This window comes from Paraburkholderia sediminicola (genome assembly GCF_046026895.1).
GTDB classification, from domain to species: Bacteria; Pseudomonadota; Gammaproteobacteria; order Burkholderiales; family Burkholderiaceae; genus Paraburkholderia; species Paraburkholderia sediminicola_C.
Window position 1 is genome coordinate 1 of the sequence record NZ_JAQQEU010000003.1, and the last position, 56,693, is coordinate 56,693.

At 64.8% G+C, this 56,693-nt stretch carries 50 protein-coding genes and 1 pseudogene; 30 read left to right on the forward strand and 21 right to left on the reverse strand.

Going from position 1 to position 56,693, the window contains the following annotated elements:
* Window positions 1-341 precede the first annotated feature (341 nt).
* Window positions 342-1,091, forward strand: a complete 750-nt coding sequence (locus PQR02_RS02975; protein ID WP_408225241.1) for a response regulator transcription factor — start codon at window positions 342-344, stop codon at window positions 1,089-1,091.
* Window positions 1,088-2,581, forward strand: a complete 1,494-nt coding sequence (locus PQR02_RS02980) for a sensor histidine kinase (protein ID WP_408225244.1) — start codon at window positions 1,088-1,090, stop codon at window positions 2,579-2,581. The genes PQR02_RS02975 and PQR02_RS02980 overlap by 4 nt, the downstream gene beginning before the upstream one ends.
* Window positions 2,582-2,589: 8 nt before the next feature.
* Here PQR02_RS02980 and PQR02_RS02985 read toward each other — a convergent pair whose 3' ends face one another.
* A complete protein-coding gene (locus tag PQR02_RS02985; protein WP_408225247.1) occupies window positions 2,590-4,050 on the reverse strand; it encodes an NAD-dependent succinate-semialdehyde dehydrogenase in 1,461 nt (486 codons plus the stop codon).
* A gap of 111 nt (window positions 4,051-4,161) precedes the next feature.
* Entirely contained in the window at window positions 4,162-5,445 is a 1,284-nt protein-coding gene (locus tag PQR02_RS02990) for a 4-aminobutyrate--2-oxoglutarate transaminase (RefSeq protein ID WP_408225795.1), read from the reverse strand.
* A 123-nt stretch (window positions 5,446-5,568) separates the two neighbouring features.
* Here PQR02_RS02990 and pdxR point away from each other — a divergent pair, with 123 nt between their 5' ends.
* On the forward strand, window positions 5,569-7,110 hold the full coding sequence (gene pdxR, locus PQR02_RS02995; protein WP_408225250.1) for a MocR-like pyridoxine biosynthesis transcription factor PdxR: 1,542 nt from the start codon (window positions 5,569-5,571) through the stop codon (window positions 7,108-7,110).
* 74 nt (window positions 7,111-7,184) lie between these two features.
* Here the strand turns inward: pdxR and PQR02_RS03000 are convergent, their stop codons facing one another.
* The 4 genes from PQR02_RS03000 to phnC all read right to left on the reverse strand — a co-directional run bounded on the left by PQR02_RS03000 (window position 7,185) and on the right by phnC (window position 11,076).
* On the reverse strand, window positions 7,185-8,021 hold the full coding sequence (locus PQR02_RS03000) for an EamA family transporter (RefSeq protein ID WP_408225253.1): 837 nt from the start codon (window positions 8,019-8,021) through the stop codon (window positions 7,185-7,187).
* 264 nt (window positions 8,022-8,285) lie between these two features.
* Window positions 8,286-9,149 carry a phosphonate ABC transporter, permease protein PhnE gene (gene phnE, locus PQR02_RS03005; RefSeq protein WP_408225256.1) on the reverse strand — a complete coding sequence of 288 codons (864 nt, stop codon included), beginning with the start codon at window positions 9,147-9,149 and terminating at the stop codon, window positions 8,286-8,288.
* Entirely contained in the window at window positions 9,146-10,123 is a 978-nt protein-coding gene (gene phnD, locus PQR02_RS03010) for a phosphonate ABC transporter substrate-binding protein (RefSeq protein ID WP_408225259.1), read from the reverse strand. The genes phnE and phnD overlap by 4 nt, the downstream gene beginning before the upstream one ends.
* A 41-nt stretch (window positions 10,124-10,164) precedes the next feature.
* A complete protein-coding gene (gene phnC, locus PQR02_RS03015; RefSeq protein ID WP_408225262.1) occupies window positions 10,165-11,076 on the reverse strand; it encodes a phosphonate ABC transporter ATP-binding protein in 912 nt (303 codons plus the stop codon).
* A gap of 293 nt (window positions 11,077-11,369) precedes the next feature.
* On the opposite strand from phnC, the gene PQR02_RS03020 reads away from it, so the two are divergent.
* The 6 genes from PQR02_RS03020 to PQR02_RS03045 all read left to right on the forward strand — a co-directional run bounded on the left by PQR02_RS03020 (window position 11,370) and on the right by PQR02_RS03045 (window position 22,605).
* On the forward strand, window positions 11,370-12,407 hold the full coding sequence (locus tag PQR02_RS03020) for a M14 family zinc carboxypeptidase (protein ID WP_408225265.1): 1,038 nt from the start codon (window positions 11,370-11,372) through the stop codon (window positions 12,405-12,407).
* Entirely contained in the window at window positions 12,404-13,222 is an 819-nt protein-coding gene (locus PQR02_RS03025) for an alpha/beta fold hydrolase (protein ID WP_408225268.1), read from the forward strand. Before PQR02_RS03020 ends, PQR02_RS03025 begins: the two co-directional genes overlap by 4 nt.
* A 157-nt stretch (window positions 13,223-13,379) precedes the next feature.
* Window positions 13,380-18,215: an NAD-glutamate dehydrogenase gene (locus tag PQR02_RS03030; RefSeq protein ID WP_408225271.1), complete on the forward strand. Its 4,836-nt coding sequence runs from the start codon at window positions 13,380-13,382 to the stop codon at window positions 18,213-18,215.
* Between the two features lie 154 nt (window positions 18,216-18,369).
* A complete protein-coding gene (locus PQR02_RS03035; RefSeq protein ID WP_408225274.1) occupies window positions 18,370-19,287 on the forward strand; it encodes a cation diffusion facilitator family transporter in 918 nt (305 codons plus the stop codon).
* Between the two features lie 408 nt (window positions 19,288-19,695).
* Entirely contained in the window at window positions 19,696-21,261 is a 1,566-nt protein-coding gene (locus PQR02_RS03040) for a two-partner secretion domain-containing protein (RefSeq protein WP_459252046.1), read from the forward strand.
* A 270-nt stretch (window positions 21,262-21,531) separates the two neighbouring features.
* Window positions 21,532-22,605, forward strand: coding sequence for a purine-nucleoside phosphorylase (locus PQR02_RS03045; protein ID WP_408225277.1), 1,074 nt, complete (start codon window positions 21,532-21,534; stop codon window positions 22,603-22,605).
* A gap of 247 nt (window positions 22,606-22,852) precedes the next feature.
* On the opposite strand, the gene PQR02_RS03050 is transcribed toward PQR02_RS03045, so the two are convergent.
* Both PQR02_RS03050 and PQR02_RS03055 read right to left on the reverse strand, forming a co-directional pair.
* Window positions 22,853-23,164 (reverse strand): DUF4148 domain-containing protein, encoded by a 312-nt coding sequence (locus tag PQR02_RS03050; protein WP_408225280.1) that lies wholly within the window; start codon window positions 23,162-23,164, stop codon window positions 22,853-22,855.
* A 258-nt stretch (window positions 23,165-23,422) separates the two neighbouring features.
* Window positions 23,423-24,427, reverse strand: coding sequence for a LysR family transcriptional regulator (locus PQR02_RS03055; RefSeq protein WP_408225283.1), 1,005 nt, complete (start codon window positions 24,425-24,427; stop codon window positions 23,423-23,425).
* A gap of 174 nt (window positions 24,428-24,601) precedes the next feature.
* Here PQR02_RS03055 and PQR02_RS03060 point away from each other — a divergent pair, with 174 nt between their 5' ends.
* The 7 genes and pseudogenes from PQR02_RS03060 (at window position 24,602) to PQR02_RS03090 (ending at window position 34,465) form a co-directional block, all read left to right on the forward strand.
* Complete coding sequence (locus PQR02_RS03060) at window positions 24,602-25,456, forward strand: alpha/beta hydrolase (RefSeq protein WP_408225286.1); 855 nt, start codon at window positions 24,602-24,604, stop codon at window positions 25,454-25,456.
* A gap of 34 nt (window positions 25,457-25,490) precedes the next feature.
* On the forward strand, window positions 25,491-26,699 hold the full coding sequence (locus PQR02_RS03065; protein ID WP_408225289.1) for an efflux RND transporter periplasmic adaptor subunit: 1,209 nt from the start codon (window positions 25,491-25,493) through the stop codon (window positions 26,697-26,699).
* A 55-nt stretch (window positions 26,700-26,754) separates the two neighbouring features.
* The gene (locus tag PQR02_RS03070; RefSeq protein ID WP_408225292.1) at window positions 26,755-29,940 is read left to right on the forward strand and encodes an efflux RND transporter permease subunit; all 3,186 of its coding nucleotides are present in this window, start codon (window positions 26,755-26,757) and stop codon (window positions 29,938-29,940) included.
* Window positions 29,941-29,953: 13 nt separating this feature from the next.
* A complete protein-coding gene (locus PQR02_RS03075; RefSeq protein WP_408225295.1) occupies window positions 29,954-31,543 on the forward strand; it encodes an efflux transporter outer membrane subunit in 1,590 nt (529 codons plus the stop codon).
* A 141-nt stretch (window positions 31,544-31,684) separates the two neighbouring features.
* Window positions 31,685-31,780, forward strand: a pseudogene (locus PQR02_RS03080) (ABC transporter permease); the annotation flags it as partial.
* A gap of 83 nt (window positions 31,781-31,863) precedes the next feature.
* Entirely contained in the window at window positions 31,864-33,066 is a 1,203-nt protein-coding gene (locus PQR02_RS03085; protein WP_408225298.1) for an acyl-CoA dehydrogenase family protein, read from the forward strand.
* 70 nt (window positions 33,067-33,136) lie between these two features.
* Window positions 33,137-34,465, forward strand: a complete 1,329-nt coding sequence (locus PQR02_RS03090; RefSeq protein ID WP_408225301.1) for an Nramp family divalent metal transporter — start codon at window positions 33,137-33,139, stop codon at window positions 34,463-34,465.
* 98 nt (window positions 34,466-34,563) lie between these two features.
* Here the strand turns inward: PQR02_RS03090 and flhC are convergent, their stop codons facing one another.
* The 7 genes from flhC to PQR02_RS03125 all read right to left on the reverse strand — a co-directional run bounded on the left by flhC (window position 34,564) and on the right by PQR02_RS03125 (window position 39,959).
* Window positions 34,564-35,133 (reverse strand): flagellar transcriptional regulator FlhC, encoded by a 570-nt coding sequence (gene flhC / locus PQR02_RS03095; RefSeq protein ID WP_007177883.1) that lies wholly within the window; start codon window positions 35,131-35,133, stop codon window positions 34,564-34,566.
* A 14-nt stretch (window positions 35,134-35,147) separates the two neighbouring features.
* Entirely contained in the window at window positions 35,148-35,468 is a 321-nt protein-coding gene (gene flhD, locus PQR02_RS03100; protein WP_408225304.1) for a flagellar transcriptional regulator FlhD, read from the reverse strand.
* A 529-nt stretch (window positions 35,469-35,997) separates the two neighbouring features.
* Window positions 35,998-37,221 (reverse strand): YeeE/YedE family protein, encoded by a 1,224-nt coding sequence (locus PQR02_RS03105; RefSeq protein ID WP_408225307.1) that lies wholly within the window; start codon window positions 37,219-37,221, stop codon window positions 35,998-36,000.
* 407 nt (window positions 37,222-37,628) lie between these two features.
* A complete protein-coding gene (locus PQR02_RS03110) occupies window positions 37,629-38,159 on the reverse strand; it encodes a GNAT family N-acetyltransferase (protein WP_408225310.1) in 531 nt (176 codons plus the stop codon).
* Between the two features lie 127 nt (window positions 38,160-38,286).
* A complete protein-coding gene (locus PQR02_RS03115) occupies window positions 38,287-39,153 on the reverse strand; it encodes a helix-turn-helix domain-containing protein (protein ID WP_459252045.1) in 867 nt (288 codons plus the stop codon).
* Window positions 39,154-39,288: 135 nt separating this feature from the next.
* Window positions 39,289-39,591, reverse strand: coding sequence for an addiction module antidote protein (locus tag PQR02_RS03120; protein ID WP_408225313.1), 303 nt, complete (start codon window positions 39,589-39,591; stop codon window positions 39,289-39,291).
* The gene (locus tag PQR02_RS03125; RefSeq protein ID WP_408225316.1) at window positions 39,588-39,959 is read right to left on the reverse strand and encodes a type II toxin-antitoxin system RelE/ParE family toxin; all 372 of its coding nucleotides are present in this window, start codon (window positions 39,957-39,959) and stop codon (window positions 39,588-39,590) included. The genes PQR02_RS03120 and PQR02_RS03125 overlap by 4 nt, the downstream gene beginning before the upstream one ends.
* Window positions 39,960-40,220: 261 nt before the next feature.
* Between PQR02_RS03125 and PQR02_RS03130 the strand changes: the two genes are divergently transcribed.
* From PQR02_RS03130 to PQR02_RS03155, 6 genes are all read left to right on the forward strand, one after another.
* Entirely contained in the window at window positions 40,221-40,589 is a 369-nt protein-coding gene (locus tag PQR02_RS03130) for a nuclear transport factor 2 family protein (protein ID WP_408225320.1), read from the forward strand.
* Between the two features lie 28 nt (window positions 40,590-40,617).
* Window positions 40,618-40,758, forward strand: coding sequence for a hypothetical protein (locus PQR02_RS03135; RefSeq protein WP_408225323.1), 141 nt, complete (start codon window positions 40,618-40,620; stop codon window positions 40,756-40,758).
* Between the two features lie 397 nt (window positions 40,759-41,155).
* Window positions 41,156-41,620: an RbsD/FucU family protein gene (locus PQR02_RS03140; protein ID WP_408225326.1), complete on the forward strand. Its 465-nt coding sequence runs from the start codon at window positions 41,156-41,158 to the stop codon at window positions 41,618-41,620.
* A gap of 114 nt (window positions 41,621-41,734) precedes the next feature.
* Window positions 41,735-42,142, forward strand: a complete 408-nt coding sequence (locus PQR02_RS03145; RefSeq protein ID WP_408225329.1) for a VOC family protein — start codon at window positions 41,735-41,737, stop codon at window positions 42,140-42,142.
* A 173-nt stretch (window positions 42,143-42,315) separates the two neighbouring features.
* Entirely contained in the window at window positions 42,316-42,747 is a 432-nt protein-coding gene (locus tag PQR02_RS03150; protein ID WP_408225332.1) for a DoxX family protein, read from the forward strand.
* A 47-nt stretch (window positions 42,748-42,794) separates the two neighbouring features.
* Window positions 42,795-43,067: a hypothetical protein gene (locus tag PQR02_RS03155; RefSeq protein ID WP_149676616.1), complete on the forward strand. Its 273-nt coding sequence runs from the start codon at window positions 42,795-42,797 to the stop codon at window positions 43,065-43,067.
* Between the two features lie 168 nt (window positions 43,068-43,235).
* On the opposite strand, the gene PQR02_RS03160 is transcribed toward PQR02_RS03155, so the two are convergent.
* Window positions 43,236-44,741, reverse strand: coding sequence for an MFS transporter (locus PQR02_RS03160; RefSeq protein WP_408225336.1), 1,506 nt, complete (start codon window positions 44,739-44,741; stop codon window positions 43,236-43,238).
* Between the two features lie 167 nt (window positions 44,742-44,908).
* A complete protein-coding gene (locus PQR02_RS03165; RefSeq protein ID WP_408225339.1) occupies window positions 44,909-46,210 on the reverse strand; it encodes an MFS transporter in 1,302 nt (433 codons plus the stop codon).
* A gap of 320 nt (window positions 46,211-46,530) precedes the next feature.
* Here PQR02_RS03165 and PQR02_RS03170 point away from each other — a divergent pair, with 320 nt between their 5' ends.
* The gene (locus tag PQR02_RS03170; protein WP_408225342.1) at window positions 46,531-47,268 is read left to right on the forward strand and encodes a response regulator transcription factor; all 738 of its coding nucleotides are present in this window, start codon (window positions 46,531-46,533) and stop codon (window positions 47,266-47,268) included.
* Window positions 47,269-47,284: 16 nt separating this feature from the next.
* On the opposite strand, the gene PQR02_RS03175 is transcribed toward PQR02_RS03170, so the two are convergent.
* Window positions 47,285-48,190, reverse strand: a complete 906-nt coding sequence (locus tag PQR02_RS03175; RefSeq protein WP_408225345.1) for a dihydrodipicolinate synthase family protein — start codon at window positions 48,188-48,190, stop codon at window positions 47,285-47,287.
* 349 nt (window positions 48,191-48,539) lie between these two features.
* Here PQR02_RS03175 and PQR02_RS03180 point away from each other — a divergent pair, with 349 nt between their 5' ends.
* The 6 genes from PQR02_RS03180 to PQR02_RS03205 all read left to right on the forward strand — a co-directional run bounded on the left by PQR02_RS03180 (window position 48,540) and on the right by PQR02_RS03205 (window position 53,422).
* The gene (locus PQR02_RS03180; protein WP_408225798.1) at window positions 48,540-49,496 is read left to right on the forward strand and encodes a 4-hydroxyproline epimerase; all 957 of its coding nucleotides are present in this window, start codon (window positions 48,540-48,542) and stop codon (window positions 49,494-49,496) included.
* Window positions 49,493-50,626 carry an NAD(P)/FAD-dependent oxidoreductase gene (locus PQR02_RS03185; RefSeq protein ID WP_408225801.1) on the forward strand — a complete coding sequence of 378 codons (1,134 nt, stop codon included), beginning with the start codon at window positions 49,493-49,495 and terminating at the stop codon, window positions 50,624-50,626. Before PQR02_RS03180 ends, PQR02_RS03185 begins: the two co-directional genes overlap by 4 nt.
* Entirely contained in the window at window positions 50,613-50,888 is a 276-nt protein-coding gene (locus PQR02_RS03190) for a 2Fe-2S iron-sulfur cluster-binding protein (protein ID WP_408225348.1), read from the forward strand. The genes PQR02_RS03185 and PQR02_RS03190 overlap by 14 nt, the downstream gene beginning before the upstream one ends.
* On the forward strand, window positions 50,885-52,177 hold the full coding sequence (locus tag PQR02_RS03195; protein WP_408225351.1) for an FAD-dependent oxidoreductase: 1,293 nt from the start codon (window positions 50,885-50,887) through the stop codon (window positions 52,175-52,177). The genes PQR02_RS03190 and PQR02_RS03195 overlap by 4 nt, the downstream gene beginning before the upstream one ends.
* A gap of 137 nt (window positions 52,178-52,314) precedes the next feature.
* Window positions 52,315-53,082, forward strand: a complete 768-nt coding sequence (locus PQR02_RS03200; RefSeq protein ID WP_408225354.1) for an AraC family transcriptional regulator — start codon at window positions 52,315-52,317, stop codon at window positions 53,080-53,082.
* A 10-nt stretch (window positions 53,083-53,092) separates the two neighbouring features.
* Window positions 53,093-53,422, forward strand: coding sequence for a hypothetical protein (locus PQR02_RS03205; protein WP_408225357.1), 330 nt, complete (start codon window positions 53,093-53,095; stop codon window positions 53,420-53,422).
* Window positions 53,423-53,578: 156 nt separating this feature from the next.
* Here the strand turns inward: PQR02_RS03205 and PQR02_RS03210 are convergent, their stop codons facing one another.
* The 3 genes from PQR02_RS03210 to PQR02_RS03220 all read right to left on the reverse strand — a co-directional run bounded on the left by PQR02_RS03210 (window position 53,579) and on the right by PQR02_RS03220 (window position 56,492).
* Window positions 53,579-53,839, reverse strand: a complete 261-nt coding sequence (locus PQR02_RS03210; RefSeq protein WP_408225360.1) for a hypothetical protein — start codon at window positions 53,837-53,839, stop codon at window positions 53,579-53,581.
* Window positions 53,840-53,993: 154 nt separating this feature from the next.
* Window positions 53,994-54,326 carry a hypothetical protein gene (locus PQR02_RS03215; protein WP_408225363.1) on the reverse strand — a complete coding sequence of 111 codons (333 nt, stop codon included), beginning with the start codon at window positions 54,324-54,326 and terminating at the stop codon, window positions 53,994-53,996.
* A gap of 282 nt (window positions 54,327-54,608) precedes the next feature.
* The gene (locus tag PQR02_RS03220) at window positions 54,609-56,492 is read right to left on the reverse strand and encodes a bifunctional sugar phosphate isomerase/epimerase/4-hydroxyphenylpyruvate dioxygenase family protein (protein WP_408225366.1); all 1,884 of its coding nucleotides are present in this window, start codon (window positions 56,490-56,492) and stop codon (window positions 54,609-54,611) included.
* Here PQR02_RS03220 and PQR02_RS03225 point away from each other — a divergent pair.
* Window positions 56,491-56,661: a hypothetical protein gene (locus PQR02_RS03225; protein ID WP_408225369.1), complete on the forward strand. Its 171-nt coding sequence runs from the start codon at window positions 56,491-56,493 to the stop codon at window positions 56,659-56,661. The two genes, PQR02_RS03220 and PQR02_RS03225, sit on opposite strands and share 2 nt — an antisense overlap.
* The last annotated feature ends 32 nt before the right edge of the window (window positions 56,662-56,693 follow it).

The window sequence follows — 56,693 nt, forward strand, 5'->3', positions numbered from 1 at the left end:
CGCCGCAGGGCGCGGGGGCCGCGGGCCGCCTGCGGCGGGCGGCGGCCAGCGCGGCGAGCGCCGCCGCGCCGGAAAAAAGGAAGCGCCTTCTGCATTGCATGATGAGCCCCTTGATGAGTGTTCGTGCGTAGTTGCGCGAAGTGACGAAAAGTGGCCTCATCGTAGGGCGCCGCCGATGTCGAAGTCCTCACGAAAAGTTAAATTAAATGTGATAACTCGCCGCCCGAAAATTTTGCACAATGAGGCCACGGCCCGCGTCGGCTGAAAGGTCTTCCGCCGGCGCGCCGAATCACGCTCATTTCACGCTCCCTTCACGTTCCTCCAGGCACCCGAAGCCCTCCATGGACCAACCGAAGCGCATCCTGATCGTCGAAGACGATGTCGACATCGCCAACGTACTGAGCCTTCATCTGCGCGATGAACGTTATGAAGTCGTGCACAGCGCCGACGGCAACGAAGGGCTGCGGCTGCTGGAGCAAGGCGGCTGGGACGCGCTGATTCTCGATCTGATGCTGCCCGGGGTCGACGGGCTGGAAATCTGCCGGCGCGCGCGGGCGATGACGCGCTATACGCCGATCATCATCACCAGCGCGCGGTCGAGCGAAGTGCACCGGATTCTCGGCCTCGAACTGGGCGCCGACGACTATCTGGCCAAGCCGTTCTCGGTGCTCGAACTGGTGGCGCGCGTGAAGGCGTTGCTGCGGCGCGTCGAAGCGCTGGCGAAGGACTCGCGCATCGACGGGGGCAGCCTGCGGATCGCCGGACTGACGATCGACCCGCTGACGCGCGAGGCCGCCGTCGACAGCACGCCGATCGAACTGACGCCGCGCGAATTCGACCTGCTGTATTTCTTCGCGCAGCATCCCGGCAAGGTGTTCTCGCGGATGGACCTGCTCAATGCCGTGTGGGGCTATCAGCATGAGGGCTACGAGCACACCGTCAACACCCACATCAACCGGCTGCGCGCGAAGATCGAAGCCGATCCGGCCCAGCCCGAGCGCATCCTCACCGTCTGGGGACGCGGCTACAAGCTGGCCGTGACGGGTGGCGAGGCGTCGGCCACGGGCGGCACTCACAAGGGCGCGCCGTGAATCTGACGCTCACCCAGCGGCTCTCGCTCGTATTCTCCGCGCTATTGCTCGCGTGTTGCGGCGCGTCGGCGTGGCTGCAAATCCGTTCGAGCGATCTGCACGAAATGGAAGTGGTGCAGAGCCTGTCGAAGAATCTCGCCGACCATATCGCGCACCGCACCACGCTGATGGACGCGAACGGCTTGCGGCCCGACGCGGTGCGCCAGCTGTTCGGGCAGTTGATGATGGTGAATCCGAGCGTCGAGGTCTACCTGCTCGACAACGAGGGGCGCATCCAGGGCGACGATGCCCCGACGGGTCACGTCAAGCGCGAAGGGGTGGACCTCGCCCCGATCCGGCGCTTCATCGCGGGCGACGCGCTGCCGATCCTCGGCGACGACCCGCGCAGCGTCGACGGCAAAAAGGTGTTCAGCGCCGCGCCGTTGCAACTGAACGGCCAGTCGCCGTCCGGCTATATCTACGTGGTGCTGCTCGGCGAAGAGCACGACGCGCTCGCCGCGCGCGTGGCGGCCAGCTCGGTGCTGCGCACCACGTTGTGGTCGATGGCGCTGGTCGCGCTGCTGGGCTTGCTCGCGGGGTTGACGGCATTCGGGCTGATCACGCGGCCGCTGCGCCGTCTCACCGGCGCGATGCGCCGTTTCGACGCGGAAGGCGAACCGGACACGCAACCCAGCGTACCGCGCTCGGCGCCCGCCGGGCAGCGCGACGAAATCGCCGTGCTCGAAGCAACGTTCGCGCAGATGGCCAAGCGCATCGGCGACCAGTGGCGCGCGCTGACGCGGCAGGACCAGCAGCGGCGCGAGTTGATCGCCAACATCTCGCACGACCTGCGCACGCCGTTGACCTCGCTGCACGGCTATCTGGAGACGCTTTCGCTGAAGGCCGACAGCATCGGCGAAACAGAGCGCGCCCGCTATCTGGCGATCGCGCTCGCGCAAAGCGTCAAGGTCGGGCGGCTCGCGCAGTCGCTTTTCGAACTGGCGCGGCTCGAACACGGCAACGTGCAGCCGATGCTCGAACCGTTTTCGCTGGTCGATCTGGTGCAGGACGTCTTTCAGAAATTCGAGTTGCCGGCCGAGGCGCGGCACATCCGCTTGCGGGCCGGCATTCCGCCGCGCCTGCCGAACGTGTGCGCCGATCTGGGGATGATCGAACGTGTGCTGACGAATCTGCTCGACAACGCGATTCGCCACACACCCGCCGAAGGCGCGATCGACGTGGACCTCGCGTATCAGCACGGCAAGGTATCGGTGACGGTGAGCGACACCGGCCCCGGCATTCCTCCCGAACAACGCGCGGGTCTGTTCGAGCGCCCGTTCAACCCGAGCGGCCCGCATCGTGGCGGCGGACTCGGCTTGCTGATCGTGCAGCGCATGCTGCAATTGCATCACAGTCAGATACGTCTGATCGATCGCGCGGGAGCGGGGACGACCTTCCGCTTCGAGCTGCCGACGGCGGATCAGCCGAGCGCCGCCGGCGTGCGGCTTTGAGCGGCGGCTCAGATCCCGCCGACGCACAGATACTTGATCACCACGTAATCGTCGATGCCGTAATGGGAGCCTTCGCGGCCGAGGCCCGATTGCTTGACGCCGCCGAACGGCGCGACTTCGTTCGAGATCAGTCCGGTGTTGATGCCGACCATCCCGTATTCGAGCGCTTCGGCGACGCGCCACACGCGGCCGATATCGCGGCTGTAAAAGTACGACGCGAGGCCGAACTCCGTGTCGTTGGCGAGGCGGATCACTTCGTCGTCCGACGAGAAGCGCACGAGCGCCGCGAGGGGGCCGAAGGTTTCCTCGCGCGAAACCTTCATGGCCGGCGTGACGCCGGTGAGCACGGTCGGCTCGAAGAAGCCGTGGCCGAGCGCATGACGCCGGCCGCCGGTGACGATGCGCGCGCCTTGCGCAAGCGCGTCTTCGATATGCGACTCGACCTTGAGCACCGCGGCTTCGTTGATCAGCGGACCTTGCGTGACGCCGTCCTCGGTGCCGAGGCCCACCTTCAGCTGCTCGGCGGCGACGCGCAGTTTTTCGGCGAACGCGTCGTAGACTTTCTCGTGCACATAGAAGCGGTTCGTACACACGCAGGTCTGTCCACTGTTGCGATACTTCGAGGCGATCGCGCCGGCCACCGCGGCATCCAGATCGGCGTCGTCGAACACGATGAACGGTGCGTTGCCGCCCAGTTCGAGCGAGACCTTCTTGACTGTCGGGGCGCACTGCGCCATCAGCAGACGGCCGACCGGCGTCGAGCCGGTGAACGACAGCTTGCGCACCACCGGATTGCCGGTCAGTTCCGCGCCGATCGCTTTCGGCTCGCCGGTCACGACGTTGAACACGCCGCGCGGCACGCCCGCGCGTTCGGCCAGCACGGCGAGCGCCAGCGCGGAAAGCGGCGTGGCCTCAGCCGGTTTGACGATGATCGGACAGCCCGCCGCCAGCGCCGGGCCGACCTTGCGGGTGATCATCGCGGCGGGGAAGTTCCACGGCGTGATGGCCGCGCAGACGCCGACCGGTTCCTTCGTCACGACAATGCGCTTGTCGCTGGCGGGGGTGGGAAGGGTGTCGCCGTTCACGCGTTTGCCTTCTTCCGCGAACCATTCGAGAAACGATGCGGCGTACTGGATCTCGCCTTTGGCTTCGGCGAGCGGCTTGCCTTGTTCGGTGGTCAGGATCAGCGCGAGATCGTCGGCGTTGTCCAGCATCAGGTCGTGCCATTTGCGCAGGATCGTCGCGCGTTGCTTGGCGGTGAGGGCTCGCCAGGCGGGCCATGCGGCGTTGGCGGCGTCGATCGCGCGACGGGTTTCCGCCGTGCCCATCAGCGGCACCGTCGCGATGCTTGCGCCGGTGGCCGGGTTGGTGACTTCGAACGTCGCGCCGTGATCGGCGCCTTGCCATTCGCCCGCGATGTATGCGCGGGTTTGCAGGAGAGTCGGGTCTTTCAGGGGTAGTGAGGTCATCGGGGTTTTGCCGTGAGGTCGTCGAATCCGGTCAAGCGGTCATGCGGTCATGCGTTCCCGCGCGCGCCGCAAGCAGTCAGGCATGCGGCGCGCGGGGCGGTGGCGAAGGCCTTAAACCGACACTGCGACGCTTTCCTTCAACACGTCTTCGAGAATCGTCATCGCTTCGTCGAACACGCTGTCCTGAATCGTCAGCGGGAACAGGAAGCGCACCACGTTCGAATAGACGCCGCAGACCAGCAGCAACAACCCGCGTTCGAGGGCGCGCGCCTGCACGCGCTTCGTGAAGTCCGCATCGGCCTCCGTGCTGCCCGGCTTGCAGAACTCGACCGCCACCATCCCGCCCGGGCCGCGCACGTCGGCGATCTGCGGCACGCCGCGTTGCAGCGCGGATAGCTTCGCCTTGACGCGCTCGCCGAGCACGGTGGCGCGCTCGCAAAGCCCTTCTTCATCGATGATGTCGAGCACCGCATGGGCGGCGGCGAGCGCCAGCGGATTGCCGGCGTAAGTGCCGCCGAGGCCGCCCGGCGCGGCGGCATCCATGACATCGGCGCGGCCGACCACGCCCGACAGCGGCATGCCGCCCGCGAGGCTCTTGGCCATCGTCATCAGGTCGGGCACCACGTCGTAGTGATGCATCGCGAACAGCTTGCCGGTGCGCGCGAAGCCCGTCTGCACTTCATCGGCGATCAGCAGGATGCCGTGCTCGTTGCACAGCTTGCGCAACGCGCGCACGAACTCGGCCGGCGCCGGATAGAAGCCGCCTTCGCCTTGCACCGGTTCGAAAATGATCGCGGCCACCCGTTTCGGATCGATGTCGGCCTTGAACAGGAATTCGATCGCTTTCAGCGAATCGGCGGTGCTCACGCCGTGCAGCGGATTCGGGAACGGCGCATGGAACACGTCCGACGGGAACGGACCGAAGCCGGTCTTGTACGGCGCGACCTTGCCGGTCAGCGCCATGCCCATCAGCGTGCGGCCGTGGAATGCGCCGGTGAACGCGATCACGCCCGGCCTGCCAGTGGCGGCGCGCGCGATCTTGATCGCGTTTTCGACGGCTTCGGCGCCGGTCGTGAAGAATGCGGTCTTCTTCGGATAGTCGCCCGGCGCGCGCTGGTTGATCTTCTCGGCCAGTTCGACATACGACGCGTACGGCACGATCTGATACGCGGTATGGGTGAAATGATCGAGCTGGTCGCGAATCGCGGCCACGATCTTCGGATGGCGATGCCCGGTGTTGCACACCGCGATGCCCGCGGCGAAGTCGATGAAACGGCGGCCTTCGATGTCCCACAGTTCCGCGTTCTCGGCGCGTTCTGCGTAGAAATCGCACATCACCCCGACGCCGCGCGGCGTGGCGGCGTCCTTGCGGCTTTTCAGTTCGGCATTTTTCATCGACATCGCCTTCACTCCTGGTTTTTGACGGAGGCCGCGCCCACGGCGCGGCATATGCAGCGACTATAATGAGATTTGGCTCTTAATTTCAGAGCCATTTTTGTAAAAATATAGGAGCCAATCATGCGCGCGAGCGTATTGTCCGATTGGCTGGCGCAGCGTCTGGACCGGGGCAACGGCCAGCCGATCTATCGCCAGCTGCATCGGCTGTTGCAGCAGGCGATCCTGTCGCGCGAATTGCCCGCGGGCAGCAAGGTGCCGTCGTCGCGCCTGCTCGCGCGGGAGTTGGGGGTCGGACGCAATACCGTCACGCAGGTGTACGAGCAGCTGGTGCTCGAAGGCTACGTGAGTTCGGCGACCGGACGCGGCACGTTCGTCGCCGACAGCGCGCCGGACGAGATCGTGGGCGCGCCGGATGCCGATCCAACCGCTGCGGCGCGTACGCCGAACGCAGAGGCAACGCAAGCGGCAGCGTCACCGTCATCACCGCTGGAAGCGACGCGCGCGCTCTCCACGCGCGGCGCGCGGCTGATCGCCGGTGCGGGCGTGTCGAAGCGTCAATGGGGTGCGTTCATGCCGGGCGTGCCGGACGTCACGAAGTTTCCGGCGCGCGCGTGGAGCCGCCTGCACAACAAGTATTGGCGGCGGCTGCGCCCGGACCTGCTCACCTATGCGCCGGGCGGCGGGCTCGCCGCGCTGCGCCACGCACTGGCCGACTACCTGCGCACCTCGCGCTCCGTGCGCTGCACGCCGGAGCAGATCATCGTCACGACCGGGATTCACCAATCGGTCGACCTTGCCGTGCGTCTGCTATCCGATCCGGGCGATGTGATGTGGACCGAAGACCCCTGTTATTGGGGCGTGCGCAGCGTGCTGCACGTGTCCGGCCTGCAATCGCGGCCGATCGCCGTCGACGCCGAAGGCATCAATCCTTCGCCAGACGATCTTGCGCAGCCGCCCAAGCTGATGCTGGTCACGCCGTCGCATCAGTATCCGCTCGGCATGGTGATGAGCCTCGCGCGGCGCCGCATGTTGCTCGAGTACGCGCGTCAGCACCAGTGCTGGATCATCGAGGACGACTACGACAGCGAATTCCGCTACGGCAGCCGGCCGCTGGCGTCGCTGCAAGGGCTGGATACGTCGGGCCAGGTGATTTACGTGGGCAGCTTCGGCAAGACGCTGTTTCCGGGGCTGCGCATCGGCTATCTGGTCGTGCCGGAAGCGCTGGCGGAGAGTTTCGCCACCGCGAGCGCCGAGTTGTATCGCGAAGGCCAACTGCTGCAACAGGCGATGCTCGCCGAGTTCATCGCCGAGGGGCACTTCACGTCGCATATCCGCAAGATGCGCACGCTTTACGGGCAGCGTCGGCAGACCTTGCTCGACGCCGCGTCGCACCGTTACGGCGATGCGCTGCCGGCGGTGGGCGGCGACGCCGGCCTGCATCTGGTGATGCAGTTGCCCGCAGGCAGCGACGACCGTCTGGTGGCGGCCGCCGCGCTGGAGCGCAATATCATCGTGCGGCCGTTGTCGGGGTATTACGCGCAGCCGTCGCTGGCGCCGTCGGGCTTGCTGATCGGCTATGCGTGCGTGCCGGACGAGGCGATCGCGCCCGCGTTCAATACGCTCGCCGATGCGATCGACGCGACATTGCCGCAATTTGCGTGAGCGCGGGGCGGGGTGGTCACCGAGGTGGCCTCTTCAAGCGACTTCGCCATGCCCCTGCACAGCGCCGCGACGCGCTATATCCGGATCAGCACAGCGCCCAGCGTCACGAGCGCGCACGCCAGGATGCGTCGCGGTGTGAGTTTCTCGCGGATGAACAGCCAGCCGATCAACACGGCGAAAATCGAACTTAGCTCGCGCAGCGCCGAGACCATTGCGATCGGCAGATACCGGTAAGCCTCGATGATCAGGCAATAGGCGCCGAGCGCGAGCACGCCCGACGCGATGCCCTTGCACACCACCGTGCGGCCGATGAACAGCCCCTTGGCGCCGCCGCGCCAATGCCAGGCGAACAGAAACTGCGGGATGTTCCAGATCAGATAGACCCACATGATGTAGCTCAGGCCACTGCCCGCGACGCGCGCGCCGATCCCGTCCACCACCGAATACGCGGAGATGAACAGGCCGGTCAGCAGCGCAAACGGCACGCTCTCGCCGGAAAAACGCATGCCGCGCCGGAACGCGAGCGACACGATGCCGAGCGACACCAGCGCGACGCCGAGCGCCGCCAGCGGCTTGAGCGCTTCCCCCGCGAACACCAGCGCGCCGGCGAACACGAGCATCGGCGAAAGACCGCGGGCAATCGGATAGATCTGGCCGAAGTCGCCGCTTTTATAGGCGCGGATCAGCGCGAGCAGGTAGCCGAACTCCAGCACCACCGACGCGAAAATGTACGGCCAGGCCGCAGGCGCGGGCATGGGAAGCACGAGCACGCCGACCGCGCTGACGGCGATATACGGGATCGCCATCATGCCGAGCAGCCAGACGCGGTCTTCGGATAGATGCAGAAACGCGTTCCAGGTGGCGTGAAGCAGTGCGGAGAGCAGCACCAGCAGGACGACAAAGCTTTCCATCGACTACCAGGAAGAGGAGGGGGAAAGGCCGGAGGGCCGGCCGCGAGGCCGTGATTATTCCAGCAGAACGCCGGAATGGAGGAGTGGACGACTAAAGCGAAGGGGCTTTATGTGGAAAAAGGCGGCGATTTATGGCGATGGCGAGGTGAGGCGATGGGAGTGATGGACGCGTTGACGTGTCGATGCGTGCGGCGGTTTCAAATGACGGCGGTGGCGACGCAATGCCGTGCTTCGCCACCGCCGCCAACCTCCGCGCCGCCAGGCTCAAGTCACGCGCTCGCGCAACCACGCGGACGCCAGGTCGATCACCGTCACCACGACCACCACCATGATCATGACCGCCGCGGTCTGCGCGTAGTCGAACGAGCGGATCGCCTCGTACAGCACCACGCCGATCCCGCCCGCGCCGACCATGCCGACCACCATCGCCGAGCGCACGTTGGATTCGAAGCGATATAACGCATAGGAGATCCACAGCGGCAGCACTTGCGGCAGCACCGCATAGACGATTTCGTCGAGCGGGCTTGCGCCGGTGGCGCGCACGCCTTCGGCCGGACGCGGATCGATGGCCTCGACCGCTTCGGCGAAGAGCTTGGCGAGCACGCCGGTCGTATGCACCCACAGCGCCAGCACGCCGGCGAACGGACCGAGTCCGACCGCGACGATGAACAGCATCGCGAAGACCATTTCGTTGATCGCGCGGCACGCGTCCATGACGCGGCGCATCGGCTGCACGATCCACATCGGCGCCAGGTTGTGCGCCGACATCAATCCGCACGGCACCGCGCACACGAGCGACAACGCCGTGCCCCACACCGCCACCGACAGCGTCACCATCATCTCGTGCAGATAGCTGCGCCACTCGGTGAAGTCAGGCGGGAAGAAGTCTTTCGCGAACTGACCCATGTTGCCGGAGTCGGTCAGCAGATCCATCGGCCGCATGTCGGCGCCATGCCATGCGCCGCCCAGCACCGCGAGCACCGCGATCCAGCCGAGCAGCGACCACCAGCTGCGTTTGCCCGCCGTGGCCCAGGGTCGGCCTGCCGCCGGTGCTGAACGGGGTCTCGTCTGGTTGGCGGCCGCTTCGCTCGCGCGCTTGGGCGACGCGCTCAGGTCGGCGCTATTCATTGCTTCGCTTGCGTGGCGTTGAGCGCGCTGAGCTTCGCGTCGAGCGCGGCCAACTGGGTCTTGCGGTCGTCAGCGGAAAGATGCGCGTCGCTCTCGATCTTCTGCTTCTGCTGGAACAGCGCGACCTGGCGAATCGGCAGCAACTGCGCATCCGACGACGCGGCGAAGCCGCTGTAGCCGGTGATCGCCGCCATCACCGCCTTCTCGTGCGGATCGGTCTTCGCGTAGTTCAGGAAGAATTTGCGCAGCTTGTCCTTGGTCGCTTCGGGCAGATCCTTGCGCCACACCAGCGGGTCCGACGGAATCAGCGGCGAGGTCCACAGCACCCGCACTTGCGCGAACTTGTCCGGATGCTGCTTTTTCAGCGTGTCGAGCATTTCGGTGTTGTTGGTCGCGATGTCGATCTTGTTGTTCACGACGGCCAGCAGATTCGCTTCGTGACTCGACGGCAGCACGGCCTTGAACGCAGTGTTCACCGGCGTGTTGTGCTTCGCGAACAGGTAGTAGCCGGGAATCAGCGTGCCCGACGTCGAATTCGGATCGCCGAAGCCGAGCGTGACGTCTTTCGTGTTCTTGAACACGTCGTCGAGCGTCTTGAAGCGGCTGTTCGCGTTGGTGATCAGCACCGAGTAGTAACCCGCGTCGCCGTTCGCATACTGGATCTTCGCGAATACCTCGCCATCCGAACGATCTACCGCTTCGATCGCCGACGCATTGCCGAAATAGCCGACCTGGACCTTGTTGAAGCGCATCCCTTCGATGATGCCGGCGTAGTCGGTCGCGAAGAACGCCTTGACGTTCAGGCCGGTCTGTTTGTTCATGTCTTCGATCAGCGGTTCCCAGCGCTGTTTCAGCACCGACGACGAATCGGTCGAAATGATGCCGAGGTTGAGGTCCTCGGCGTAGGCGGTGGCGGCGCAGGCGAAGGCGGCTGCTCCGACGGCCAGCGTGATCAGTGAACGCAAAAATTTCATCGGTTGAGATCCGGTTGAGTGAGCGGAGTGGAGCGGCGCGCTCAGTTCGAGTGCGCCGGCTTGAGGGCGAATGGGTAGCGTGTGGCGGCGGGCGTGACCTCGTCTTGCGCTTGCGCGCCGGCGGCAGTGTGATGCGCTGCGTCAGTGTGTTCCATGCGCGCAGCGGCTTCGTCGAGCAGTTCGCGGGCGTCGTCGCCGTAGAGTTTTTTCAGCAGCACCGGCGTGAGCGCGGCGGACGGTCCGTCATACACCACCTTGCCGCCACGCAGCGCGATGGTGCGCGGGCAATACTGCATGGCGATGTCCACCTGATGCAGCGACACCAATACCGTCAGCTGATGCTCGACGTTCAGCGCGCGCAGCATGTCCATCACGCGGCGTGACGATTCCGGATCGAGCGACGCGATCGGCTCGTCGGCGAGCACGATGCGCGCGCGCTGCACCAGCGTCCGCGCCAATGCCGCGCGTTGCTGCTGGCCGCCGGAAAGGTTGGCGGCGCGCTCGTGCGCATGTTCGCCGATGCCGACTTCGTTTAGCGCGGCGAGCGACAACGCGCGCTCGGCGACCGGAAAGCATCCGGTCAGACGGCGCCACCACGGCAGGCGCGCGAGCGCGCCGATCAGCACGTTGGTTTCGACGGAGAGCCGATTCACCAGATTGAATTGCTGGAACACGAAGCCGATGTCACGGCGAATGCTGCGCACTTCCCTGACAATGCGGCCGTTCTGCTGGATCGGCCGGCCGAGAATGGCGATCTGCGACGGCTGAGGGTCGGAGGCCGTGAAGCCCGCGATGTGCCGCAGCAACGTCGACTTGCCCGAACCTGACGCGCCGATCAGCGCGACCATTTCGCCGGTCTCGATGCGCAGATCGATTTCGTCGAGCGCCTTGCGGCCGTTGCCGAACGTCTTGCTCAGCCGCTCGATACGAATTGCTTCCCCAATTGCTTCCATAAGTACCCCTTGATGCATCCGGGCGTTGCCGGCATGTGTGGGCCTCATTCTAGGAAGCGTCTGTGACGGTTGAGTGAAGGCGTTGCAACGTCTAGATGACTATATCTTCAGGTGTCTCTTTTGCGTCGTGATGAAGGCAGATTGAAGTCACTGATTTGACTGGATCATGACGCCCGCATGACAGGCTTCGCGCCCCCCCTGCATGCCGCTCACGCATGCGGACGCGCGGCCAGGCTATATTGCGTCATCCATGTGCCGTCCCCAATAACCCAGCCATTCCTTGCGGCGTCGCCATGCAGCCTTTTTTGAGCTTCCTTCCCGACAGTTTCGCGGAGTACGACGACCTCCTGTCGATCCTCGACCAGGGCAGCGCCAGCTTCGAAATCCGCACCGTGTGCGAGACTGCGGTGCGCGGGCGGCAGTTCGCCGTGCATACCGCGAGCATCGGTTCGACCGATCCGCTCGCGCCGGCCATCGGGTTTTTCGGCGGCATTCATGGGCTCGAGCGGATCGGCTCGCAACTCGTGCTCGACTACATGCGCGCGCTGCTCGCGCGGCTCGAATGGGACGAACTGCTGGTGCGGCAGTTGCAGTCGATTCGTCTGATCTTCATGCCGATCGTCAATCCAGGCGGGATGTGGGCGTCCACGCGCGCGAATCCGAACGGCGTCGACCTGATGCGCAATGCCCCGCAGAACGCGGACGAACGCGTCCCGCTGCTCGCCGGCGGTCAGCGTCTGGGCGCATGGCTGCCGTGGTATCGCGGTCTCGAAGGCGCGCCGATGGAGCCGGAGGCCGCCGCGCTGTTGCAGGTGGTCGAAACGCAACTGGTCACGCGGCCGTTGAGCTTCGCGCTGGATTGCCACTCGGGTTATGGCTGGAGCGACAGCATCTGGTTTCCCTACGCGCGAACCCGCAAGCTGATGCCGCATTTGCCGGAGATGTACGTGCTGAAAACGATGTTCGAACGCGCGCATCCGCATCATGGCTACGCGTTCGAACCGCAGAGCCACCAGTATCTGCTGCATGGCGATCTGTGGGACTACGCGTACGACCGCGCGCCGGCACCGCACATCTTCTTGCCGATGACGCTCGAACTCGGCTCGTGGCTATGGATCAAGAAGAACCCGCGGCAGTTGTTTTCGCGTCAGGGAATGTTCAACCCCGTGAAGGCGCATCGCACCGAGCGCGTACTCCGGCGTCATGCGAACCTGCTCGACTTCCTGGCGCGCGCCGCGTTTTCAGCGCAGCGCTGGTTGCCGCAAGGCGGCCGTCGCGAGCAACTGCTGCAAAACGCCATCGACCATTGGTATAAAGCGGAAACTGCATGAGCACGTGGATACTGCTGCGCGGACTCACGCGCGAAACGCGTCACTGGGGCGCTCTGCCCGAGGCGTTGCGCGCCGCGCCTGGCTCCGAGCGCCTGCTGCCGATCGATCTGCCGGGCAACGGCGAGTTCGCGCACCTGCGTGCGCCGAACGCAGTCGCCGGCATGGTCGATTTCATACGGCATGCCGCCTTGCAAACCGGCGAGCCCGGGCCGTATGCCGTGCTGGCGATGTCGCTCGGCGGCATGGTGGCGACGGCCTGGGCGCAACGTCATCCCGCCGAACTCGAGCGGCTAGTGCTGATCAATACCAGCATGCGGCCGTTCAGCCGTATGCATGAGCGGCTGCGGCCGTCGGCGTGGCCGGGCTTGCTGGGCGTCGCCGCGCGCTGGAGCGACGCGCCACGCGCCGAGCGCGGCATTCATCGGCTGACGTGCAATCGCGCCGACACGCTGGACGCGGATCTCGACGCATGGAGCGGAATTCGCCGCAGCGCGCCGGTGAGCCGCGGCAATGCGCTGCGGCAACTGTGGGCCGCCGCGCGCTTTAGCGCCGCGATGGCTGCGCCGCGTTGTCCTCTGCTGATTCTGTCGTCGCGCGGCGACCGGCTGGTCGACCCGGTGTGTTCGGCGAAGCTCGCGACGGCATGGGGCGCGCCGCACCGCGAGCATCCCTGGGCCGGCCACGACCTGCCGCACGATGATCCCGTCTGGACCGCCGAACAGGTCCGTGCATGGCTCGAACAGCAGCACACGCCCGCGCCAACACAGGCGCACCAGCCAGCGGCCGCGCAAGCCGCGCCGAAGCCCGCGCTCTAAACACCCGCCCGAGCGGTTGCAGCATGACAATCGTCAGCGGGTATAACCTGGCAACGGTCGTCGATCGGATGCGGGGCGGCAGGCGCATAATTCCTCTTCAGACGATGCATGTGAATCAAGCCGTACTCGCCATTGCCGCTAGCCGGGGGAGTTGATCATGCAAGCAAAGAACGAAGAAGCCGTCACGCACTTGCTGAACGATGTCGTCGAATTCGCTCGTGGGCGGCTGCCGGAGCCAACCTTCAACGTCGTCGAGCCCTTTCTGCGGCACTACTACGACTTTGTCGACGCCGACGATCTGCAAAGCCGCTCGATCGCCGATCTGTACGGCGCGGCGCTCGCGCACTGGCAAACCGCGCAGCGCTTCGTGCCTGGCACCGAACGGCTGCGCGTCTACAACCCGATCCTCGAACAGCACGGTTGGCACTCGGATCACACCGTGGTCGAAATCGTCAACGACGACATGCCGTTCCTCGTCGATTCCGTTTCGATGGCGGTCAACCGCCAGGGGCTCGCGCTGCATTCGGTCGTGCATCCGGTGTTTCGCATCTGGCGCGGTGCGGACGGCGGCATCGCGCGGGTCAGCCAGGGGGCCGAGGAAGCCGCCGACACGCGCTCGCATCTGACCTCGTTCATCCACTTCGAAGTCGACCGTTGCGGCGACGCCGCAAAACTCGACGCGCTGCGCGACGACATCGCGCACGTGTTGCGCGACGTGCGCGCCGCGGTCGAGGACTGGCCGAAGATCGTCGAACTCGCGCGCACGACGATCAAAGGCATGAAGGCGGGCGAGGGCGGCCCGGAAGGTGTCGAAACGCGCGCGTTTCTCGAATGGATGGTGGCCGATCATTTCACCTTCCTCGGTCAGCGCGACTACGAACTGTTGCAGCACGAGAACGGCTACGGCCTGCGCGCGGTGCCCGGCTCCGGTCTCGGCATTCTGCGCGATGCACTGCGGCCCGCGGGCTCGGCCGAAGTCACGGCGTTGCCGCCGGCCGCCGCCGAGATCATCGCGAGTGCGTCGCCGATCTTTCTGACCAAGGCCAACTCGCGGGCCACCGTGCACCGGCCGGGCTATCTCGACTATGTCGGCATCAAGCTGACCGGCGCGGACGGCAAGGTGACCGGCGAGCGGCGCTTCATCGGCCTCTATACGTCCACCGCGTATTTTCTGTCGGCCGCGGACATTCCGATCGTGCGGCGCAAATGCTCGAATATCGTGAGGCGGGCCGGTTTCCTGCCAAAAGGTCATCTGGCGAAATCGCTGGTGACCGTGCTCGAAACCTATCCGCGCGACGAGCTGTTCCAGGCCGACGAAGATCAGCTTTACGACATCGCGCTCGGCGTGCTGCGTTTGCAGGAGCATCAGCGTACGCGCCTGTTCGTGCGGCGCGATCGCTTCGACCGCTTCGTGTCGTGCCTCGTGTTCGTGCCGCGCGACAAGTACAACACCGACTTGCGGCAGCGCATCGCGAACCTGCTGGCCGCCGCATTCAACGGCGAGAGCGTCGAATTCACGCCGCTGCTTTCGGAGTCCACGCTCGCGCGCATTCACTTCGTCGTGCATGCGAAGCCGGGCGGCATGCCGAACGTCGACACGCGCGAACTGGAAGCGCGGCTCGTGCAGGTCGCGCGCCGCTGGCAGGACGATCTTGCCGACGCGTTGCTCGACGCATTCGGCGAGGAGCACGGCAACCGCCTGCTGCAGCATTACGCGGATTCGTTTCCGGCCGGCTACCGCGACGACTATCCGGCGCGCACGGCAGTGCGCGACATCGAACTGATCGAACGCGTGCAGGGCAGCGAGCGCCTCGCGATGAATCTATACCGTCCGATCGAAGCCGGGCCGCGCAGCTTCCGCTTCAAGGTCTATCGCGCGGGTCAGCCGATCGCGCTGTCGCGCAGCTTGCCGATGCTCGAACATCTGGGCGTGCGTGTCGATGAAGAGCGGCCCTATCTGATCGAGGCGCTGGGCGCCACGCCCGCGTGGATTCACGACTTCGGGCTCGAACTCGCGGACGATGCGGAGTTCGACATCGAACGCGTGAAGGATCTTTTCGAGGAAGCGTTCGAGCAGGTGTGGACCGGCGCGATCGAAAGCGACGACTTCAACCGGCTCGTGTTGCGCGCGCAATTGAATGCACGCGAGGTGACGATTCTGCGCGCGTATGCGAAGTACTTGCGCCAGGTCGGTTCGACCTTCAGCGACGCGTATATCGAGCGCGCGGTGACCGGCAATCCCGCGATCGCGCGGATGCTGGTCGAGCTGTTCATCGCACGCTTCAACCCCGTGCTCGGCGACACGCGCGAGGCGCGCGTGGACGGCTGGCTGAGCACGATCGAAAGCGCGCTCGACCAGGTGCCGAATCTCGACGAGGACCGGATACTGCGGCAGTTTCTCGGCGTCATCAAGGCGACCAAGCGCACCAACTACTATCGCTTCGATGCGCAGGGCCATCCCAAGCCGTATCTGTCGTTCAAATTCGATCCCGCGCAGGTGCCCGGCCTGCCCGAACCCAAGCCGATGTTCGAGATCTGGGTCTATTCGCCGCGGGTGGAAGGCGTGCATCTGCGCGGCGGGCGCGTGGCGCGCGGCGGCTTGCGCTGGTCGGATCGGCGCGAGGACTTCCGCACGGAAGTGCTCGGCCTGATGAAAGCGCAGATGGTGAAGAACGTGGTGATCGTGCCGGTCGGCTCGAAGGGCGGCTTCGTCGTGAAGAATCCGCCGCCGCAGAGCGAGCGCGATGCGTGGATGCGCGAAGGCGTCGCGTGCTATCAGACGTTCTTGCGCGGCCTGCTCGATCTGACCGACAACCTTTCCGGCACGGACGTGGTGCCCCCACCCGACGTGGTGCGCCACGATCCCGACGATCCCTATCTGGTGGTCGCCGCCGACAAGGGCACGGCCACGTTCTCCGACTACGCGAACGCGATCTCGCAGGAATACGGCTTCTGGCTCGACGACGCGTTTGCGTCGGGCGGCTCGGTCGGCTACGACCACAAGAAGATGGCGATCACCGCGCGTGGCGCATGGGAGTCGGTCAAACGGCACTTCCGCGAAATGGGCGTGGATACGCAGACGATGGACTTCACCGTGGTCGGCATCGGCGATATGTCGGGCGACGTGTTCGGCAACGGCATGCTGTTGTCGCCGCATATCAAACTGGTGGCCGCGTTCGATCACCGGCATATCTTTCTCGATCCGAATCCCGATCCGGCCGTGAGCCTTGCCGAACGCGCACGGCTTTTCAAGCTCGACCGTTCGAGCTGGGCCGATTACGATCCGTCGCTGATCTCGGCGGGCGGCGGCGTGTTTGCGCGCAGCGCCAAGACGATTCCGTTGTCGCCGGCGGTGCAGTCGGTGCTCGGCATCAGCGCGGCGGCGCTCGCGCCAGCTGAACTGATGCGTGCGATTCTTCAGGCGCCCGTCGATCTGCTTTATAACGGCGGGATCGGCACCTATGTGAAGGCGAGCCGCGAAACGCATCTGCAAGTGGGTGACCGCGCGAACGACGCGATCCGCGTGAACGGCGCGGACCTGCGTTGCAAAGTCGTGGCCGAAGGCGGCAATCTCGGTCTGACGCAACTCGGGCGCATCGAATTCGCGCAGCGCGGCGGCCGCCTCAATACCGATGCGATCGATAATTCCGCGGGCGTCGACTGCTCGGACCACGAGGTCAACATCAAGATTCTGCTGGGCCTCGTCGTCGCTGATGGCGAGATGACCGTGAAGCAGCGCAATGCACTGCTCGCGGAAATGACCGACGAAGTCGGGCTGCTGGTGTTGCAGGACAACTACTATCAGACTCAGGCACTGTCGATTGCCGGCCGCTATGGCGTCGAATTGTTCGACGCCGAGGCGCGTCTGATGCGCTACCTCGAACGCGCGGGGCGCCTGAATCGCGTGATCGAATTCCTGCCCACCGACGAGGAAGTCGCCGAACGGCTCGCCGCGAAGCAAGGCCTCACCACGCCGGAGCGCGCGGTGCTGCTCGCCTATAGCAAGATGTGGCTGTACGACGAGCTGCTCGAATCGTCGATGCCGGAAGACCCGCTCGTCGCCGACATGCTGGTCGAATATTTTCCGAAGCCGCTGCGCCAGCGCTTCAGCGTGCCGATGCAGCGTCACCCGTTGCGCCGCGAAATTCTCGCGACCCATTTGACCAATGCGTTGGTGAACCGCGTCGGCTGTGAATTCGTGCATCGGCTGATGGAGGAAACCGACGCGCAGCCCGGCGATATCGTGCGCGCCTGCATCATGGCGCGCGACGTATTCGATCTCGACGACGTGTGGCGCAGCATCGACGCGCTCGACAACCGCGTCGCCGACGATGTGCAGGCGCGCATGTTCGTCGAAGTCGCAAGGCTCGTCGAACGTTCGGCGCTATGGTTCCTGCGGCACTTGCAAGCGGGCGGCCACGCCGATGTGGCCGGCCTGCTCGCGCGCTGCCGCGAAGCGGCGGGGCGTCTCGCGCCGCAATGGCCCGCGCTGTTGCCCGCTGCCGATCTCGAAGCGCTGTCCGAGCGGCGGCGCGTGCTCACCGATGCGGGAGTGGATAGTGAACTGGCGGTGCGGATCGCGAGCGGCGATGTATCGGCATCGCTGCTCGACATAGCCGAAGTGGCGTCGACTTGCGGACGCAGCCTCGAACTGGTGGCGGGCGTGTACTTCGCGCTCGGCACGCTGCTGAACTACGGCTGGATCAGCGAGCGCGCGGCCGCGTTGCCGGCACCCACGCACTGGGACATGCTCGCGCGCGCCACGGCGCTCGCCGAACTGACCCGTCTCAAACGCGCGCTGACCACGAGCGCGCTGGCCGGTGCGGACGAAGCCTCGACACCGGATGCGCTGGTGCACGCATGGCGCGACAAGCGTGCCGCGCAACTCGAACGCTACGCGCGGCTGCTGGCCGATCTGCGCGCGAGCGGCGGCGCGAGTCTGTCGATGCTGCTGGTGATCGTGCGCGAGATGGCGGCGCTCGAAAGGGTCTAGGCAGACGCGGCGCGAGCGCATAGGGACGCCGTGAAGATGAACAGGAGTGCGGTGCAAACAACACCGGCGTTGGACGCACGCCGCCCGGCATGTCCATAATACGGATTCTTGCCGCGCGCAAGCTCACTGCAATCTCACGGACGTCCTGCCGACGATGAAAGAAGAATCGCCGAAAGCCATTTTCTATGCGCTCGCCGCCAACCTGGGCATCGCCATCTGCAAGTTCGCCGCTGCATCGTTCACGGGCTCCGGCTCGATGTTCGCTGAAGCGATTCACTCGACCGCCGACTGCGGCAATCAACTGCTGTTGCTCTTCGGGCTGCGCCAAGCGCGCAGGCCGGCGAGCCCGTTGCATCCGATGGGCGGCGGACGCGAAATCAATTTCTATTCGCTTCTTGTCGCCCTGCTGCTGTTCTTTGTCGGCGGCGCGTTTTCGGTGTATGAGGGCGTGCATCGTCTGATCGCGCGCGAGCCGTTGCAGCATGCGTATGTCGCGTTGGCCGTGCTCGGTGTGTCGGTGGTGCTCGAAGCGCTGTCGTTGTGGGGCGCCGTCAAGGAGATTCGCAAGACGCATCCTGACAAGAGCATGTGGCGCTGGTTCCGTGAGACACGCGAGTCCGAACTGCTGGTCGTCGCGGGAGAGGATATCGCCGCGTTGGCGGGGCTCGCGATTGCGTTCGTCGCCGTGCTGCTCACGATGGTGAGCGGCAATCCGGTATATGACGCGCTGGGGTCCGTCGGCGTCGGCTTCCTGCTGATGTTGATCGCATGGCTGGTGGCGCGCGAAGTGAAGTCGATGATCGTCGGCGAATCGGCGAGCCCGGAAGTGCGCCGCGCGATCGAGGCGCATCTGCGCGCGCGCGCCGAGATTCGCGGCATCATCAATCTGATTACGCTGCAATGGGGGCGCCACGTGGTGGTTGCGGTGCAGGCGGAAATGATCGACTACGCGAGCGGCCGAGCGATGGTCGATGCGATCAACGTGATCGAAGCTGATTTGCAGGCGACGTTTCCGCAAGTGCGCTGGGTGTTTTTCGAGCCGGAAGTGCCGCGCGTGTCTGGCGGCGCTTGAGGCCATGCTGGCGGACTTCATTGCGGTGTCCGCCTCGCCTTCGTCAATACGCCCGCTTGTTTGAACCCGGTCACGGCATGCGGCACATACAGCTCTTCGAGCTGCCGTGTTTCGTCCGCGCTGAGACGTAACGATGCACCGTTTGATTTTGATTTAGGTCAAATATTTAGGATGCTTAATGATAGTGGCGAGGGAATAGCGGTGGCGCAACCATTAGATATAGTCATGTTCAGATAAATTCAGATTTATCTGATGGTTATCTAACTGTTCGATTGATATCTTCGTCAGCCACGCGCTCAAATAAATCGAGAAGCGGCGTGTGATCTGGCGTCATGGTGTTGCGTCGTAAATAGTTTGCGAAACGCCTCGCAACCGGCGGGGCTTCATTCAGCATTACGGGCACAAGTAATGAATTACCGTTGTTACCGGCTTGTGTTCAGCAAGCTCCGGGGGATGCTCGTCGCGGTCGCAGAAACCGCAATCGGACACAGCACGAGTTCTGGCGAGACCGGGCCTTCGCCCGCGCATCGACCGATTACGCTTTTCGCCATGCGTCACGCGGCTTTTGCCGCGCTAATACTCCTCGGAGTGGCGCCCGCGCTCTCGGATGCGCAGATCGTCCCGTCGGGCGCGCACGCGCCGAACGTTATCAATACGGCAAATGGTCTGCCTCAAGTGAATGTTACGAAGCCGTCGGGTGCTGGCGTATCACTTAACACATATTCGCAATTCGACGTTTCGTCTGGCGGCGCGATTCTCAATAATTCGCCCGTTAATACGAACACCCAACTCGCGGGACAGATATCCGGCAATCCGAATTTCGGACCGAACAACGCCGCGAAGATTATCGTTAATCAGGTCAACAGCAACAACCCGTCCTTGTTGCGCGGTTACGTAGAGGTCGCGGGACAGAAAACCGCTGCGGTCGTGATAGCAAATTCGTCCGGCCTGGTCGTGGATGGCGGCGGCTTTATCAATACGTCAAAAGGAATTCTAACGACTGGCAACCCACTTATCGACGGCAACGGTAACCTGACCGGCTTTAACGTAACGGGCGGCACGATTACCGTACAAGGCGCGGGCCTTAACGGCTCGAATATCGATGAGGTTGACCTCCTGGCGAGAGCCGTACAGGCTAACGCGGCCATCTACGCGAATACGCTCAACGTTACGACCGGCTCGAACAATATCGACTACGCGAGCCTGACGCCGACACCCATTGCGGGCAGCGGACCCGCGCCCGCCGTCTCTATCGACGTCTCGCAGCTCGGCGGTATGTATGTGAACCGTATCGTTTTGGCGAGCAACGAGTACGGCGTGGGGGTGGCGAACGCCGATACGATTGCCGCGCAGGCTGGCGACCTTACTCTGACGACTTCGGGCCAGCTCGTCCAGTCGGGCACAATGACCGCGACCGGCAACGTCGGTATCAATGCGGCAAGCGTCGCGAATACGGGGACCGTCTACGCTCAGCAGAATACGACCATCGGTTCAGCGGGCGCACTGACGAATAGCGGCACGCTTGCGGCACAACAAAATACTGCGATCAATGCCGGGTCCCTCGATTCGACCGGTATTCTCGGCGCAGGCGTCAACAACGATGGCTCGGTCGGTAATTCGGGTGACCTCAATGTTTCGACGAGCGGTCAGATCAACGCGACCGGCGAGAACGTAGCGGGCGGCAATGCGTCCCTTTCGGGTAGCGGCCTCAATCTCGCGGGCAGCGAGACCGCGGCGAACGGTAACGTATCGCTGACGGCCACCGCAGGCGACCTGAACCTCGCGGGCGCGACGACGAGCGCAGGCGGTTCGGTCGTAGCGAATGCAGCGGGTACGGATGCGGAGGGCGCGGCCATCGCGAGCGCGCTATCGATCCAGGACCGGCTTACGGCTCGCGAGCCCTATCACCGCTTCGTTGCCGCCTGGGCGCAGATGCAGCAGCGAGGGCGCGAGTTGCCGGGAAAGTCCGAGTGAACTGCCCACTGCCGTTCAAGCCGATCGGCCTGTGCCACTTTCTCGTGGATGGTATCCGGCGGTATAGGGCGGAAAGCGACGGGTTGTGTCCCGCGCTTATCGTATTAAGCCCGGCACAATGCGACGAGCTTTGTCGTACCGTTACTTTCACAGCCCGACGAGAATATACGCACCACGTGATGGCAAATAATTTCTTCGCACCTATACTTCTATCGGCCTGAAAGCAGCACTCTCTCCCAATCTGCATCGTAAGCAAAAAGGAAGATCATGATGCTGACTCGTTCTCTCGGCGCGTTCTGCGCCTGTGCACTCGCGGCGTGCGTGGCCTTGTCGGCCGGACCGGCCAGCGCGGACGACAACGATGGCCCCTCGCAAGGCGACGGCGGTTCGCATCGGCGGCCCGTCAAGGTGATGATCATCTCGATGTTCGGTCCCGAAGGTCAGGTGTGGCTCGACCGGCTCGGCCCGTGGCGCGACATCCCGGTGGACGGTTTATCGGCCGACTATCCGAACGTTCACTGCAACCGGCAGGACGTGTGCGTGATGACGACCGGCATGGGGCATAGCAACGCCGCGGCATCGATCATGGCGCTGACTTTCTCGCCGCGCTTCGATCTGCGGCATACCTACTTCATGGTCGCCGGGATCGCCGGCATCGACCCGCAGCAAGGTACCGTCGGCTCGGCCGCGTGGGCGAAGTATCTGGTCGACTTCGGCATTCAGTGGGAGATCGACGGGCGCGAAATTCCGTCTGGCTGGAATACCGGCTATCTGGGGATCAACACGAAGAGTCCCGCGAACAAGCCGCCGCTCGACTACCGCACTGAGGTGTTCCAGTTGAACACGCAACTTGCCGATACGGCATTTGCATTGTCGCATAGCGTTGCGCTGTCCGATAACACGCAGGCTCAGGCGGCTCGCGCGAAGTATGCGTATGCGCCGGCTAATCGTCCGCCCACGGTGATTCAGTGCGATACGCTGGCTGGCGACACGTGGTGGTCAGGCACGCTGCTCGGTCAGCGGGCGCGCGACTGGACGAAGATTCTGACGGACGGCCAAGGCGTGTATTGCACGACGCAGCAGGAAGACAACGCGACGTACGAAGCGCTCAAGCGCGCGGCGTCCGTGCATAAGGTCGATTTGAGTCGCGTTGCGGTCCTGCGTGCGGGTTCCGATTTCGACCGGCCCTACGATGGGCAGACCAGCGCGGACAACCTGCTCAACTACGCGGCGCAAGGCGGCTTCACGATTGCTATCGAGAACCTGTACCGCACGGGTAACCCACTCGTGCAGGAGATCGTCACGCATTGGGGCGAGTGGCGTGAAGGTGTGCCGAAGCGGTGATGCCTGATCGTGTGCACAGAACAGTGCCCGCGCAGTGAATGCCGCGGGCACTGGTACTACCGCCGCGAAAAACTGCCCGCGGCGCTTATTGCCGGGGCGCGCGATACGGCGTCCACACGGGGGTATCGGTATCCCATTGGTCCAGTTCGGATGGTGTCATGATGTGCTCCTTTTTGAAGAGTGCATGTGCAGCGCCATGATGATCATTTCTTTCGGAAACCGAATCATCGTGGCGTGTTCGCCTGAGTTACTGGCCGCTGGCGACGCGTGTCGCGTCGCCGTTCGCGCCTTCCTGCAACGCGATACGAGCGGCCTGCGTCTGACCGATCAAACCTTTGTTCGGGTAGCTGGTGCGATTCAGTTCGGGCAGCGAGCCGTCACGATAAGCGGCGACCAGTTCGGCCTTCACTTCCGCGCGCGTCTTCGCGCTCGTGCCCGGCGTGGGTTGCGTTTGATAAGTGCCCGCGCGGCCGATGCCGCCACCGCCGTTGCCTTGCGCAAATACCGGCGCGCTTGCGAGCAGCGAAAGAGCCAGACCAGCCAAGAGACTGCGTTTCATGATTCACTCCTATCGATTCATTTGCAGCACAAGCGGCGCTGCGACAGGGTGAAATGTAGTCTTCGAGGCCGTGCGGATAAATCGCACTTTCGCGAAATGAATTGTCGCGAAACTAGAACAATCGCGTCGAGGAGGGGCTGACTCGTGGCTAACTCATGACTAGCGCGGGGTTAGCTCAGGCAACCGCGGCATTAACGCCGCGGTTGAAATGCACTATTCCAGATTTTGTACTTCAATTTCCCCATTTCCCGCGCTGGATCACGCGACCCATTCGGTAATCACGGGCGTTTCGAGCGCTGGAGCCGACTCGCGTTCTTCGAAAGTGCGCTTCGTGCACGTTGCGTCGAGACTGCCGCGTCCGCTCAGCAACGGGCAGCGGTCGAACAGCTCCGCAATCCAGTCTACGAAAACACGGACTTTGGGCGACAGATGACGACTGTGCGGATAGACTGCGGAAATCGGCATCGGCAATGGTTTCAGCTGCGGTAACACTTCCACCAGTTGGCCCGAACGCAGATGCGGCAGCACCATGAAGAGCGCCGGCTGAATCAGCCCGAAGCCTTCGAGCCCGCAGGTCACGTAGGCGTCCGAGTCGTTCACCGACACGATGCTCTTCATCTTCACTTCGACTTCTTTGCCCTCCACGAGGAACGCCCAATCGAGCGTGCGGCCCGTGCGGCTGGAGAAGTAATTGACCGCTTTGTGATTGTCGAGATCTTCGAGCGAGGCCGGCATGCCCGCCCGCTCGATGTAGTCCGGGGCCGCGCAGGTCACGCCCTCGAACAGGCCGATGCGCCGCGCGACCAGCGATGAATCTTGCAACGCACCGACCCGCACCACGCAGTCCACGCCTTCCTGCAGCAGATCGACAGGCCGGTCCGACAGGCCGAGTTGCAGGTCGATGTCCGGATAGCGCGTGTGGAATTCACACAGAGAAGGAATCACCAGCAAGCGGCCGATCGAGCCCGGCATGTCAATGCGCAGCTTGCCGTGCGGCTTCTTGTTGCCGCTCTGGAAACTCGCCTCGGTCTCTTCGACGTCCGCGAGAATGCGCACGCAGCGTTCGTAGTACGCCGCGCCGTCCGGCGTGAGCGACAGGCGCCGCGTCGTCCGGTGCATCAGACGCGTGCCGAGGAACGATTCGAGGTTCTGAATAATCGTGGTGACGGATGCGCGCGGCAGATCGAGCGTTTCCGCTGCGCGGGTAAAGCTGTTGGTGTCGACGACACGCGTGAACACTTGCATGGCCTGAAGCCGGTCCATTGCAAACCTCCAGAAAGGGGCGGGCGCGCCAGGCGGGGATCGAATCCGCAGAGCAATCGCATTCGATTGTTCAGGGGCGCCGAATTGTGTTGCCGGATTATAGGCATTTATGTAGGACTCTGCCGAACCCACAATTCGCACCATTGAAGTTCTATGCGCATTGCGCGGCTCGACATGGATGCATTTAAACCGCCGTACTCCTTTGTGGCCTTTGATAGCGGCCCCGCAGAGGCAGATAGCACGGCACTCGAAGTCACTGACGTGCAGATCGAAGGGCACGCTCAGGACATCACGTTGCGTTTGTACCGGCAATCGAAAAAGACCGCATTGCCAGTACTGCTTTACTTCCACGGCGGCGGCTTTACCAAGGGCTCGATCGAAGAGGCCGACTTCGCCGCGCGTTATTTCGCAGAACACTTACCAGCGCTAGTCGTATCGGTGGGTTATTCGCTGGCGCCCCGGTTTCCGTTTCCCGCGGCCCCCGAAGATGCCCATCGCGCGGCACTGTGGGTGCAGACGCGGGCGCGTGCATTTGGCGGCAATAGCAGAAAGGTCGGCGTGGCCGGCCATGATGCGGGCGGGCAGTTGGCCAACTGCCTCGCGTTCATCGCGCGGGACCGCGGCGACGTGCAGATCGCCGCGCAGGCGCTGTTCGGGCCGATGCTCGATCCGAGCCTCACGCGTCTGGGCGACGAAAAGCGTTTGGGTTCGGACATCACGGCAAGAGAGTGCGCGGCCTGTTATCGCGCGTATCTGCCGCAAGCGTCGCAACGCATGCATCCGTATGCGGCGCCGCTCGAATCGGCGCGGCTCGCGGGCCTGCCGGCCACGCTGATCGCGACCGCGCAAAACGACGTGCTGCATGTGGAAGCGGAGAAATACGCGAGCAGTCTGATCGACGCGGGCGTGCGGACCCAGGTGGTCCGCTATCCGAGCGTCTCGCACGCCGCGCTGGCCGATCATCCGCCCGCTTTGCAGGAAGCGGTGCGCTTTTTTCAGTGGCGCTTCGATGCGCGTGCTCATCGATAAACAGAACTTTAATCAACGATACCGGGAGCTTCACATGACCATCCTTCCTCTTTCCCGTCGCCGTCTGGCGATCGCCGCGTTAGTCGTGATCGTGGTGGCCGGGCTCGGCACCTTCGGCGCGATTCGCGTGGATGCAAGCTCGCCCGCGGCGCCCACTATCGTGCCGGAAGTCGATGTCGCCAACGTGGTGCAAAAAACGATCACCGACTGGCAGAGCTATTCGGGCCGCCTCGAAGCGGTCGAAAAGGTCGACGTGCGTTCGCAGGTGCCGGGCACCATCGTGTCGGTCAACTTCAAGGATGGCGCGCTCGTGAAGAAGGGCGACACGCTGTTCGTGATCGACCCGCGTCCGTATGCGGCCGAGGTGGATCGCGCCGAAGCGCAGCTCGCGGCCGCGCAGGCGCGCACCGGTTACACGCAAAGCGACTGGGAGCGCGCGCAACGCCTGATCGGCGACAACGCGATCGCCAGGCGCGACTACGACGAGAAACAGAACGCCGCGCGCGAAGCCAGCGCCAACCTGAAGGCCGCGCAAGCCGCGCTCGAGACCGCGCGCATCAATCTCGGGTACACGAAGATCGTGGCGCCGGTGGCGGGCCGCGTGTCGCGCGCGGAAATCACGGTGGGCAACGTCGTGTCGGCGGGCGCAGGCTCGGCGCCGTTGACCACGCTCGTGTCGGTGTCGCCCATCTATGCTTCGTTCGACGCGGACGAACAGACCTATCTGCAATACCTGAACCGCGCGAAGGACGGCAGCAAGGTGCCGGTGGAGCTGGGTCTCGCGGACGAAAGCGGCTACTCGCGCAGCGGCACGATCGAATCGGTCGACAACCGCCTCGACACGTCGTCGGGCACGATCCGCGTGCGCGCGCGTTTCGATAACGAAGATGGTGCGTTGATTCCCGGTTTGTATGCACGCGTGAAGGTGGGCGGCGGCGCGCCGCATCCGGCGCTCCTGATCGACGACGCCGCGGTCGGCACCGACCAGGACAAGAAGTTCGTGCTGGTGGTCGATCAGAGCAATCACGTGGTGTATCGCGAAGTGTCGGTGGGCGGCATGCAAGGCAACCTGCGCGTGGTCAGGGACGGCCTGAAGCCGGGCGACCGCATCGTCGTCAACGGCATCCAGCGCGTGCGTCCCGGCGACACAGTGCGCGCACACGTGGTGCCGATGACCACCGACCAGGACCCGAACAGCGCGCCGCTCGCACAGACCCGCGCGAAGGCCGGCAAGAATTCGTGAGCCCGTGCGCCGCGGCACGTTAGCGCGGCGCTTGCTCCAACGTTAAGAGCTTCCCATGAACATATCCAAATTCTTCATCGATCGGCCGATCTTTGCCGGCGTGCTATCGGTATTGATCCTGCTGGGGGGCATCATCTCGCTCTTCAAGCTGCCCATCTCGGAGTACCCGGAAGTCGTGCCGCCGTCGGTGGTGGTGCACGCGCAGTATCCGGGTGCGAATCCGAAGGTGATCGCCGAAGCGGTCGCTTCGCCGCTCGAAGAGCAGATCAACGGCGTCGAGAACATGCTGTACATGCAGTCGCAAGCCAATAGCGACGGCAACCTCACGCTCACGGTGACCTTCAAGCTCGGCACCAATCCGGACCTCGCGACGCAACTGGTGCAGAACCGCGTGAACCAGGCGCTGCCGCGTTTGCCGGAAGACGTGCAACGGCTCGGCGTCACGACCATCAAGAGTTCGCCGACGCTGACGATGGTGGTCCACCTGATCTCGCCGAACAACCGCTACGACATGACGTATCTGCGCAATTACGCGCTGCTGAACGTCAAGGACCGGCTCGCGCGGATTCAGGGCGTCGGCGAAGTGCAGTTGTGGGGTTCGGGCGACTATGCGATGCGCGTGTGGCTCGATCCGCAGAAAGTCGCGCAGCGCGGTTTGACGGCCACCGAAGTGGTCAATGCGATCCGTGAGCAGAACATCCAGGTGGCGGCCGGTGTGATCGGCGCATCGCCTTCGGTGCCGGGCACGCAGTTGCAGTTGTCGGTGAATGCGCGCGGCCGTTTGAAGACCGAGGGCGAATTCGGCGACATCATCGTCAAGACCGCGCCGGATGGCGGCGTGACCTATCTGCGTGACATCGCGCGTGTCGAACTCGCGGCGTCGGAATACGGCTTGCGTTCGCTGCTCGACAACAAGCCGGCCGTCGCGCTCGCGATCAATCAGGCGCCGGGCGCCAACTCGCTGGCGATTTCCGAGCAGGTGCGCGCGGCGATGAAGGAGCTGGCCGAAGACATGCCGGCGGGCGTCGAGTACCGGATCGTCTATGACCCGACGCAGTTCGTGCGCGCGAGTATCGAAGCGGTCGTGCATACGCTGCTCGAAGCGATTGCGCTGGTGGTGCTCGTCGTGATCGTGTTCCTGCAGACGTGGCGCGCGTCGATCATTCCGTTGATCGCGGTGCCGGTGTCGATCGTCGGGACCTTCTCGCTGCTGCTTGCATTCGGTTTTTCGATCAACGCGTTGTCGTTGTTCGGCATGGTGCTCGCCATCGGGATCGTGGTGGACGATGCGATCGTGGTGGTGGAGAACGTCGAACGGAACATCGAGAACGGGCTGAGTGCGCGCGATGCGACGTATAAGGCGATGCAGGAAGTGAGCGGGCCGATCATCGCGATTGCGCTGACGCTGGTCGCCGTGTTCGTGCCGCTCGCGTTCATGACCGGCCTGACGGGCCAGTTCTACAAACAGTTCGCGATGACCATCGCGATCTCGACGGTGATCTCGGCGTTCAACTCGCTGACTTTGTCGCCGGCGTTGTCCGCACTGCTGTTGCGCAGCCACGGCGCGAAGGAAGACTTCCTGACGCGTGTGATGAACCGTCTGCTGGGCGGCTTCTTCAAGCGCTTCAACAAGGTCTTTCATCGTGGCTCGACCGCCTACGGCCGCGGCGTGAAGGGCGTGCTGCGCCGCAAGGGCGCGATGCTCGCGGTGTACGCGATCCTGCTGGGTGCAACGGTGCTGATCTCGCGGGTGGTGCCGGGCGGCTTCGTGCCGGCGCAGGACAAGGAGTATCTGATTGCGTTCGCGCAGTTGCCGAACGGCGCGTCGCTGGATCGCACGGAAAAAGTGATTCGCGACATGAGCGCGATTGCGTTGAAGCAGCCCGGCGTGGAAAGCGCGGTGGCGTTCCCCGGTTTGTCGGTGAACGGCTTCACCAATAGTTCGAGCGCGGGCATTGTGTTCGTGACGCTCAAGCCCTTTAAGGCGCGTGGCGACAGGAAGCTTTCGGCCGGTGCGATTGCCGGTTCGCTGAACCAGCAGTACGGCGCGATCAAGGATTCGTTCGTTGCGGTCTTTCCGCCGCCACCCGTGCTCGGCCTCGGTACGCTCGGCGGCTTCAAGATGCAACTGGAAGATCACGGCGCGCTCGGCTACGCGGAGTTGAACAAGGCGGCGCAAGCGTTCGTGAAGCGCGCGGCGCAAACGCCTGAACTCGGGCCGACCTTCTCCAGCTATCAGATCAACGTGCCGCAACTGAACGTCGACCTGGATCGCGTGAAGGCCAAGCAACTCGGCGTGCCGGTCACGGATGTGTTCAACACGATGCAGATCTATCTGGGCTCGCTGTACGTGAACGACTTCAACCGCTTCGGCCGTGTGTATCAGGTGCGGGTGCAGGCGGACGCGCCGTTCCGTCAACGCGCCGACGACATCCTGCAACTGAAGACGCGCAATGCGGCGGGCGACATGGTGCCGTTGTCGTCGCTGGTGACGGTGACGCCGACCTATGGTCCGGAAATGGTGGTGCGTTACAACGGCTACACGGCAGCCGACATCAACGGCGGACCGGCGCCGGGCTTCTCGTCGGGGCAGGCGCAGGCCGCGGCCGAACGCGTGGCCGCCGAAGTGTTGCCGCACGGCGTGAAGCTCGAATGGACCGATCTCACGTATCAGCAGATTCTGGCCGGCAATGCGGGCATGTGGGTGTTCCCGATCAGCGTGCTGCTGGTGTTCCTCGTGCTGGCCGCGCTGTATGAAAGCTTGACGCTGCCGCTCGCGGTGATCCTGATCGTGCCGATGAGCGTGCTGTCCGCGTTGACCGGCGTGTGGCTCACGGGCGGCGACAACAACATCTTCACGCAGATCGGTTTGATGGTGCTGGTGGGGTTGTCGGCGAAGAACGCGATTCTGATCGTCGAGTTCGCTCGCGAGCTGGAGCATGACGGACATTCGCCGCTGTCGGCGGCGATTGAGGCGAGCCGCTTGCGGTTGCGGCCGATTCTGATGACGTCGATCGCGTTCATCATGGGTGTGGTGCCGCTCGTGTTGTCGAGCGGCGCCGGGTCGGAAATGCGTCATGCAATGGGTATCGCGGTGTTCTTCGGGATGCTCGGCGTCACGCTGTTCGGTCTGATGCTGACCCCGGTGTTCTATGTGGTGCTGCGCACGATGGCGGGCGGGACGATTCACGTCGCGCAGAAGGATTCGCCGCACTATGGCGCGCCGGTGACGGATGCCTGAGGAGAAAACAATAATGAGACGTTTTGAATCCCGGTTTGGCTCTTTGAACGGGTGGGGCCGCGCGGCCGTCAGCGGTCTGCTGGTCGCACTGCTCGCCGCGTGCTCGGTCGAACCCACGTATAACCGGCCGGAAGTGGCTACGCCGGCCGCGTTCAAGGAAGCCCCCGCAGCCTCTGCTGCGTCGGCTGCGTCCGCGCCTTCCGCGCAGGACACCGGCACGTGGAAGCAGGCCCAGCCCGCCGACGACGCGCATCGCGGCGAATGGTGGACGATCTTCGGCGACGCGCAACTCAACGCGCTCGAAGAGCAGGCCGCCGCCGCCAATCAGGACCTGAAGGCAGCCGCGGCGCGCGTGCAGCAGGCGCGCGCGGTGACCCAGGCGGCGAAGTCCGACTGGTTCCCGAAACTCGACGCGGGCTTCGGCCCGACACGCGAGCGTGCGTCGGCGGCCTCGCAATTCCTGCCGGACAGCGCGGGCGGCACGACGGGCACGATCTGGCGCGCGCAGGTCGGGGCGTCGTATGAAGCGGATCTGTTCGGGCGCGTCAGCTCGAACGTGAACGCGTCGACCGCGGACGAGCAGCAAAGCGAAGCGCTGTTCCGTTCGGTGCAACTGTCGCTGCAGGCCGACGTCGCGCAGAACTACTTCCAGTTGCGCGAGCTCGATACGGATCAGGAGCTGTACCGCCGTACCGTCGAATTGCGCGAAGACACGCTGAAGCTGGTCGAGCGGCGTTTCAGGGAAGGCGATATCGGCGAGCTGGATGTCTCGCGCTCACGCAACGAACTCGCGAGCGCGCGGGCCGATGCGGTCGGCGTCGCGCGTCAGCGCGCGGCGTCGGAGCATAGTCTCGCGATTCTGCTCGGCAAGCCGCCGGCGGACTTCTCGTTCGCGCAAGCGCCGCTCGTGCCGGTGACGGTGCGGGTGCCGCCGGGTCTGCCCTCGGCGTTGCTCGAACGGCGGCCGGATGTGTCGGCCGCGGAGCGCGCGATGGCGGCCGCGAATGCCCGCGTGGGTCTCGCGAAGTCGGCGTTCTTCCCGAAGCTCGATATCACCGGTGCTTTCGGCTTTGAATCGGCGACGCTCGGCGATCTGTTCATGTGGTCGAGCCGCGCGTTCATTCTTGGTCCGTTCGCCGGCACCGCGTTGACGGTACCTCTGTTCGACGGCGGCCGTCGCAAGGCGAACCTGGCGCAAGCGCGCTCGAAGTATGACGAGGACGTGGCGCAGTATCGTCAGCAGGTGCTGGTGGCGTTCCGCGAAGTCGAGGACAACCTGGCCGATCTGCGTCTGCTCGACGATCAGATGCGCGAGCAGAACAACGCGGTCGAGGCCTCGCAACGAGCGGCGCATCTGTCGCGCACGCAGTACACGGAGGGGGCGGTCAGCTATCTGGATGTGATCGACGGTGAGCGGCAGGTGCTGACTACGCAATTGCAGGCGAGCCATCTTTCGGGCACGCAAGCGGTCGCGACAGTGAATCTGATTCGCGCGCTGGGCGGCGGCTGGGGTGATGCGAAGATGCCGGACACGGCGGTCGGAGCGCTCGCGCCGGATGCGGCTTCGGGTTCGGCCTCAGCGCAGCAAGTGGCGAAGCGGTAACCGACTGGCTCAACTCATGAACGCCGGGTCGCGCGTTAGCGCACCCGGCGTTTTTCATCCATATCGCTTTTCACGCTTTCCTTTCAAAAATCCGTTCGTAGGCCGGTGGATCGCCGCCCTCTATGATGACTCGCAGCGCAGGCGGCGATTCCGCTTTTCGCGCGCATTGCGCAAGCGAGTTTGCCTGAAGTGGACGGTGGGTTGATCGAAGCCGCGCAGGCGAGGGGCGCGCAACGCGGGGAGGCTTGCGTCGTCGAGCGCCTCATCGCTGTGCGAGCCGCGCCCGTCACCGCTCACCACCTTCCTCACCTGGACATTGCATGAACGAACCTCGGCATCCCGACGCGTTGCGAACGCATGACGCATTTGCCGCGCCGGCGGTGCGCGACCTCGCTGGTCTGCTCGACGCGTTGCGTGCGAGCGCGGCGAAGCGCCATCGCGAAGGCGGCCACGCCGCGCAGGAAAAGCAGTGGATCGCGGATGCGCAGTTGCTCACGCTCGCCGTGCCACGCGAGTTCGGCGGCCTCGGAGCGCGCTGGCCCGAGATCTACGAGACGATTCGCACAATCGCGCGAGTCGACAGCGCGCTTGCACATCTGCTGGGCTTCACCTGCCTGCAGGTGGTGAGCGTGAACGTATGGGGAAATGCGGAGCAGCGCGCGCGCTATCTGCATGGCACCGTGGAGCACCGCTGGTGGTGGGGCAATGCAGTGAACCCTCTCGACACGCGGCTGATTGCCACGGCGAGCGGCGACGGCGGCTACCTTCTCGATGGCCAGAAGGGCTTTTGCTCAGGCACGCGCGGCTCGCAGATGATGACGATCTCCGCGCACGATCCGGCCACCGGCAAGCCGGTGTTCGCCGTGGTGCCGACCGCGCGTGAGGGCATCACCGTGCACGAGGACTGGAACCCCATCGGCCAGCGGCAGACCGATAGCGGCAGCGTGTCGTTCGCGCGGGTCCGGGTCGAGCCGGATGAAGTGCTTGAACGTGCCGACACGCCCTATGCGAGCTTGCGCACGCTGATCTCGCAGCAGGTGCTGATCAATCTGTTCGTGGGCATCGCGCAGGGCGCGCTCGAAGAAGCGCGCGCCTACGTCACGCAACACGGCAGACCATGGATCAATGCGGGCGTCGACAAAGCCACCGACGATCCCTATCTGATCCAGCGCTTCGGCCAGATGCGCGTGCAGGCGGTGAGCGCCGAAGCGCTCGCCGCGCGGGCCGCCCACGCGCTCGACGGCGCGTGGCGGCAAGGCTCGTCGCTTTCCGCCGATGCACTCGCGCACGTTGCGCTTGCCACGTCGGAGGCGAAGATCGTCGCGCACCGCGCCGCGCTCGACGTCAGCGAAAAGCTGTTCGACGCGTGCGGCGCTCGCGCCACGCACGCGCCGCTCGCGCTCGACCGCTTCTGGCGCAATGCCCGCGTGCATACGCTGCATGATCCACTGGACTATCGCGTGCGCGACGTCGGCCGCTACGCGCTGAGCGGAACATTGCCCGAGGTTTCTTTGTACACTTGAGGTGGCTCGCGACGGCCTCGGGCCTCGTCTCTAAGGCGTCGCGGTTTTTCCCCTTCAAGAGATTTCCAGATTGCCGTTCAAACTACCCACCACCGCTACGGCGCCGTTTTGCCCATCCGAGGTGCAGGGCTCGGTCGCCGTCTCGCAAGGCGCGCCCTTCTGGAAAAAAATTCTGCAATTCGCGGGGCCCGGCCTGCTGGTTTCAATCGGCTACATGGACCCGGGCAACTGGGCCACCGCGATCGAGGCTGGCTCGCGTTATGGCTACAGCCTGCTGTTCGTCGTGCTGCTGTCAAGTCTCGCGGCGATGGCGCTGCAATGTCTGAGCATGCGTCTGGGCATCGCTACCGGGCGCGACCTCGCGCAATTGTCGAGTGCGCGTTATTCGCGAGGCGTGGCGCGCATGCAATGGCTGCTCGCGGAGTTGTCGATCGTCGCCTGCGACCTCGCCGAAGTGCTCGGCGGCGCGCTGGCGTTCCATTTGCTATTCAATTGCTCACTGACCACCGGCGTGCTGCTGACCGCGTTCGACACGTTGATCGTGCTCGGTCTGAAGGGCAAGAATTTCCGCGATCTCGAAGCCATCATGCTCGGCCTGATCGCGACGATCGGCGTGGGCTACATCATCGAGCTGGCGTTGGTGCAGCCGCATTGGCCGTCGGTCGCGCAAGGGTTGATTCCGTCGTGGCAGGCACTGAGTTCGCGCGAACCCATGTATCTGGCGATCGGCATCCTCGGCGCAACCGTGATGCCGCACAACCTGTATCTGCATTCGTCCATCGTGCAGACTCGGGCGGTAAAGCGCGACGCGGGCGGCATCCGGTCGGCCATCAGCCTGTCGCGGATCGACACCATCGCGTCGCTCGTGCTCGCGCTGCTGATCAACATGGCGATCCTGATTCTCGCCGCCGCCGCTTTTCATGCCAACGGGCACACTCAGGTGACCCAGATCGAAGACGCGTACCGGCTGCTCGCGCCGATCGTCGGCACCGGTTTCGCGGGGGTATTGTTCGCGATCACGCTGCTCGCGTCGGGGCAAAGCTCGACGTTCACCGGCACGGTGGCGGGGCAGGTGATCATGGAAGGCTTCCTGAAGATGAAGATTCCATGCTGGCAGCGGCGTTTCATCACGCGGGCGCTGGCGTTGATCCCCGCGTTGATCGGCGTGCAGATGCTCGGCAACGGCGCGGTCGGTCAATTGCTGGTCGCAAGCCAGGTCGTGCTGAGCCTGCAGCTGCCGTTCGCGCTCTATCCGCTGATTCGCATGACTAGCGACCGCGCGTTGATGGGCGAATTCGCCAACAGACTGCCGACGCGACTCCTTGCCTGGTTTCTGTTCGGTGCGATCAGCGCGGCCAATATCTGGCTCGTGGTGCAGACGGTGGGATTGGCCGGCTGATCCGCTCGCGCCATGGCGAAAAAAAATCCGCACGGTGTGCGGATTTTCAGGGCTTCGATTCGAATCGGGCGGACCAGCCCTCGACGATTCAACTCATCTCACGCGGCCTGCGCGATCTGCGCAGCTTCGAGCGCTTCCTGACGAGCGGCCGCGGCCTTCTTCGTCTTGCCGGCGCGCGACGGCGGCTGGCAAGCGCCGCACACCACGTTGTGCTGCAAGTCATGCTTGTGCGCGACGAACTTGCCGGTGCAACGGCAGCACTTGGTCAACTGCAGAATGTCGGCGTCGAAAAAACGCACCAGCGTCCAGGCGCGCGTCAAGTCCAGCACCGGTTCGGTTTCGCTGTGCTGGCAATGTTCCAGATACAGCCGATACCCTTTGGTCAGCGCATCGAGATGCGAGCAACGCGCTTCGTTCTTCAGGAACAGGTACGTGTTGTAGAACAGCGACGCGTGGATGTTCGCGAGCCACGTCATATACCAGTCCGCCGAGAACGGCAGCATGCCCTTGGGCGGCGATACGCCCTTGACTTCGCGGTACAGGCGGATCATGCGGTCGCGCGAGAGCGTCAATTCGCTTTCGAGCACCTGCATGCGTGCGCCGAGTTCGATCAACGCGATTGCACGGAACACTTCTTGTGCGTCTTCCGTCAGGCTACGCTTGAGCATCGCAGTCACCTCGCTTAAGCAAACTGCTCGGCGGGCTGGCCTGCAAGCAGGATCGCCGCGTGAGTCGGTGCAACCGCTGCGTGCTTTGTCGTATGCGTCAACGCCGACAACATCGAGTGGTCGTTGAAGCGGAAAAAGCACAAAAGCTGATCGGAAGCGGCCAGCTTGACGATCTGCGCGAGCGACAGCCCGGCAAGCAAGTCAGCCAGTTCCGACGACAGGCCCAGGCGGAACATCCCGACCGGTTTGTCCTCACGCAACATGCGCTGCGCAAGCATGATGTAAGACAAGTTAATCTCGCGGATTGAATCCAGCGTCTCGCTGCTACGGTCCATTTTTTGTGTTTCCGAAGCCCCGAATTACTATGTCGGCTTTTTTGCCGTTATGTCTTTTGTGCCTCGCCGGAAACGCAGACCTCCGGCTACATGTCACTGCCTGATACAGACTGCGACCGTTTGATACATAGCGTTACATTTCGTAACAGCTTGGGTCGAATTGTATGAAGGGTAAAACAAGAAATCAATCCCTTCTCAAAAAATATCTCAAAAAGACGCATCATTTTTCGGTAATTATTTCACGCCCTTGTAATAGACGATGCTTAGCGAATTTTTTGCCGCGGGGGAATTTCGTCTGACCTTCGAATCCTTTGCAATACGGTCGTTTGGGGAAATTGTCTGAGCAAATAATCGCGCCCGGCCGCGCGCCGGAAGATGCCGCTTGAATTAGAAAGGAGATAGAAGGCGGGACCAAAGGCGTGTAATAAATACCTGACCTTGCTGCGCTCTTGGGGACGAACCGCAGATGTAAAGAGATGGTGTAGCCCCGGTTACAAAAGGAGCTGCATTTGTAACGACTTCTGGGACTTCAGCACCCCGTCTGGCGAACGCGCTCCACTTCGAGGCCGAACGCCGGCCGCAGACGCGTGCCGAGCACATTGCCGGCAAAGGCGGCGACCAGCCACAACCACCCATGCAGGCTGCCTGACACGATTCCGCTGAAGTAGGCGCCGATGTTACAACCATAAGCCAGCCGGGCGCCGTAGCCCAGCATCAGACCGCCGACCACTGCCGCGATCAGCGAGCGCGCCGGCACTTTCCAGACCGGCGCGTAACGGCCGGCGAGCGCCGCAGCCGTCATGGCGCCGAGGACGATGCCGAAATCCATCACCGACGTGACGTCATGTGTAACAGGGGCCGCCAGCGAACCCGCGTTGGCGTGAGCGGCCCAATACGGCCAACTGGCCACGTCGATTCCGAGCGCGGCGAAGATCTTGGCGCCCCACAGCGCGAACGCCGAGGTCACGCCCCACGGGCGGCCCGACAGCGCCAGCGTCGCAAAGTTGAGCAGGACCAGCGCGATCGCCCCGACAAACAGCGGCCACGGGCCGTGCAGCCACGGCGACGAGTGCGGCTGTCGGGCCGGCTCATTGACCAGCCGGCCGTGGCGGCGCCGTTCGACCTGAACCGTGAGCGCCGCGATGGCCGCGAATACCACCAGGTTCAGGACAATGGCCCAGCCGGCGCCGAGCGTCGTCACCATCGAAAGCGGTTTGAGCGACGGCAACGCGGTCCAGAACGGCATGTGCGCAGTCGCGACGACCGAGCCGACGATGAACGCCGCCAGCGTGACGAGCATGCGGGTGCTGCCGCCGCCCACCGTGTACAGCGTGCCGGACGCGCAGCCGCCACCCAGTTGCATGCCGACGCCGAACATGAAAGCTCCGACAAGCACCGACGTGCCCGCTGGCGCGACGAGCCCGACCACCGGCTGGCCGAACAGCCTGCCCGCGGCGAGCGCCGGGAAAAACAGCAGCACGCCGAGCGCGAGCATCAGCATCTGCGCGCGCAAGCCGGCGCCGCGGCCGTCGGCGATAAAGACCCGCCAGGCCGACGTGAAACCGAACGCCGCGTGATACAGCGACATCCCCAGTAGGGCGCCGACGACATAGAGCGCCGCCTGGCGGCCACTGACGGCTTGCGCCAGATAGATCGCGCCGAGCGCGATCAGAACGAGCGCGGCGGCGAGCGGCTTCGGGTTGATGTCGAAGCGGCGCGGCACGCGTGGAAGCGGAGTGGAAAGATCGGACATGGGTGAGTTGACTGACAAACTGGGGATCTAAGGCGCCGAAGGCGGCGGGAGACGAGTTTGGGTTGGTGTGGCGGAGAAGGGGAACCGCAAAAGTATACATGGATCGCGTTTCGCGCATCGGGCCTGGGTTCGCTGTCAGGGAACGCCGGGAGCGCTGGACGGGCAGCGAGAGGGTGTGCTGGCTAGATATCGGTCGGGGTAGGGCGCTGCGCGATTTTTACTTGTATGGCAACGGCTTTGGCACTAGCGCCAGCATGGGACTTTGCCGCCAGCATTATTATCGGCACCCAGGCACCCAGGCACCCAGGCACCCAGGCACCCAGGCGCACGCCGGCGCGGCACCGCAACCTCCGCTATCTCGTCGTCGGAGTTGGAGCGACGCTTCGCGCGCCTATCGTCTACCTCAGCTAGATGAACCGCATCATCAGATCGGTGTCGTAAAACGGGCCGTCGACATTCAGTCCCGCGACTTCCCGACCGTATTGACCAAAGCCCAACGACTCGTAGAGTTTGCGCGCTGCCTCGTTGCTGCTGTCGACCATTACCTGCAGTTGCCGCAAACCATCGACCTGAGCCGCCCGCGTCAGCAACTCGTTGAGCAGCGCGCGCCCAACGCCACGGCCCGCGGCTTCCGGCGCGACATACATGCCGACGACCGAAGCCTTGTGTCGCTCCCTGCTGCGCTGGTTGCGCGCCAGTCCGACTACGCCGATCAACGGTGTGTCGGCCGATAGGTAAGCGCCGAGCAGAAAGTCCCCTTCGGCCGCGTGCAAGCCCTGCAAGATCGCGTCGTGTTGCGCGGGGCCCTTTGCGAGCGCTTCCTCATAACTCTGGCCGAACAGTTCGGGATGCGCTTTCAGTCCGCGTAGGCGAAGCTGGAAATAGGCGTCCCGATCGGCGGGACCGAGTTGACGGATGAGCAGGGCGGCGTTGTTCAAGATGTTTCCCTGCGCGGGGCGTTGGCGAAAATGAATAACGGCTGAGTGGATAACGGGCAAGCGTGGGGCGTTCTCCTCGCCTCGCTTTCTGGCTTTGGGCTACTTTGGGTTAAGGCCATGCAACGAGCTATCGCCCAGCCCCCACGCGCTGGCTTTCAGCAAACTCCCGCAATGCCGCCGCGGTTTGTTGATCGGCCGGGAAAAACGCTTCGATCGCAAGTTCCGACAGCGTGACGTCCACCGGCGTACCGAACACGGTGGTGGTGCTAAAAAACGACAGCACGCCGATCGGCGTGCGCAACCTCAACGGCACGGCAATCTGATTGACCGCGGTTTCGTCATTGTCCGCCGCGTCCGCGCCCGCCGGTGCGGGATATGCGGCGAGTTCGTCGCGCAGCGCGCTCAAGGCCTCGTCGCCGCTCACGTCGATTTGCCGCTGGAGCCGGGCCAGCACGTGCTGCCGCCACGCATGCCAGTTGATGATCGACGCCGCGATGCCTTCCGGATGCAAGCTCAGGCGCAGCGCATTGACCGGCGGCTTCAGCAGTTCGGGACTGGCGTCGGTTAGCAGCGGCGCGAGCGCGCCGTTTGCCGCGACGATGGTCCAGTGCCGGTCGATCGCCAGCGCGGGGTAAGGCTCGTGTCCTTTGAGCACCAGTTCGACGGCCTCGCGCGCGGCGGCCAGTTGCGGATCGGACAGCGGACGCTCGCGGAACAGCGGCGCATAGCCTGCGGCAACCAGCAGCGTATTGCGCGCCCGCAGCGGCACTTCGAGCCGTTCGGCGAGATGCATGACCATCTCCCGGCTAGGGAGCGCGCGGCCCGATTCGACGAAGCTCAAATGACGGGTCGAGATATCGGCTTCAGTGGCGAGTAGCAACTGGCTCATTCTTCGCCGCTGCCGCCATTCACGCAGCAAGTCGCCGACCGTTCGACTGGCCGACGGCGGAGGCGAAGCGGCCGTTTGCGCAAGAGAGAGAGAGTGTTCATGCATCCGATGATAGCCAAACCGTGTGGGAGATCCATTACCTGACGGGTAATGGAAAACCCCGCCGACTCCTACGAATACCCGGAAGCATCAAGGCAACGGCAAATGCAGTTGCGCCCCTCGCGGCAACGCCAGCACGAATCATGCGGCCGCGACACCTTCCGGCACCGCGTTGAGCTTGACGCCGAGCGCGCGCAGCAGTTTGAACACCGTGTCCATGCGCGGTTTGGAGCCGGGCGCGAGCGTTTTATAGAGACTTTCGCGCCCGAGTCCGGCGTCTACCGCGACCTTCGCGATGCCACGCGCTTTTGCGATGTCTGCGATCGCGGCGAGCAGGACGTCGGCGTCGCCTTCTTCGAGCGCTGCGTTGAGATATTCAGCGATCATTTCCTCGCTGTCGAGGTAATGCGCTGCGTCGAACCCTGCCGTTTTGATCTTGCTCATGACAGTCCCTCTCTGATTGCTGACCACATTGTTTTGGCATGCTTGATATCGGCTGGCTGCGTGGACTTGTTGCCACCGCAGAGCAGCAAATACAGCGTGCGCCCTTCGCGCGCGAAATAGACCCGATAGCCGGGGCCGCAATCTATGCGCATCTCCGACACGCCGTCCTCCAGCAGCCTCGCGTCGCCGAAATGCCCTCGTTCCGCGCGCCGGATCCGCACGAGGATTTTCGCCCTGGCTCGCAGGTTGGCGAGTTCCGCGAGCCAGGTGTCGAACACCTCGGTGCGATTGACCGTGTACACAGGTGGTGTTCCGATCTGTTTGAGATTGTATCCTTGTGGATACGTATCTGCAAGTGTCAATGCCATATCAATAGAGCGGCTAGCCGCCGCGCCCCCGTTTCGTTGCGACCCATGCCGCGCCCCCGCCGCGCAGCTCCCATGAGTCCCAGAGGTTAGCGGCCGGAGGCGTTCCTGACGATTCGGCCAGATGGCCAATCGTGCTGCGAATGCTTACCTGCGACGTAATCGACGCCGCGCGTCCGATCCGCCAATCTTCACTCCGAGCCCGCCGCATACGACGTGTGTGCCGAGCGTAGTGCTCAGTGATGCCATTCAAGGAGTGTTGAGATGAATGCCCATACCGATCTGATCGACCGTTATTTCGACGCCTGGAACGAGACCGACGGCGCGCGCCGCCGCGAGTTGATTGCCGCGACGTGGACCGCCGACGCCGACTATCGCGACCCGCTGCTTGCCGGCGCGGGCCACGACGGGATCGACGCGATGATCCGCGCGGTGCATGAGCGCTTCCCGCAGCACATGTTTCGCCGCACGACCCGGGTCGACGGCTTCGCGAACCGGCTGCGCTTTTCGTGGGAACTGACCACGCCCGCGGGCGACGCGATCGTCAAGGGCTCGGACTTTGGCGTGGTGGATGCGCATGGCCGCCTGCAGGCGGTCACCGGCTTCCTCGACCAGGTCCCTGACGGCGCCTGACCCACGCCTTTTTCTCACGGAGCCGATCATGCACGAGCCCACTGCCCGGACGCCTCTTCAAACCGCCATCGCGTTCGCGCGCGTGTCGGCGGCGCTCGACGCGCTGACCAGCGTCATCGCCAGCTTCGCGCTGCTTGCCGGCGCACGGGCGTTCATGTTCATCGCGTAGCTGGGCTGGCGCGAGCCGGTGCTGGGCGGCGCGGGGCTCGTGCTGCTGGCGATGATCGGCTGGCTGCGCTGGCGCTGCGGCGGCATCGCCGCCGCGCACGCCGCGCCGCTGCGCCGCGCACGCCGCGCCGCTGCGCCGCTCGACGATGCATCGCGCCGCCGGACCCTGCGCCGGCGCGGCGACGATGTCCGGTCGCATCCACCTGTCCTGCGCAGATGTGCACAACGTTGCTTGCTACAATCGACCGACGCAGTGCGATGCGGCGGCGCGTTCTGGCGCTGCCGTCAAGCCGGCGTCCTGCGGGCCTGCGCGAACGTGACCGCGAGCGCGCTCGCATTGCGCTACCCCAATCCCGACGGCGAGCCGTCGATCGGTTTCAACCGGACAAGGAGACACCGTGCTGAAGAATCTGGACCCGCTGCTGAACGCCGATATCCTTCATGCGCTGCGCTCGATGGGCCATGGCGACGAACTCGTCATTTGCGACGCCAACTTCCCGGGCACGTCGGTTGCGCAGGGTACCGTGCTAGGCAGGCTGCTCCATCTAGACGGCGTGAGCTCGCCACGTGCGGTGCGCGCGGTACTTTCGGTGATGCCGCTGGATACCTTCATCGAGCAACCGGCGTCGCGCATGGAGGTAGTGGGCGAGCCGCATACGATTCCGGCGGTGCAGCGCGAAGCGCAAGCCGAGGTCAACGCGGCGGAAGGGCGCGAGGTTCCGTTTGCCTCGATCGAACGATTCGCTTTTTATGAGCGGGCCCGCAAAGCGTATTGCGTGATCGCAACCGGCGAAGAGCGTGGCTATGGTTGCTTCGTGTTCACGAAAGGCGTGTTGCTGGCTCCCGACGCGCCGCGTTCATAGCCCGTGAGAGCACGCGGCGAAGGCGCGTGCCCGTCGGCTTTGCCCGTCGCATGCAGCTAGCCAGTCGAGCCGGTTCACGCAGCCTCTGCACGTCTCGTCACGGTGACACGACCCATGAGTTTCTCCATAGACACTCTCGATCATCTCGTTCTGAACGTCGCCGACGTGGAAGCCAGCGCGGCCTGGTACGCGCGCATGCTCGGCATGCGACGCACCGAATTCGCATCGCGCACCGGCACCCGCGTGGCGATGACCTATGGCAATCAGAAGATCAACCTGCGTCCGGCGAACGCCGACCCGGTTGCGTGGTTCACCGCGTGTGAGCCGGCGCCCGGCAGCGCGGATCTGTGCTTCGTCACCACCGCGAGCCCGGCCGAAGTGGAGGCGCACTGGCTTGCCGAGGGCGTCGCCATCGAGGCGGGTCCGGTGGAGCGCGATGGCGCGCGCGGCAAGATGACCTCGGTCTATTGCCGCGATCCGGACGGCAATCTGATCGAAGTCGCCACTTATCCCGGCGCCTAGCGAAGCGGCAAGGTCCGCGCCACCCGTGAGCGGGACTGGCGCGCACGCACATGCACCGCTACGCGTCCCGTCCGGGCTTGGAAAGGGCATCCGTTGCGCTATTCTCAGTTGCAAAGTAGGGAACTGCCGCTGCCCGGCCGGGTCTGCTGCTTATTCATTTACAGGAGCCCCTCATGACGCGTCCCGTCGATTCCGGCATCATCTTCATCGCACGTATCGCCCTTGCCGTGCTGTTTCTGTGGAGCGGTGTGATGAAACTGCTGGGCTATGCGGGCTTTGTCGGCTACCTGCATTCGAAGGGCGTGCCGTTCGTTCAGGTTGCCGCGCCGATTGCCACCGCCATCGAAGCGCTCGGCGGTGTGTTGCTGATCGTCGGTTTCAAGGTGCGCCCGCTCGCGCTCCTGATGGCCGTCTATACGGTGGCGGCAGCGGTGCTGGGCCACGATTTCTGGAACGTCGCCGATGCCGCCTTGCAACGCGACATGGTGATCCATTTCTGGAAGAACATCGGCATCGCCGGCGGTTTCCTGCTGCTGTTCGTGACCGGCGCGGGCCGCTTCAGCGTCGACGGTGCGCGCGCGCCTCGCGGCGGGCTCGGGCGTTGATGCGGCGCATGCCGCTTTCGATTCTGCTGTAACCAAGGGAGCACATAATGATCCAAAGTTTCGAGCAAACCATCGGTGGCAAGGTCACGCAGTTGTGCGCCAGTCTCGGCGAAGGGCCCACGCCGCATCGCGTGATCATCAGCCTGGCCGATTCGGCGAAGACACTCGTGGTTCTGGACGCGTCCGGGCTCATCAGCACGATCAAGGCCGAAATCGAGGAACCGGAGAAGTTGATCGCCGACGCGATCGCCAAGGCGCAAGGCGAAGGGCTGATCGAACGCGCGATCGACACCGGCGTGATTCAGGAAGCGTCGCTGTAAATGATGCAGGGTCGGCGGGCGTCGACTGACGCCTGGCGCCACCGTTCCCCGTTGTCGGCCGCCGCCCCGGCCGTTCTCACGCTCGCTGCGACAAACCCTGCGTGCGCAAGCATCGCGGGATAGTTTTGTACGCGAACGAAGCCAGCGCGCCCCAGCGTCGCGCGCTCCTCACCTTGATTCGCCGACGCGTGTCGTGTCCGCGTTGCGCTGATTCCCGCGCGAGTCCGGCGCCGAAGCATGCGGCTGCGGATGCACGAAGCAGCTCAACACGCCGCCCAACGCCAGCAGACCGACCGAGATCGCGCTGGCCGCCTGCATCCCTGCGACGATGTGCGCGGCCGCCGCGCCGCTCGCTAGCGCGCCGAAGGCGGCCACGCCTACCGCGCCGCCGGCTTGCCGCGCCGTATTCAATACCGCCGACGCGGTGCCCGCGCGCTGCGCTTCGGTCGACGCGAGCACGGCGGTGGTCATCGCCGGCACGGCCAGACCCATGCCCGACGGAATCAGCAGGAACGGCACCAGCACGCCGATGAGCGGCGTCGCGGCGTCGACCCAATGCAGCAGGCCGTAGCCGAGTCCCGCGGAGATCGCGCCGAGAATCATCGGCACGCGCACGCCGAAGCGGCCGACCACCCAGCCGCTCGCGACGTTCGACGGCAGAAAGCCGCCCGTCAACGGCAAGAACGCGAGTCCCGCCTGTAACGGCGTATAGCCGCGCACGCGCTGCAAGTAAAGACTCAGCACGAACACCATCCCGTAATACGTCAGATTCACGCAGATGCCGAACAGCACCGCCGCGCTGAAGGGGTGTTTTTTTAAGAGCGGGAGCGGCAGCATCGGCGACGCGACGCGCGCTTCGACGGCGATGAACGCGCACGCGGCGAGCAGCGCTAGCACGAAGCCGCCGGCCACCAACGGGTGGCCGAGTCCCAGCGGCCGCCATTCGATCACCGCCGCGACGAAGGCGGTCAGCGCGACGATCGCAAGACACTGGCCGCCCAGGTCGAGTCCGCTCGGGCTTGCTTCGGCGCTCTCGTGAGCGCTTGCATCGGCTGCGGTTGGCGGGTTTTGCAGCGCGGTATTGGGCTGCGGCACCCAAAGCAGCGTCGCCAGAAGGCCGGCCGCGCAAATCGACAGGTTGACGAGAAAGATGCTGCGCCAGTCGAACGCCGCGATCAGCAGGCCGCCGGCCACCGGCCCCGCCGCGATTGCAATCGCGCCCGCGGCGGTCCATAAACCGACCGCGCGCGCTCGCAGTTTGGGATCGTGTCCATACGACTGATTGAGCAGCGCCAGCGAGTTCGGCAGCATCGCTGCGGCGCCGACGCCTTGCACCGCGCGCGCGGCGACCAGCATCGCGGCGTCGAACGCGAGGCCGCAGGCGAGCGACGCGAGCGCGAACAGCACGATCCCCACCGCGTACATGCGGCGCGCGCCGAAGCGGTCGCCGAGCACGCCGGCCGACAGCATCAGCACCGCGAACGCCAGCGTATAAGCGTCGACGACCCATTGCAGGCCCGCGACGCTCGCATGCAGAGCCGCGCCCACTCTCGGCAGCGCGATATTGACGATGGTCACGTCGAGCTGCGTGACGACGAAACCGACGCTGACCGTCGCGAGAACGCGGCCGAGCGCGGGCGAGGAAGTGGCAGTCGAGGAGTTCATGCGACACATCGTATGTCCGATGCGACGCACCATGTTTCGGCGTGCCGTGAAGTGTGGATGTCGGCCAAGGCGTCGCCAGCGCGGCAACAGCGTGAAGCGGAATGGCTGGCGGCGTTCGCCAGGCCATGAACGACAACGGCGCCCCGTGGGGCGCCGTTGCCGGAACAGCCTGGCGCTCAGCGCGCGCGGGGCGCGTCCTTGATAAAGAGCGTCGTCACTGCGCCGAGAACGCAGATTGCGCCGACGTACAACGGCGCGGCCATCGGGTTCGACTTCATCATTAGCGACACGGCGATCGGCGTGAGGCCGCCGAACACCGCATACGCGACGTTGTACGAAAACGAGATGCCCGAGAAGCGCACGACCGGCGGGAAGGCCTTGACCATCACAAACGGAATCGCGCCGATCACGCCGACGAACAGCCCGGCCAGCGCATACAGCGGCACCAGCGCCGAGGTCTCCACCGCGAGCTGCTGGAACATCGCGAAGTACGTCACCGCCAGCGCGAGGCCGCCGACAAAAATCGTGCGTCCCGCGCCGAAGCGTCCGGCGAGCGAGCCCGCCATCACGCAGCCGATCGTCAGGCACAGCGTCGCCACGCAGTTCGCCAGCAGCGCGGTGGCCGGCGCGATATGAAACTGCTTTTGCAGCAGCGTCGGCGTCATCAGGATCACCACGACGATCGCGGCCGACAGCATCCACGTCAGCAGCATCGACACGATGACGGCGCGGCCATGGTCGCGCAGCACCGCCTTGAGCGGTACTTCCGCGGCGATCGCCTTGCGCTGCTTGAGTTCCGCGAACACCGGCGTTTCATGCAGCCAGCGGCGCAGGTAGACCGAGAACATGCCGAATACGCCGCCCACGAGGAACGGGATGCGCCACGCGTACGCGGCGATGTCCTCCGGCGCGAAGTGACGGTTGACCGCGGACGCGATCAGCGAGCCGAGCAAGATGCCCGCCGTGAGGCCGGCGGTGAGCGTGCCGCACGCATAGCCGACGTGCCGCTGCGGCACGTGCTCGGACACGAACACCCAGGCGCCCGGCACCTCGCCGCCGACGGCCGCGCCTTGCATCACGCGGAACAGCAACAGCAGCACCGGCGCCAGCACGCCGATGCTGACATAAGTGGGCAGCAGCCCCATTAGCAGCGTCGGCACCGACATCAGCAGCACGCTCAGCGTGAACATGCGCTTGCGGCCGAACAGGTCGCCGAAGTGCGCCATGATGATGCCGCCGAGCGGGCGCGCCAGATAGCCCGCGGCGAAAATGCCGAAGGTCTGCACCTGGCGCAGCCAGTCCGGCATCGCGGCGGGGAAGAACAGCTGGCCGATGGCCGGCGCGAAAAACACGAAGATGATGAAGTCGTAGAACTCGAGCGCCCCGCCGAGCGCGGCGAGACCGAGCGTTTTGTAGTCGCTGCGCCCAAGAGGGCGTGGGGTGACAGCCTGCGCTCCACCCAGATTTGTCGCTTGCATTGCTATGTCATTTTTTGGAATTGGGAGCCACACGTAGCGCGTGGAAATACGGCGGTCGTCGGGCGAGAAGTGTGGCAGGCGCTGGGTAGAGCACGGGACACCGGCGCGCCGCCCGGATAGGGCAGGCGCGATGACGACTGGGGCCAGGCCGGGATTTTACAGGATGAAATCCGTACGCTTCGAACAGGGCGGGAATGGGCGTTTTCCACGAGCGGGCGCGCCGCGCTCCCGAATAAATCTTAAGAATCGGAATGGTCCTATGGGATCGACGCGGTGCGCCTCCGAGAATGGCGTCCGATCTACCCAGTTGAGAGCCACCCATGCGCATTGCAGTGCTTCAGCGTGACCCGATCATGCGTCAGTCAATCGAACAAGTTCTCCTGAAGGCCGGCCACATCTGCATGCTTTACGACGACGGCCTCGCCATGTCGAAGGCGCTCGCCCGTTCCACCGCGGATCTGCTGGTGCTGGACTGGCTGGGCACACGCCTGTCCGGGACCGAAGTGCTGCGGTCGGTGCGAGGAGGCGGCGGCGATCCCTTGCCGGTCATGTTCGCGTCGCTCGACACGTCGGAGGAGAGCATGGTGCGCGCGTTCGTCAGCGGCGCGGATGACTACATCGGGTTGCCGTTGCGCGCCGCCGAGTTTCGCGAGCGCATCGCGGCGTTGCTGCGGCGCGCGTATCCGGAGCGCTCCAGCGCTGCGGGCTTCGAGGTCGGGCCGTACCACTTCGACAATCGCCGCCAGCTCGTGCTGCTGCGCGGTGAACCCGTGACGCTATCCAGCACGCAGTACCGGCTCGCCGCGCTGTTCTTTTCCAACATCGGCCGGGTGATGTCGCGCGACCACATTTTCGCGATGGTCTGGGGCCGCGAGTTCCGCGAACTGACCCGCACGATCGACAGCCACGTGTCGCGGCTGCGCTTGCTGCTCGAAATCGAACCGCAAAACGAATTCCGGCTGCAGCCGGTCTACAAGAGCGGCTACCGGCTTCTGCATCTGCGCCAGGAGGAATCCGTCGAGCGGTCCGTCGACCAAGCGCAGAAGCAGGCGGCCTGAAGTCGCGGCCGTCGTGTCAGATGGCCGGCAGCGCCGGCCGCGTTTCGATCGCGCGGCGGATCAATGCTTCCACCGCCTTGCGCTCGTCGCCGGCCAACGGCAGACGCGGCGGCCGCACCGGCTCCGTGCCCAGGCCGACAATCGCTTCGGCCAGCTTGATGTTCTGCACGAGCTTCGGCGACACGTCGAGCGCGAGCAGCGGCGCGAACCAGCGGTAGATCGCGCGAGCTTCCTCGAGGCGTCCCGCCTTGAGCAGCTTGTAGATCACCACCGTCTCGCGCGGAAACGCGCACACCAGACCGGCCACCCAGCCATGCGCGCCCATCAGCATCGCTTCCATCGCGAGATTGTCGACCCCGCAGAGAATCGCGAAACGGTCACCGACCGCGTTGATCAGATCCGTCACGCGCCGCACGTCGCCGCATGATTCCTTGATCGCGACAATCTTCTTCTCATCGGCGATTTCCGCGAACATGTCGGGCGTCATGTCGACGCCATAGGCGAGCGGATTGTTGTAGATCATCAGCGGCAGAGCGCTTGCGTGCGCGACGCTGCGGAAATGGTTGAGCGTTTCGCGCCGGTCCGACAGATAGCGCAGCCCCGGCAGGACCATATAGCCGGCCGCGCCGTACTTGCTGCCGGCTTCCGCCTGACGGCAGGCGTCGAGCGTACTGTTTTCGGCGATCGTCAACAGGACCGGCACGCGGCCGCGCGCGGCTTCGACCGCCACGTCGAGCACCTGCAGCTTTTCGTCGAGCGACAACGTCGACGCTTCACCCAGCGAGCCGCACACGATGATGCCGTCCACACCCGCGTCGATCTGCGCTTCGATATTCTTGCCGGTCCATGCGCGGTCTATGCTGAAATCCGCGTGGAACTTGGTGGTGACTGCGGGCCATACGCCTTCCCAGATATGCGCCACGACTGCTCTCCTGAGTGTGATGTGTCGAAGCGCAGTGTAAGCAGGGAAAATGTCGGCGTCTTGCGCGAATCGCGCGTGGCGGATGACGATTTCAGCATAGGCTCGCCAGCGCGCAATGCTGCTGCGAGGTGGCCGATAGCGTATTCACCAGACCGCGTGCAATCCATTGACGCTGCGCGCTCGCACTCGTTCAAGCGGGTGCGCGAATCATGGCGCGCGGGTTTTTAACCTATGTGTCGCATGCCGGTTCCCTTCGCGAAATCCGCCTCGATCGCAACCCATGACTATGCCGAAATCGTCACAATCCGCGCGCACGCGCACCAAGACCCCGAGGCTCGCCGTTCCTACCATGGGCGTCATGAAAACCTTGAACATCATCGACTCGCACACCGGCGGTGAACCGACCCGCCTCGTGGTCGCAGGCGGCCCGGATCTCGGCGGCGGCACGCTCGCGCAACGGCTCGCCGTATTGCGCTCGCGCTTCGACGACTGGCGCGCGGGCATCGTCACCGAACCGCGCGGCTCGGACGTGGTGGTGGGCGCGCTGCTGTGCGAGCCGGACGATCCCACCTGCGCGGCCGGCGTGATCTTCTTCAACAATGTCGGCTATCTCGGCATGTGCGGGCACGGCACGATCGGACTGGTCGTGTCGCTCGCGCATATGGGACGGATAGCGCCGGGGCGCCACCGGATCGAGACGCCGGTCGGCGTGGTCGAGGCGACGCTCAACGAGGACGGCAGCGTCGCCGTGCGCAACGTGCCGGCCTATCGTTATCGCGACGCCGTGCGGGTCGACGTGCCGGGTTACGGCGCGTTGACGGGCGATATAGGATGGGGCGGCAACTGGTTTTTTCTCGTCGCCGATCACGGGCGCTCGCTGGATGCGGCGGATATCGCCGGGTTGACCGCGTTCAGCTCGGCGATTCGCGACGCGCTGATCGCGCAGCGCATCACCGGCGCGGACGGCGCGCTGATCGACCACATCGAGCTCTTCGGACCCGGTTCGCGCGACGGCATCGACAGCCGCAGCTTCGTGCTGTGTCCCGGTAACGCGTACGACCGTTCGCCGTGCGGCACCGGCACGAGCGCGAAAGTCGCGTGTCTCGCGGCCGACGGCAAGCTGGCCGAAGGCGCGGTGTGGCGGCAGGAGAGCATCATCGGCAGCGTGTTCGAAGCCAGCTATCGCCATGCGGGCGACGGCGTCTCGGTAATTCCCACCATCACCGGCCACGCGTATGTCACCGCGCAAGGGCAACTTTGTTTCGACGAGCGCGATCCGTTCGCGTGGGGCATTCGCACGGCATGAGCGCGGACGCGTTGATCGTCGGCGCGGGTATTGTCGGCGCCGCGTGCGCGGCGGAACTGGCCGCGCACGGCCTGCGCGTCGAGGTGCTCGACGCGCAGCGCATCGGCGGCGGCGCGACGGCGGCGGGCATGGGCCACCTCGTCGTGATGAACGACTCGCCGGCGGAATTCGCGCTGAGCCGCTATTCGCGTGACTTGTGGCTGCAACTCGCGCCGCGCCTGCGTGCTCGCGACGCGTTCGCGCGCTGCGGCACGCTGTGGGTCGCCGCCGACGAAGAAGAATGGCAGGCTGCCCGCGCGATGCAGGCGGCGTTCGCAGCGCAAAATGTCGCGGCGCAACTGCTGGGCGCGGCGGAACTGCGCGCCTGCGAACCGGCATTGGCCGCGTCGCTGGCAGGCGGTTTGCGCATCGAGCACGACAGCATCGTGTACGCGCCCACCGTCGCCGAATGGCTGCTGACGCAGTCGCCGCACGCCGCGAACATCCGCGTGCGCCTGATGACACCGGTCGCTTCGGTCGACGCGGGCAGCGTCACGCTGGCCAGCGGCGAGCGCGTCGGCGCGGCGCACGTGATCGTCGCCAATGGTCTGGGCGCACGGCAACTCGTGCCGTCGCTGCCCTTGCAACCGAAGAAGGGCCATCTGCTGATCACCGACCGCTATCGGGGACTGATCCGTCATCAGCTGCTCGAACTCGGGTATATCAAGAGCGCGCATCATGCGGCCGGCACGTCGGTGGCGTTCAATGCGCAACCGCGTCCCACGGGACAACTGCTGATCGGCTCGTCGCGCCAGTTCGACACCACCGATCCCGCGGTCGAGATGCCCGTGCTCGCGCAGATGCTACAACGCGCCGCGCGCTATCTGCCGGTGCTGCCGACGCTCAACGGCATTCGCGCGTGGACCGGCTTTCGCGCAGCGTCGCCGGACGGACTGCCGCTGATCGGGCCGGCCGGCGAGTTCGCGCCTGGCGTGTGGCTCGCGGTCGGGCATGAAGGGTTGGGCGTGACGACCTCGCTCGCCACCGCCAAACTGCTCGCCGCCCAGATCATGGCGAGTGCCGCGCCGATCCCTGTCGAGCCGTATCTGCCGGTTCGTTTCCCCGAACAGGTCACCCATGACCCGTCTTGACGCGGCGCGCATCCATGTGACGATAAACGGCCGCGATATCGCTGTCGAAGCCGGCACGACCGTGGCCGCGGCGCTGGTGGTCGCGGGCGTCGGCGGCACGCGGCGATCGGTGCAAGGCGATACGCGCAGCGCCTTTTGCGGCATGGGCGTGTGCCAGGAGTGTCGCGTGACGATCGACGGCCGGGCGCACGTGCTGGCCTGTCAGACACTGTGCCGCGAAGGCCAGACCGTGCAAGCCTGCGACCCGGCGGACCCGCGATGACGCAACACTTCGACATCGTCGTGGTCGGCAGCGGGCCGGCCGGCCTGAGTGCCGCGCAGGCAGCGGTGCGCGCGGGCGCTACCGTCGCGCTGCTCGACGACAATCCGCGCGCGGGCGGCCAGATCTGGCGTCAAGGTCCGGGGCATGCGCCGCCAGCGCCGCTGTCCGCGCTGCTCGATGCATTGCGCCCGTACGGCAATGCCACGCATTGGCCGTTGACCCGCGTGATCGCGCCGCTTGGCTCGCGCGGTCTGCTGCTCGAACCGGCCGGGCAGGGCGGTGTGAGCATCACCTACGAGCGCCTGATTCTCGCGACCGGCGCGCGCGAGCGGCTGCTGCCGTTCGCGGGCTGGACCTTGCCCGGCGTGAGCGGCGCGGGCGCGTTGCAGGCGCTCATCAAAGGCGGGATGCCGGTGCGCGGCGAACGGATCGTGATTGCCGGCAGCGGTCCTTTGCTGATTGCCGCGCTCGCTACAGCGCGCAAGGCCGGCGCGCGGGTGGTCGCGGTGGTCGAGCAGGCGTCGGCGTTCGAGGTTGCGCGCTTCGGCGCCTCACTGCTGACCGAACCCACGAAATTGCAGCAGGCGATCGCCATGACACGTGGTTTCGCGGGCTTGCGTTACTGGACCGGCAGCATCGTGCAGGAGGCGCAGGGCGATGGCCGCGTGCAGCGCGTGACCATCCGGCGGGGCGCGCGGGACGTCACGCTCGATTGCGACCGCGTCGCCTGCGGCTTTGGACTGGTGCCGAACAGCACGCTCGGCCAGGCGCTCGGCTGCGCGGTCAACGACGCGGGCGAGATCGTCGTCGACGGCGAGCAGCGAACGTCGGTCGACACCGTGTTCGCGGCGGGGGAATGCACGGGCATCGGCGGCTCGGAACTGGCCGTCGTGGAAGGCGAGATCGCTGGTTTGGCCGCGAGCGGCGGCGCGGCCACGGAACGCGCCGCTCTGGACGCGCTGCATGCGCGGCGAGCGCGCTGGCGCCGCTTCGGCCAGCGCGTCGAAGCGGCCTTCGCATTGCAGGACGCCGCGCGCACGCCGCCTGCCGACGCCACACTGCTGTGCCGCTGCGAGGACGTGAGCGTCGGCGAGGTGCGCCATTGCGGGGACTGGCGCGACGCCAAGCTGCACACCCGCTGCGGCATGGGCGCCTGCCAGGGAAGAATTTGCGGCGCGGCCGCGAACCTTTACTTCGGCTGGCCGGCCGCCGCGCCGCGGCCGCCGTTCAGTCCTGCGCAAATCGGCACATTGATGACGGCGGGCATCGAGCCGCCGCCGGTCGAATGAAGTCCGTGCCCGCGCGCGTGGCGGATATTGTCGGCCGCCGCGCGGCTCTATAATCGACGGGCCGCGCGCCAGCCACGCGGCTGCGCGGTCGAATCCGTTCGCGAATGCAGCCTTCCACGGACCAACGGACCCATACGATGAACACGCCGGCTCATCCGCTCGAATCCGAAGACTCCACGCTGTCCGGCATGCTGTCGCACTTCCGGTTGCTGGAGCCGGTGTTCGACGCGATGCACGACGTGGTGTTCTTCGTGAAGGACGCCGACGCGCGCTACGCGCTCGTCAACCGCACGCTGGCCTCGCGCTGCGGCTTCAAGGAAAAGGCCGCGCTGCTCGGCAAAACCGCCGAGGACGTGTTTCCGCGCCGATTCGGGCGCATCTATACGGCACAGGACAAGGCGATCATCGGCGCCGGCAGCCAGATGCTCGACCAACTGGAATTGCATCTGTATCCCGGCCGCCAGCCTGGCTGGTGCCTGACCTGCAAGCAGCCGCTGCGGGACGAGGCGGGCAAAGTGGTCGGCCTCGCCGGCATTTCCCGCGATCTGAAGGCGGACGAAAGCAGCCACCCTGCCTACAGCCGGCTGGCAGCGGTCGTGCAGTCGATCCAGGACAATTACGTGCAGCCGTTGAATCTGAAACAGCTCGCCGCGATGGCGGACATGTCGGTCGCGCAGCTGGAGCGTTACTTTCACAAAGTGTTTCATTTGACACCGCGTCAGGTGTTGCTGAAGACGCGTCTGGATGCGGCCACGGCGCTGCTGGTCTCGCACGACAAGGTCACGGACGTCGCCGCGCTATGCGGCTACACCGACCACAGCGCGTTCACGCGGCAATTCAAGGCGACCGTCGGCGTGACGCCGACTGAATACCGGATGCTGCTGCACGGCACTTCGCGGAGCTGAGCGGCCGCACATGGTCCGTCGCAGGCATCACTATTACGTGTACGTCGTCATGCTGGACGACGCGGTCTGGAACGAGGCGCGCTTTCGCCGCGCGAATCCGGAGTACCGGTTCGACAAGCCTTGCGTGTATGTGGGAATGACGGGGCTGGACCCGGACCTGCGTTTCGACCGTCATAAGGCCGGCATTCAGGCCAATCGCTATGTGCGCGATTACGGCTTGCGCCTCGTGCCCGAGTTGTATGAAGTGTTCAATCCGATGCCGTATCGCGGCGCTCAGGATATGGAAGTGGAACTCGCGATTGGGCTGCGGGAAGCGGGGTATGGCGTGTGGCAAGCCTGAAGCAGTTTGTCGGGTTGCGTGGCGAGTGGGGATGCTTGCGCGTCTGCGTGACAGGGGATGCGCGGGCTCAGGCGTTGGGTTTGGCGCGATGCGCCTGGATTCTTCTTTTTGCGGCGGCTCAGGCATGAGCCGGCGGCTTCGCGCGGGTGGTGGGCGTTACTTGACGCCGAGCCCGCGCAGCACCGCATTCCCCTCGCTCGTCAGACGGATGTGCGAGGCGCCCGCGTCGCCGGACACCGTTTCGACGAGGCCCGCTTCGTACAGTCGCGGAATCTCGGGTTTCGCCGATGCGTCGATTGGCGCGTGCAGCAACAGCAACAGGGTCGCCAGTTCGTGGTGGCTCAGCAGACGGCGCAGGATGGTAGGCCGCTTGCCCGGCGCCGATGTGTCGTTGGTATTTTGATCGGGTTGGTTCATGGTGCGCGCCTCGTGCTGGATAGTGTCCGGCGATGATGCGGACGAAGTCTTAAACGATTCTTAAGACTCCACTGTCCTGTAACACCGTGACATGAAGAAGGCAGCGGAGCCTTTTCCCGATCGTCCGACTTACTGTTTCTTGCCCCGCAAAGGCTTACGGGGCGCAGGTTTTGCCCGCCGTCTCGAGCCACAGGTTGTTGACATGGCGCTTGCCCGCATAGAAGCGGTAAGTTGTCGCGCCATTGTCGCTGCGCACCTTGACGATATTCGAATCGCCGAAGTCGAGCATCTGACCCTGCGGGATCGCCGTGGATTTGAACGCGGCGTCGTGGCGGGTGGCGACTTGTGTCATGCAGGCGACGACGTCGTCGACGGACCGTTGGGTGGTGGTGTCCGTGACGGGCTCGCCGGCATCCGGATCCTTCTGGAAATACGCGCAAGCGCTGAGGAGCACGGGAACTGACAGGACTACAGCAAACTTCTTCATATCTCTCCTGGCGTTTCATTCGGCCGACGGGTGGATGCGGCGCCCGGCAGGGCGCTGCCGCGCGGCGTGGGGTGCAAATCAGGGGGCCATTATATCGGGGCGGCGCGGCTGTCCGATTCGAGGTCGCATGCGGCGTGCCTGGGGAGCTGGAGCGTGGAAGTGTTGAAGCGCAGCCGATGCCCGCACCGCGCGCTCAGCCCGATCTGTCCGAACTGCTCGAATTGGCGGAGATGCGCGCGAGCACCGCCTGAGACCTGCCTGGGCAGCCACCGCCCGGACCGCCTACTTTCGCCGCTGCGCCTGCGCGGCAAGCCGAACCGCCGCGTTAGCCGCGCCATACCCGTCATAACCGCCGCGCCGCTCGACGATCTCAAGGAAGAAGCGCTGGTCCAGCTGTTCCGTGTAAGCGTGGAAAAATTCGCCGCCACGTTCGTCGCGGTCGTACAGGATGTGGTTCGCGCGCATCGCCTCCAGCATGGCGTCGGGCAACGCATACCGCGCGGCGAGATCGTCGTAGTAATTGCGCGGAATGCGCAGCACCGGCAACCCGTCGGCGACGAATTCGGGAATCGCGCTGAAAATGTCGCCCGTGCTGAACGCGACGTGGTTCAGCCCGGAGCCGTGGTACGTGTGCAGCGCCTCGGCCACCGCCGTGTGGCGATCCACCGACGCGTTCAGCACGATCCGCACCGAGCCGTCACGGCTGCGCAGCGCGCGGCTGCGCACCAGCCCGTACGGGTCCGGCACCAGCACGCCCGGCTCGGCCTGGAAGCCCAGTGCGGTCCGCAGAAACAGCACCCACGTATCCAGCGCATTCGCCGGCACCGACAGGCAAACGTGATCGATGCGGGACAGCGGCCCCACTTCGGTCGGGCCGTTGATGTCGGTGAGGACGAAATCGGCTTCGAACAGCGTGGGCTGATCCGGGGTTTCGTCGACGAAATAGTTCAGGCTGCTATCGGGCCCCTGCACCGCGGGCAGCTCCCGTTCGTCCGGGCCGATCTGCCCGGAGAACGGCGCATAGCCGAAGCCGGCCGCGCGCTCGAATGCCCGATGGGCGTCGTCCACGCGAAACGCCGACGCGCACAGCGACAAGCCATGCTGCTGGAAGAACGCATTGGCGAACGAATCCGGCTCGGCGTTGAGCACGATCGACGCCGCGCCGTGCTGATACAGCGTCACGTCTTTCGACCGATGCTCGCCGGCCTGACGGAAACGCAGTTTGCCGAGCCAGTCGGCAAGCTGCGCGCGGGTGGTGTGGTCGACCGCGAACTCGAGGAACTGATAGCCGACGTGCGCGGGCGCGGCCGGCGAGCGGTACAGGTCGCCGGCTGGTTGCTGCTGCTCGTCGAGCAGCGCGCGGGTCTGCTCTTCGAGGAACAGCAGTGAGCGGTGGCCGTCCGCGGCCGTGATGGTGGTGGGCGCGGCGCGAAAGCCGTCGTTGAAAATCTCCAGCGAAAGCGGCCCCTTGTAACCCGTTTTCACGATCTGCGCCGTGAAGTTGGCCAGATCGAAATCGCCCTGGCCGGGGAAACAGCGGTAGTGGCGGCTCCATTCGAGCACGTCCATCGCGAGCTTCGGGGCGTCGGCGATCTGCACGAACGCAATGCGCTCGCCCGGAATCTCAGCGATCGCATCCACCGTATCGTTCAGTGAAAGCGTGTGAAAGCTGTCGAGCACGAGCCCGAGGCTCGGATGGTTCACGGCGTCCACCAGCTTCCACGCGTGACGGTAGGTCTTCACGTGCTTGCCCCACGCCAGCGCCTCGTAACCGGCGATCACGCCGGCGGCTCCAGCCGCGCGCGCCAGCGCGCCGAGCGGGTCGATCATCAGCGAATCGTCGCCGATGGTATCCGGCGACACGTTGCTGCACACCAGAATGCGGTCCGTGCCCAGTTCGTGCATCACGTCGAACTTGCGCTTGGCGCGCTCGAGGTTGCGTTCGAGGCGCTCCGGGCTCACGCCGTCGAAGTCGCGAAACGGCTGGAACAGCATGATCTTCAGTCCGAGATCTTCCGCGATGCGGCGCACGTCGGCGGGCGAGCCGTCGAAATACAGCAGGTCGTTCTCGAAGATCTCGACGCCTCCGAAGCCCGCCGCACGGATTGCGGTCAATTTCTCGACGAGGGTTCCGCTAATCGACACGGTGGCAATCGAATGCTGCATGGAGGCTCCTGCAAAAACAATCAGAACGGCAATAGGAAAAGGAAAACGCGCGCGCGGCGGCGAGCGCGAAGGCGTTGCAGCCCTGCATGCTGCGATGCGCAAAATGAGCGAGTCCGTTACTTGCGAGAGCAAGACGCAGGCCAGAATTGCCCACGATAACGGAATGTGACGACAGTCCATACAAACTAACTAGATGGTACA

What these genes read in the sequence shown, in the direction of transcription:
- PQR02_RS02975 (WP_408225241.1), top strand. Translation starts at nt 342, where the DNA reads ATGGACCAACCGAAGCGCATCCTGATCGTCGAAGACGATGTCGACATC.
- PQR02_RS02985 (WP_408225247.1), bottom strand. Translation starts at nt 4,050, where the DNA reads ATGACCTCACTACCCCTGAAAGACCCGACTCTCCTGCAAACCCGCGCA.
- PQR02_RS02990 (WP_408225795.1), bottom strand. Translation starts at nt 5,445, where the DNA reads ATGAAAAATGCCGAACTGAAAAGCCGCAAGGACGCCGCCACGCCGCGC.
- pdxR (WP_408225250.1), top strand. Translation starts at nt 5,569, where the DNA reads ATGCGCGCGAGCGTATTGTCCGATTGGCTGGCGCAGCGTCTGGACCGG.
- PQR02_RS03000 (WP_408225253.1), bottom strand. Translation starts at nt 8,021, where the DNA reads ATGGAAAGCTTTGTCGTCCTGCTGGTGCTGCTCTCCGCACTGCTTCAC.
- phnE (WP_408225256.1), bottom strand. Translation starts at nt 9,149, where the DNA reads ATGAATAGCGCCGACCTGAGCGCGTCGCCCAAGCGCGCGAGCGAAGCG.
- phnD (WP_408225259.1), bottom strand. Translation starts at nt 10,123, where the DNA reads ATGAAATTTTTGCGTTCACTGATCACGCTGGCCGTCGGAGCAGCCGCC.
- phnC (WP_408225262.1), bottom strand. Translation starts at nt 11,076, where the DNA reads ATGGAAGCAATTGGGGAAGCAATTCGTATCGAGCGGCTGAGCAAGACG.
- PQR02_RS03020 (WP_408225265.1), top strand. Translation starts at nt 11,370, where the DNA reads ATGCAGCCTTTTTTGAGCTTCCTTCCCGACAGTTTCGCGGAGTACGAC.
- PQR02_RS03025 (WP_408225268.1), top strand. Translation starts at nt 12,404, where the DNA reads ATGAGCACGTGGATACTGCTGCGCGGACTCACGCGCGAAACGCGTCAC.
- PQR02_RS03030 (WP_408225271.1), top strand. Translation starts at nt 13,380, where the DNA reads ATGCAAGCAAAGAACGAAGAAGCCGTCACGCACTTGCTGAACGATGTC.
- PQR02_RS03035 (WP_408225274.1), top strand. Translation starts at nt 18,370, where the DNA reads ATGAAAGAAGAATCGCCGAAAGCCATTTTCTATGCGCTCGCCGCCAAC.
- PQR02_RS03040 (WP_459252046.1), top strand. Translation starts at nt 19,696, where the DNA reads ATGAATTACCGTTGTTACCGGCTTGTGTTCAGCAAGCTCCGGGGGATG.
- PQR02_RS03045 (WP_408225277.1), top strand. Translation starts at nt 21,532, where the DNA reads ATGCTGACTCGTTCTCTCGGCGCGTTCTGCGCCTGTGCACTCGCGGCG.
- PQR02_RS03050 (WP_408225280.1), bottom strand. Translation starts at nt 23,164, where the DNA reads ATGAAACGCAGTCTCTTGGCTGGTCTGGCTCTTTCGCTGCTCGCAAGC.
- PQR02_RS03055 (WP_408225283.1), bottom strand. Translation starts at nt 24,427, where the DNA reads ATGGACCGGCTTCAGGCCATGCAAGTGTTCACGCGTGTCGTCGACACC.
- PQR02_RS03060 (WP_408225286.1), top strand. Translation starts at nt 24,602, where the DNA reads ATGGATGCATTTAAACCGCCGTACTCCTTTGTGGCCTTTGATAGCGGC.
- PQR02_RS03065 (WP_408225289.1), top strand. Translation starts at nt 25,491, where the DNA reads ATGACCATCCTTCCTCTTTCCCGTCGCCGTCTGGCGATCGCCGCGTTA.
- PQR02_RS03070 (WP_408225292.1), top strand. Translation starts at nt 26,755, where the DNA reads ATGAACATATCCAAATTCTTCATCGATCGGCCGATCTTTGCCGGCGTG.
- PQR02_RS03075 (WP_408225295.1), top strand. Translation starts at nt 29,954, where the DNA reads ATGAGACGTTTTGAATCCCGGTTTGGCTCTTTGAACGGGTGGGGCCGC.
- PQR02_RS03085 (WP_408225298.1), top strand. Translation starts at nt 31,864, where the DNA reads ATGAACGAACCTCGGCATCCCGACGCGTTGCGAACGCATGACGCATTT.
- flhC (WP_007177883.1), bottom strand. Translation starts at nt 35,133, where the DNA reads ATGCTCAAGCGTAGCCTGACGGAAGACGCACAAGAAGTGTTCCGTGCA.
- flhD (WP_408225304.1), bottom strand. Translation starts at nt 35,468, where the DNA reads ATGGACCGTAGCAGCGAGACGCTGGATTCAATCCGCGAGATTAACTTG.
- PQR02_RS03105 (WP_408225307.1), bottom strand. Translation starts at nt 37,221, where the DNA reads ATGTCCGATCTTTCCACTCCGCTTCCACGCGTGCCGCGCCGCTTCGAC.
- PQR02_RS03115 (WP_459252045.1), bottom strand. Translation starts at nt 39,153, where the DNA reads ATGCATGAACACTCTCTCTCTCTTGCGCAAACGGCCGCTTCGCCTCCG.
- PQR02_RS03120 (WP_408225313.1), bottom strand. Translation starts at nt 39,591, where the DNA reads ATGAGCAAGATCAAAACGGCAGGGTTCGACGCAGCGCATTACCTCGAC.
- PQR02_RS03125 (WP_408225316.1), bottom strand. Translation starts at nt 39,959, where the DNA reads ATGGCATTGACACTTGCAGATACGTATCCACAAGGATACAATCTCAAA.
- PQR02_RS03130 (WP_408225320.1), top strand. Translation starts at nt 40,221, where the DNA reads ATGAATGCCCATACCGATCTGATCGACCGTTATTTCGACGCCTGGAAC.
- PQR02_RS03135 (WP_408225323.1), top strand. Translation starts at nt 40,618, where the DNA reads ATGCACGAGCCCACTGCCCGGACGCCTCTTCAAACCGCCATCGCGTTC.
- PQR02_RS03145 (WP_408225329.1), top strand. Translation starts at nt 41,735, where the DNA reads ATGAGTTTCTCCATAGACACTCTCGATCATCTCGTTCTGAACGTCGCC.
- PQR02_RS03150 (WP_408225332.1), top strand. Translation starts at nt 42,316, where the DNA reads ATGACGCGTCCCGTCGATTCCGGCATCATCTTCATCGCACGTATCGCC.
- PQR02_RS03155 (WP_149676616.1), top strand. Translation starts at nt 42,795, where the DNA reads ATGATCCAAAGTTTCGAGCAAACCATCGGTGGCAAGGTCACGCAGTTG.
- PQR02_RS03160 (WP_408225336.1), bottom strand. Translation starts at nt 44,741, where the DNA reads ATGTGTCGCATGAACTCCTCGACTGCCACTTCCTCGCCCGCGCTCGGC.
- PQR02_RS03165 (WP_408225339.1), bottom strand. Translation starts at nt 46,210, where the DNA reads ATGCAAGCGACAAATCTGGGTGGAGCGCAGGCTGTCACCCCACGCCCT.
- PQR02_RS03170 (WP_408225342.1), top strand. Translation starts at nt 46,531, where the DNA reads ATGCGCATTGCAGTGCTTCAGCGTGACCCGATCATGCGTCAGTCAATC.
- PQR02_RS03180 (WP_408225798.1), top strand. Translation starts at nt 48,540, where the DNA reads ATGGGCGTCATGAAAACCTTGAACATCATCGACTCGCACACCGGCGGT.
- PQR02_RS03185 (WP_408225801.1), top strand. Translation starts at nt 49,493, where the DNA reads ATGAGCGCGGACGCGTTGATCGTCGGCGCGGGTATTGTCGGCGCCGCG.
- PQR02_RS03190 (WP_408225348.1), top strand. Translation starts at nt 50,613, where the DNA reads ATGACCCGTCTTGACGCGGCGCGCATCCATGTGACGATAAACGGCCGC.
- PQR02_RS03195 (WP_408225351.1), top strand. Translation starts at nt 50,885, where the DNA reads ATGACGCAACACTTCGACATCGTCGTGGTCGGCAGCGGGCCGGCCGGC.
- PQR02_RS03200 (WP_408225354.1), top strand. Translation starts at nt 52,315, where the DNA reads ATGAACACGCCGGCTCATCCGCTCGAATCCGAAGACTCCACGCTGTCC.
- PQR02_RS03205 (WP_408225357.1), top strand. Translation starts at nt 53,093, where the DNA reads ATGGTCCGTCGCAGGCATCACTATTACGTGTACGTCGTCATGCTGGAC.
- PQR02_RS03210 (WP_408225360.1), bottom strand. Translation starts at nt 53,839, where the DNA reads ATGAACCAACCCGATCAAAATACCAACGACACATCGGCGCCGGGCAAG.
- PQR02_RS03215 (WP_408225363.1), bottom strand. Translation starts at nt 54,326, where the DNA reads ATGAAGAAGTTTGCTGTAGTCCTGTCAGTTCCCGTGCTCCTCAGCGCT.
- PQR02_RS03225 (WP_408225369.1), top strand. Translation starts at nt 56,491, where the DNA reads ATGGAGGCTCCTGCAAAAACAATCAGAACGGCAATAGGAAAAGGAAAA.
- PQR02_RS03220 (WP_408225366.1), bottom strand. Translation starts at nt 56,492, where the DNA reads ATGCAGCATTCGATTGCCACCGTGTCGATTAGCGGAACCCTCGTCGAG.